Below are 57,274 nucleotides of genomic sequence, written 5' to 3' on the forward strand. Positions count from 1 at the left end.
GCCCGTGCCCCGGGATCTCCCCCAGGCTCCGCGACTCGCTCCCGCCCATCTCCGTGGGCAGCGCCGACAGCGGGATGATCACGTGCAGCTTCCCCACCGGCGAGAACGGTGCCGGGTTCGGGGCCGCCATCCCGGGGATGACCACCTGCCCCCGACCCCGGTCCTGGTCCTCGCCCTGCGCCTGGCCGGGGGTGCGGCCGCAGGCGGCGCACCGGGCGGCCGAGGCACTCGCGGCCTGCTCGGCGTGTTCTGCTCCGGTGTCCTCGACGCCGTGCTCGGCGGCATCGGCCGGGATCTCCAGCCCCAGGGTGAGGGGCAGGCGCCCCAGCAGCAGGCCCACGGCGATGTCGGCGCGGATCTGGTCCTGGGTGACCGTCTTGGTCCAGTGGTCCGTGTTCTGAGCGCCGGGGGCATCGGCGCGCAGGGCGCGGGCGATGGCGCCGATGCGCTGCTCGACGGCGAGGGCGTCGGTGGTGTCGATGTCGGTGATCTCGACCGAGCCGGTGCCGAAGTGGTGGGTGTCGCCGTGGTCCACACGGAGCTGGCGGTGGGCGATGGTGCGGGCTTTGCGCTCCTCGGCCTTGGCGGGGTCGAGTTCCGCGACGGTCTTCTTGGCGAGGTTGGTCAGCGCGCGGCCGGACTTGTCGCCCATCTTGTGGAGCATGCGGGTGGCGTAGGCGGCGGTGGTGGCGGGGTCCCAGTCCTCGGGGGCGGCCTCGCAGATCACGCGGGTGCGGTACTCGTCGATGTCGCCTACCACCAACGCCTCACGCACGGCGGGGAAGGTCTCACCCAGGCGCTGGGCGTGGGTGAGGCGGGCGTAGGCCAGGCCGGGCGGGATGCCGAGTTCGCAGCCGATCTCGGCGGCGGCGTCCTCCTCGGCGGAGACCTGCAGGGCGGGCGGGGCTTCCTTCTCCCGGGTGCGGGCGAAGGTGGCCATGGCGTCGAGCTGGAAGGCCTCCAGCCACCGCTTGCAGGTCTCGGCGCGGACGATGAGGTCGAGCTGTTCGTCGCCGGTGAGGGTGGCGGTGTCGAGGGTGAGCATCCACTCCGGCATAAGGCCACCGGCCAGCGGTTCGGGCTGGTCGGTGGTCACCTCCTCGCGGAGGGCGGTGGTGGGGGGAGTGCTCATGACCTCATTCTATCGAACACCTGTTCGCAACACAAGGAGTCATTTCATGGTTTCTCTGGGTGGTTCGTGCTGATCAGGCGCAAACCCGGGCACGGGCGGCACCCCCACCAGGGCCCACCGGGACGCCGCCGCCCGGCTGCGGCCCTTCCACCCACCACCCGCCGGAGCCGCCCCGGCCCGCACCCCCACGCACACCGGCCACCCGACCGCCGAGCGGGGCCCACTGCTCACCGTCGCTGCCCGCTTGAACGGCAACCCCGCGACCACCCGGACCGGTCCGCGCCACCCCGAACCCCCACCCGCCGTCGCCGCCCGCCGTAACACCAACCACCGGCCACGCGGCCACGCGGTCACCTGGCAGGCGAATCGGGCCCCTCGGTGCGGGCTTCACCGGCCCGGCGCTCAAGGTCGGTCCATACCTCCTCGACCCGGCGGTCCAGATCGGCTTCGGTTCCGGAGTTGTCGATGACGATGTCGGCCGCGGCGAGGCGGTCCTCGCGGGTGGCCTGGGCCGCTATGCGGGCGCGGGACTGGTCGACGGGCATTTTGCGGCCCTCGCGCAGGCGCTCGATGCGGACATCCTCCGGGGCGTCGACCACGATCACCAGGTCGTAGAGCGGGCCCAGGCCGTTCTCCACCAGCAACGGGACGTCGTAGACGACGACCGACCCGTTCGGGGCGGCGGACATCAGCTCTTCGGTGCGTTCCGCCACCCGCGGGTGCACGATGGCGTTCAGCCGGGCCAGCTTGGCGTCGTCGGAGAACACGATCTCGCCCAGCCGTGGCCGGTCCAGCGCCCCTTCGCGCGTCAGAACGCCGTCGCCGAACTCCGCGACGATCTCCGCCAAGGCCGGGGTTCCGGGTTCGACGACCTCGCGGGCGATCCGGTCGGCGTCGACGACCACCGCGCCGTGCTCGGCGAGCCGCCGCGACACAGCGCTCTTCCCGGAGCCGATTCCCCCGGTGAGTCCCACACGCAACATGGGACAGACCCTACGCTCCCCCGGCCCCACCGGCCGCACGCGCCGGCGTCATACACCGGTGCCTCCGGCCGCACGCCGCCCGCGTCCTACACCGGTGCCGCCGGTTCGGGAAGCTGCCGACGCAGGTGGACCGTCGTCAGATGGTCGGCGATGCGCTCGCGGCTGGTCTCCACGTACCCCAGCGACCGGTACAGCCTCAGGTCGTCGCCGCCCGACTGGCCGGCGAACAGCGCCAGGGCGCGCACCTCGGGGAAGTGCGCCACGACATGCTCCTCCATGGCGGTCAGCAAGGCGCGGGCGATCCCCTTGCGACGCTGGTCGGGAACGACCGCGAGGCGGTTCACCAGGAACGTGGGGCCGGTGCTGCGCCCGCGCACGGTGCCGACGATCCGGGCACCGGATACGGCCTTGAGCAGCGGAAACCCGGCCGAGATGTGGCCGGTGACCTGCTCTTGCGTCTCGGTGAGGGGGGCTATGTAGGGGTCGCCGTACGCCTGGGCCTCGTCCAGGTAGGCGGCCCGCTGCACGGTCCAGATCTCACCGATGTCGGCGGCCTCGGCGGGGGCGATGTGCAGCGTCCTGCTCATGGCGGCTCCGGCTCCGGTCGTGGCCCGTGTCCCTATATCCCCGTGGCCCGTGTCCCTGTCCCCTGGCCGCCGCCCCAGTCGCCCATGGCAGCACATGGCAGTGCATAGCGGCGCAGGGCAGCGCAGGGCAGCGCATGGCGACGGTGGCCGCGAGGCCCGTCCCTGCCGACCATAGCGAAGGGCCGCCCCCCTTTCGGGGAGCGGCCCTCAGCGATTCGCGCCCGGACCGGCGGCCGACCGGCCAGGGCCGGTCGCACCGCCGTGCGGTGGAGGGGAGGCTACTCCCCGCCGCCCGCGAGCTTCTCGCGCAGCGCGGCCAGCGCCTCGTCGGAGGCGAGGGCACCGCCCGTGGAGCCGGAGTCGGCGTTGCCGCCACCGGAGCCGGAAGCAGAGCCGGAACCCGCGGTCGACGCCGCCTCGCTCTCGAACGGCGGCTCCGCAGCGGCCTCGGCCTCGGCGGCCTGGGCCTCCTCGACCTGCTTGCGGTGCGCCTCGAACCGGGCCTGGGCGAGAGCGTACTGCTGCTCCCACTCCTCACGCTCGGCCTCGAAGCCTTCGAGCCACTCGCCGCTGTCGGGGTCGAAGCCCTCGGGGTACTTGTAGTTGCCCTGCTCGTCGTAGTCGGCGGCCATGCCGTACAGGGTCGGGTCGAAGTCGACCTGGTCGGGCGAGACGCTCTCGTTCGCCTGCTTCAGCGAGAGGCTGATGCGCCGGCGGTCGAGGTCGATGTCGATGATCTTGACGAAGATCTCGGTGCCCACCTGGACGACCTGCTCCGGGATCTCCACGTGGCGCTCGGCCAGCTCGGAGATGTGGACCAGGCCCTCGATGCCCTCCTCGACGCGGACGAACGCGCCGAAGGGAACGAGCTTGGTGACCTTGCCGGGGACGACCTGCCCGATCTGGTGCGTACGGGCGAACTGCTGCCAGGGGTCTTCCTGCGTGGCCTTGAGGGACAGGGAGACGCGCTCGCGCTCCATGTCGACGTCGAGGACCTCGACGGTGACCTCCTGGCCGACCTCCACGACCTCGCTCGGGTGGTCGATGTGCTTCCAGGAAAGCTCCGACACGTGGACCAGACCGTCGACCCCACCGAGGTCGACGAAGGCGCCGAAGTTGACGATGGAGGAGACGACGCCCTTGCGGATCTGACCCTTCTGGAGGGTGTTGAGGAAGGTCTGGCGGACCTCCGACTGGGTCTGCTCGAGCCAGGCGCGGCGCGACAGGACCACGTTGTTGCGGTTCTTGTCGAGCTCGATGATCTTGGCTTCGAGTTCCCGGCCGACGTAGGGCTGGAGGTCGCGGACGCGACGCATCTCCACCAGGGAGGCGGGGAGGAAGCCGCGCAGGCCGATGTCGAGGATGAGGCCGCCCTTGACGACCTCGATCACGGTGCCGGTGACGACGCCGTCCTCTTCCTTGATCTTCTCGATCGTGCCCCAGGCGCGCTCGTACTGCGCGCGCTTCTTGGACAGGATGAGGCGGCCTTCCTTGTCCTCCTTCTGGAGGACCAGGGCCTCGACGTGGTCGCCGACGGTCACGACTTCGCCGGGGTCGACGTCGTGCTTGATCGACAGCTCACGCGAGGGGATCACACCCTCGGTCTTGTAACCGATGTCGAGCAAGACCTCATCTCGATCGACCTTCACGATGGTGCCCTCGACAATGTCACCGTCGTTGAAGTACTTGATGGTCTCGTCGATCGCTGCGAGGAAGGCTTCCTCGGACCCGATGTCGTTGACCGCTACCTGGGGTGTCGAGGTGGCCTCGGTGCTGCTCGTCATGTGTGGGTGGACTCCGGACACGGATGGATGGAAATTGGCGCGCCGCGGAGTCGAGCGAACGACGGCGGGCCATCCGGATCACAGAGCGGGCGCCGAGATAACGACATCGCGGCGTGCCCTCGGAGTATCCGAAGTACCGACCGGATCGCCGCGCCCACCCGACAAAAGACAGCCGGTCGAGGTAGCGGGGCAGTCTGCCACACCCGGCACGGTTCCAGGGTCGAGTTGCGCACGCGAGTCCACAACGCTCCGGCCAGAATATGAGACCCGGGCGTCTAGGTCAATCGGAATCCGCACAGCCAAAGCGACCAGGGCCGGCTTCGACGCATCCTACTCCGGGGTCGCCCTCCTACGGTAAGGGGGTTGAGCCTGCATTCAACGGAGGATCCGGTGCCGCGTGTCGCGGCGCGGTCATCGATTCGATCGTGGATCCGGCAGTGGGTCCGACGGATGGACCGGCAGTGGGTCGGGCGGCGGGCTCGGCACGGAATCTGCGGGGAGGCCGCCCGGGTCCCCAAGGATATCCATCATCGGAACCGTCCGGAAATCGTGAATCAGTCGTCGAAGCGGCGCGATCGCGAACGCTTGAGGTCGGACCGGCGACGCTTGCCGTCGAGCCGCCGTTCGCGCGCTCCCCGGCTCGGCTTGGTGGCCCGGCGCGTCCGCGGCCCCGGTGCGACGGCCTCGGAGATGAGCTCGGTCATCCGCTGACGGGCGAGGTCGCGGTTGCGGGCCTGCGAGCGGTGGTCGCTGACGGTCACGGTGAGCACGCCGTCGACCAGCCGGGTCCGGAGGCGCTGGAGCGCGCGTGCGCGCTGGTCGTCGGTGAGCATCGAGGTGGCTGCGAGGTCCAGGGAGAGCGATACGCGGGTATCGGAGGTGTTGACGTGCTGGCCACCGGGGCCTCCGGAACGCGAGAAGCGCCAGCCCAGCTCGTCCTCGGGCAGGAAGAGGCGGACACATCCGCGTGATGAACGCGTCGGCATCTCCGGCTCCTCCCCCTCGGTGATTCTCCGGGCCCCTTGACCGGTTCCGTGTCCTCGGTCCTTGCGTGCTGTCCCGGCTCCCGGTCCCGGATTCTGGTCCCGAATTCTGGCCGGGATTCCGGTCCCGGCACCCGCAACGACCGTCCGCCCCCGCCTATTCCGGCGGCGCCGCGGCCGCTCGTCGCTCCGCCGCTCGTCGCCCGGCCGATCAGTGCGCGGCGTCGTGCCAATCGCGCCCGAGGCCGACCGACACGGCCAGCGGCACACGCAGATCATAGGCGCTCGCCATCCGATCCGACACCAGTTTGCGTACCGGATCGATCTCGTCGGAGGGCACCTCCAGCACGAGTTCGTCGTGGACCTGGAGCAGGACGCGGGCGGTATGCCCCGACTCGCGCAGGCCGGCGTCGACGTTGAGCATGGCGACCTTGATGATGTCGGCCGCCGACCCCTGGATGGGTGCGTTCAGCGCCATGCGCTCGGCCATCTCGCGCCGCTGCCGGTTGTCGCTGGTGAGGTCGGGCAGGTAGCGCCGGCGCCCGAGCATGGTCTCGGTGTAGCCGTCGCGCCGGGCCTGCTTGACGATGTCCTGGAGGTAGTCGCGGACGCCCCCGAACTGGGCGAAGAAGTCCTCCATGAGGCCCTTGGCCTCCTCGGGGGTGATCCCGAGCTGCTGGGAGAGCCCGTAGGCGCTCAGCCCGTAGGCCAGCCCGTAGTTCATGGCCTTGATACGGGCGCGGGCCTCGCCGTCGACCTCGTCGATGCCGGTCTTGAACACGCGCGCCGCGATCTCGGCGTGGAAGTCGTGCCCGGTCTGGAAGGCCTCGATCAGCGCGGCGTCCTCCGACAGGTGCGCCATGATGCGCAGTTCGATCTGGCTGTAGTCGGCGGTGAGCAGCTGGTCGTAGCCCTCCCCCACGACGAACGCGCGCCGGATGCGCCGCCCGGCGTCGGTCCGCACGGGGATGTTCTGGAGGTTGGGCTCGGTCGAGCTGAGGCGGCCCGTGGCCGCCACGGTCTGGTTGTAGGTGGTGTGGATGCGGCCGTCGTCGGCGATGGTCTTGATCAGGCCCTCGACCGTGGTCCGCAGCCGGGTCTGGTCGCGGTGGCGGAGCAGGATGACGGGGAGTTCGTTCTCGGTGCGTTCGGCCAGCCACGCCAGCGCGTCGGCGTCGGTGGTGTACCCGGTCTTGATCTTCTTCGTCTTGGGCAGGTCCAGCTCCGTGAAGAGGATCTGCTGCAACTGCTTGGGCGAGCCGAGGTTGAACTCGCGGCCCACGACCCGGTGGGCTTCGTCGACCGCCTGGCGCTGGGCCGCGGCGAACTCGGCCTCGAGGCCGTCGAGGTAGGCGCGGTCGGCGGCGATGCCGGTGCGCTCCATGGCGGCGAGCACCCGCACGAGGGGCAGTTCGACCTCGTGGAGCAGTTGCCGCCCGCCGCGCTTGTCGAGGTGGGTGTCGAGGCCGTCGGCGAGGTCGAGGGTGGCGCGGGCGCGCAGGGCGAGGTCCTGGCGCGCCGCGGAGTCGTCGTCGCCCTCGCCGGTGATGTCGAGGGTAAGCTGCGCGCCGTCGCCCTGCGGCTCGGCGAGTTCGCGGCCGAGGTAGCGGCGGCACAGGTCGGCGAGTTCGAACTTGCGGGCCCCGGGCTGCACGAGGTAGGCGGCGAGCGCGGTGTCGCTGGTGACGCCGTGGAGCTCCCAGCCGTGGGCGGTCATGGCCAGCAGCGGGCCCTTGGAGTCGTGCAGCGCCTTGAGGCGGGCGGGGTCGGCCAGCCAGGCGGCGAGGGCGGCTTCGTCGCCGGGGTCGAGCCGCGAGGGGTCGATGTAGGCGGCCGCGCCCGAGTGGGTCGCGATCGCCAAGGCGGTGATCTCGCCGGTGCCCCGGCCCCATCGCCCGTCGACCGCGAGGCCGGTGCGTTCGGGGCCGGATGCGGCGTCCGCCAGCCACGCGGCGAGTTCGCCGGTGCCGGGGACGGTGAGGTCGACGGCGAATCCCTCCTCGGGGGCCGCCGACGCGGGGGCGCCCGTGGCCTCGGGCAGCACCGAGAACAGGCGGTCGCGCAGGGTGGAGGCGAACTCCAGGTCGTCGAAGAGGGTGTTGATGGCGTCGCGGTCGGCGTCGCGCCGCGTGAGCTCGGCGACCTCGGGTTCGATGCCGACCTCGGTGTCGAGCCGGTTGAGCTGCTGGTTGCGCAGCACGGAGTCGAGGTGGTCGCGCAGGTTCTGGCCGGCCTTGCCGGGGATCTCATCGACGTGGGCGACGAGTTCGTCGAGGGAGCCGTACTTGGTGATCCACTTGGCGGCGGTCTTGGGGCCCACGCCAGGCACGCCCGGCAGGTTGTCGGCCTTCTCGCCGACCAGGGCGGCGAGGTCGCGGTAGCGCTCGGGCGGCACCCCGTACTTCTCCTCGACGCGGTCCGGGGTCATCCGGGTGAGGTCGGAGATGCTCTTGCCGGGGTAGAGGACCGTGCAGGAATCGGTGACGAGCTGGAAGGCGTCGCGGTCGCCGGAGGCGATGAGCACCTCCATCCCGTGGTCGCGGGCGCGCGAGGCCAGGGTGGCGATGACGTCGTCGGCCTCGAAGCCCTCGACGGAGACACTGGTCACGCCCATGAGGATGAGCAGCTCCTGGACGAGGCCCACCTGCGAGGGGAACTGCTCGGGGGTCTCGGAGCGGCCGGCCTTGTACTCGTCGTAGGCCGCGTGCCGGAAGGTGGGGCCCGACAGGTCCCAGGCGACGGCGATGTGGGTGGGCTGCTCATCGCGCAGCAGCTTGATCAGCATCGAGGTGAAGCCGTAGACCGCGTTCGTGGACTGCCCACTGCTGGTGCCGAACTTCTCGACGGGCAGCGCGAAGAACGCCCGGAAGGCCATGGAGTGGCCGTCGAGGAGCAGCAGGCGCTGACCGCCGGCGCCGCCTTCGGACACGGGGGTGGACGGGGTGGTCTGCTCGGGGGTCACTGGTGTCGTCGCCACATGGGAATCCTAGGATGCCGTACGGACTTTTTCGCGGTCCTCCGGCGGACGACGCCGGTGTGACCGGCCGATGAGCCCGGCACCCGCCGCCGGAACGCCGCGCCCGCCGCGCCCGGCGGCCGCCGGGATCCACCCGATGAGAGCAGGTTCACTGATGACGCTGGACGCCGAAGGACTGGCCGAGCTCATGGGCACCGCCGACGCCGGTGGCGGGCTGGGCACGCGCATGGGGCTGGAGATCCTGGAGGCGTCGGCCGAGCGGGTGGTGGGGCGCATCCCGGTCGAGGGCAACACCCAGCCCTACGGCCTGCTGCACGGCGGGGCGTCCTGTGTGCTGGCCGAGACACTGGGGTCGGTGGGTTCGGCGATCCACGCCGGCAAGGGGCGCATCGCGGTCGGCATCGAGATCAACGCCACCCACCACCGCAGCGCCACCTCGGGGCACGTCACGGGGGTCGCCACAGCGGTCCACCGCGGCCGGACGGTGGCGACCTGGGACATCGAGATCACCGACGACGACGGCAAGCGCGTGTGCACGTCGCGGCTGACCTGCCTGCTGCGCGACGCCTGAGCCGCGCCCCGCGCCGGGACGCCTGAGCCGGGAACCCCGGACCGACCGCCTGAGCCGCGACGCCGAACCGAACCGCCTGAATCGACCGAGGGACCGAGGAAACGCCCATGCCCGGGATCGGGACACTCATCAACGTCGCGACGATCGTCGCCGGGGCGGGCATCGGCCTCGCCCTGGGGCACCGGCTCCCGGAGCGCACCCGCGAGATCACCACCGTCGCACTGGGCATGGTCACGCTGCTCGTCGCGGCGCTGAGCGCCATGGAGGTCACGTCGGCCGCCCTCGTGGCGGCGGTGGGCGGCTCGGCTCCGGTGCTCATCGTCCTCGCCTCGCTGCTGATCGGCGGCATCGCCGGGTCCCTGCTGCGCCTGGAGGACCGGCTGGCGGACCTGGGCGGGCTGGTGCGCCGCCTCTTCACCCGCTCCCGGGTGGCCGTCGGCGCCGGCGGCGGGCCCGAGGGCACCGCCGCGCCCCAGGAGGGCGCGCACCGGTTCGTCGAGGGGTTCGTGAGTTCGTCGCTGGTGTTCGTGGTGGGCCCGTTGGCGATCCTGGGGGCGATCAGCGACGGGCTGGGCAACGGGATCGACCAGCTGGCGCTGAAGGCGACGCTGGACGGGTTCGCCGCCATCGCCTTCGCGGCGGGGCTGGGCATCGGCGTCATGGCCTCGGCGGTGCCGGTGCTGGTCTACCAGGGCGCGTTCACCGTGCTCGGCGTCGCCCTCGGCAACTTCCTGCCGGAGGCGTCGGTCGACGCCCTGACGGCGACCGGCGGGCTGCTGCTGGTGGGCGTGGCTCTGCGGCTGCTGCGGATCCGCTCGCTGCCGGTCGCCGATCTGCTGCCCGCGCTGCTGGTGGCGCCGGTGCTCACCGCGGTGGTCGCCGCGTTCTGAGCCCGCCGGAAGCGGAGGGCTTCTCGTCCGCCCCGGCGCAACGCCGGAATTCCTGGCGGCCCCCATGAAGATGCGCTTAACGCGACGGCAACATCGGCCGCGCGCCGCGGCCGCGCACGCACCGTGAACACAAAGAGCAATTCACGGCGGACGGTCTGTTAGATACCCTCCTGAGCTGGTGTTTTCCCGGAAAGAATGACTACGGAGAGATAACGGCATGAACCCGACTCGGCACCGACATATCCCGCTATCTACCGAATGATGATGGTTGGGGATTAAGCTCCGCTAATGCACGTGGTTAAGCGGGCGATCATCGTTCGCACGCCATCACGCCGCGACGTATTCCCCCAGCGCTACCGAGCCCTCCAGCGCTACCGAGCCGGTTGAACGGAGAGACCTCAATGCCGAGCAAGAAGGCCCTCAGCCTCACCGCGACGGCCGCGGCCATCGCCCTTGGATTGACAGCCTGTGGCGGCGACACCGGCGGCGGCGGGGAGGGCGAGCCCCTCCAGTACGGATACATCCTCCCCGAGACCGGCGACCTCTCCCACCTCGGCCCGCCGCAGATCAGCGCGGCGCAGTACGCCCTCTCGGAGATCAACGCCGCCGGCGGCGTCCTCGACACCGAACTGCCCGACTTCCTCGCCGGTGACGAGGCCAACGACGCCGCCCAGGCCAACGACGCCGCCAACCGGCTCGTCGACCAGGACGCCGACATCATCATCGGCGCCGCCGCCTCCGGCATGACCCAGGCCGTGATGGACACCGTCACCGGCGCCGAGGTCGTCCAGTGCTCCGGCTCCAACACGGCCCCCGGCCTCGCCGAGGAGGACGAGAGCGGCTACTACTGGCGCACCGCCCCCAGCGACAACATGCAGGGCCCGGTCCTCGCGGAGAAGATCGCGAGCGACGGCCACCAGTCGGTCGCCATCACCTACCGCGCCGACGACTACGGCGAGGGCCTGGCCAACGCCGCGGCCGACGCGCTGGAGGAGAACGGGATCGAGGTCGTCTACCAGGAGGGCTACGACCCCAACTCCAGCAACTTCGACTCGGTGGTCGGCGAGATCAGCGGGGCCGACGCCGACGCGGTCGTCCTGGTCTCCTTCGAGGAGGGCGTGCAGATCATCACCGGCCTCATCGAGGGCGGGGTCGAAGCCGCCCAGATGTACGGCACCGACGGCCTGAACGACGAGACCCTCGCCGAGAAGGTCGACGCCGAGGACCCGGGCGCCATCGAGGGCTTCCAGGGCACCGCGCCCGACACCGGTGCCGAGGGGTTCGTGGACGACCTGACCGCCTTCGACGAGGACCTGGAGGTCCTCCAGTTCGCCGGGCAGGTCTTCGACTGCACGATCATCACCGCGCTCGCCGCCGAGCAGGCCGGGAGCACCGAGCCGTCGGAGTTCGTCAACGAGATCGAGGCGGTCTCCAAGGAGGGCACCGAGTGCTCGACCTTCGCCGAGTGCCGTGACCTGATCGCCGAGGGCGAGGACATCGACTACCAGGGTGTCAGCGGGCCGATCGACTTCAACAGCGAAGGCGACGTCACCTCGGCGACCTTCCAGATCTACGGCTACGACGCCGAAGGCGTGCACAGCAAGCTGGACGCCATCACGGTCACCGGGTAGTAGGTAGCAGTAGCCCCAGGGAAACGCAGTGGGGGGCCGCCCAGCCGGGCGGCCCCCCATTTTCGTGCTTGCTCGCGTTCCTGCGCCGGTCAGCCGGCCTTGGCGAGGGTACCCAGGTACAGCTCCACGACATTGGGGTCATCGAGCAGGTCGCGCCCGCTGCCGGTGTAGGCGTTGCGGCCCTGGTCGAGCACGTACCCGCGGTCGCAGATCTGGAGGCAGCGCCGCGCGTTCTGCTCCACCATGATGACCGAGACACCGGTGGAGTTGATCTGCTTGACCCGCTGGAAGACCTCGTCCTGGAAGATCGGGGACAGCCCCGCGGTCGGCTCGTCCAGCAGCAGGACCGACGGCTCCATCATCAGCGCCCGCCCCATGGCGACCATCTGCCGTTCGCCGCCGGACAGTGCGCCCGCCTTCTGCTTGCGGCGCTTCTCCAGCAGCGGGAACAGCTCCGCGACGGCGGCCAGGCGGTCCCGGAAGGTCTTCGGGCGCAGGAACACGCCCATCTCGAGGTTCTCCTCGACCGTGAGGCTCGGGAACACGTTCTGGGTCTGAGGGACGTAGCCGACCCCGCTCGACACCAGCTCGTGCGCGCTGTGGTTGGCGATGCTCTCGCCGCGCAGGGTGATGTCGCCCTCGCGCACCTGGATCAGCCCGAAGATGGTCTTGATCAGCGTGGACTTGCCGGCCCCATTGGGGCCGATGATGCCCACGACCTCGCCCTCGCGCAGGGTCAGCGTGCACCCGTTGAGGATGTTCACTTCGGGGACGTAGCCGGCCTTCACCTCGTCGGCGATCAGCAGGTACTGCGACCGGTCGCCGATGGCGTCGGCGTGGGCGTGCTCGAGCACCTCCTCCCGGGCCTCCTGGAGGGCGCTCGCGGGGGCCGGGGTGCTCCCGGTATCCCCCGTACCACTGGTGTCGTCGCTCATGACGTCTCCTCCGTCCCGGCGGGCTCATCGTGGTGGGCGCCCAGGTAGGCGTCGATGACCTGGGTGTTGGAGCGGATGTCCGCCGGGCGGCCCTCGGCGATCACGCGGCCCTCGGCCAGGACCACGATCCAGTCGCTGATGCCCATGATCACGTCCATGTCGTGCTCCACGAAGAGCACGGTCATCCCCTCGTCGCGCAGGGACGTGATGTGCCCCAGCAGCGACTGCACCAGCGCGGGGTTCACGCCGGCCATCGGCTCGTCGAGCATCACCATGGACGGGTTCACCATGAGCGAGCGCGCCATCTCCAGCAGCTTGCGCTGCCCGCCGGAGAGGCTGCCCGCGAGGTCGTCGCGCTTGGCGTCGAGCTTGAACCGCCGGAGCAGGTCCATCGCCCGTTCACGGTTGACCGACTCCTGGCGGCGCCACACCGGGCGCGCGAACGCGCCGGCGAACCGCTCGCCGGACTGACCCGGCGCCGCGAGCAGCATGTTGTCGAGGACCGTCATGCGGGTGAGGGCCTTGGTCAGCTGGAACGTGCGGACCATGCCCTGGCGGGCGACCTTGTGCCCGCTCAGGCCGTTCACCGCCCGGCCCTGGAACGACCACGTGCCCTTGTCCACCCGGTCGAACCCGGTGAGCAGGTTGAACAGGGTGGACTTGCCCGCGCCGTTGGGGCCGATGAGCGCGGTGATGGTGCCGCGCTGCACCTCCAGGTGGTCGACGTCGACGGCGGTCAGCCCGCCGAAGGAGCGGCGGACGCCGTCGGCCTTCAGGATGGCGTCGGGCTTGGCGACGCCGGGAACGGGCTCGACCCCGGCCATGCGGTCCACGGGCGCCTGCGCGCCCGGGGCCGCGGCGTTCGCGTCACTTGACATTGACCAGCATCTCCTTGCGGTTTCCGATGAGCCCCTGCGGCCGGTAGACGATCAGCAGCAGTAGCGCGATGCCGACGAACGCGTGCCGCAGCGCTCCGATGTCGGAGCTGCCGAGGAAGCCGAGGACGCCCATCGACGACAGCGACCGCAGCGTCTCGTCGAACGCCGTGAGCAGGAACCACATCACCACCGGGCCCAGCACCGGGCCCCAGGTGGTGGCGGCCCCGCCGAGTAGCAGCATCGCCCACAGGTAGAACGTCACCTGCGGCATGAACTGGTCGGGGGTGATGTTCTGCTGGTGCAGCGCGATCATCGCGCCGGCCAGGGCGCCGAAGACGCCGCCGAGGACCAGGGACTGCATCTTGTAGGCGAAGACGTTCTTGCCGAGGCTGCGCACGGCGTCCTCGTCCTCGCGGATGCCCTTGATCACGCGGCCCCAGGGGCTGTGGATCAGCAGCGCGGTCACGGCCAGCGCGCACGCCGCCAGGCCCCAGGCCACCAGCATGAGCCAGGCCTGGTTCGCCGAGAAGTCGACGTCGCCGAGCCCGTAGGAGCCCGGCGGGATCGGGTTGGCGTCATAGAAGCCGTCGGCGAAGCTCTGGCGCCCGTACACGCCGCCGGTCACCGGGCGGGCGAACTCGGCGCGGTAGAGCAGGCGCAGCACCTCGGCGACGGCGATGGTCGCGATCGACAGGTAGTCCGCGCGCAGCCGCAATGTCGGGATGCCCAGCAGCAGGGCGAGGACGGCCGCGCAGCCGATGCTGGCGAGCAGCCCGACCCACAGCGGGAGCTGGAAGGTGGTCACCGACACTGCCACGCCGTAGGCGCCCACGAGCATGAAGCCGACCTGGCCGAAGTTGAGCAGGCCGGTGTAGCCGAAGTGCAGGTTGAGTCCGATCGCCGCGAGCACGTAGACGGCCGCGACCGGCCCGATCGCCGTCTCCAGGGACATGGCGAGGATGTTGAGAATGTCCATCGTCGTGTCTCCCCTAGCCGACCCGTTCGCGACGGCCCAGGATGCCCTGGGGCCGCACCAGCAGCACGACGATCATGATCGCCAGCGCCCAGGCGTTCATCAGCTGCGGCGAGAACCACAGCGTCGACAGTTGGGCGATCAGGCCGATCGCCAGGCCGCCGACCATTGCGCCGTAGGCGGTGCCCAGGCCGCCCAGGATCACCCCGGCGAACATCAGCAGCAGCAGGTGGAAGCCCATCTGCCAGTACACGGTCTGGTTGAGGCCGAGCAGCACGCCGCCCAGCGCCGAGAGCGCGCCGCCCAGGCCCCAGACGTAGAGGGTGACCCGGTTGACGTCGATGCCCGACGACTCGGCGAGGTCGCGGTTGTCGGCGACGGCGCGCATCGCCTTGCCGATGCGGGTGAACTGGAGCATGCTCGCCACGACCACCAGGACGGCGATCGAGACGACGAGGATGCCGAAGTCGCGCGGGGTGATCGACACCGGTCCGAGGTCCCACATCTCCTGGATGCGGAACTGCTCGTACTTGTTGCGCCGCGCCCCGAAGGTCACCAGCAGCAGGTGGCGCAGGATCAGCGAGACGCCGATCGTGACGATGAACATCTGGATGAGCGCGACGTTGCGGCGCCGCAGCGGGCGCCAGAGGAACCGCTCCAGCAGCAGGCCCAGGAGGCCGCCGAAGACCACCGCCACCACGGTGGCGAGGATCAGCGGGTTGGCGAGCAGGCCGAGCACGGGGATGCCCTCGAACACCTCGTGGATCGACGAGAACAGCGTCATCGTCGAGAACATCATCGCGATCATCGCGCCGAAGGTGACCATGTCGCCGTGGGCGAAGTTGATCATCTTGGTGGTGCCGAAGATGAGGGACAGGCCGACCGACGAGATCGCGATGATCAGGCCGAAGATGACGCCCGCGAGCGCGAGCTGTGCGGCGCGCTCACCGAAGGGGGTCCCGGCGCTCACGCCCGGCACCGCCTCGACGACGCCCTCTTCGCCCGCGGAGTCGTCGCCGGAGGCGCCGCCCTCCTCGTCGTCCTCGGAGGGGGAGGAGCTCGGCGACTCCTCGACGGCGCCCTGTCCGGCCGGCGCGAGCCGGTAGACGACGGCGAACGGCTGGCCCGCCCGGACCGTCACGTCCCGCTCGGCGCCGGCGGGACGCTCCAGCAGGTCGTATTCCTCGGGTATGGACTCCTGGTCCAGGACCACGTGGTAGTCCCCTGCTTCGGGGACCTCCACTTCCCAATCGCCGCCGGAGTCGGTGGTCGCCGAGCCGATCTCCTCGTCGCCCTGGGTGACGGTGATGTCGATGCCCTCGACACCTTCATCACTATCGGGGACCCGGATCTGGCCGAAGAGCGACTCACCGCCTGGGGCGTCTGCTGCCGCGGTCCCCGGGATCGCCACGATGGCGGCGATCACGGCGAGCAGCACAGTCACGAGGCGTGTGCGCACGCGCGCTCCTTGCGCATCTCAGAATCGACGGTCCGAGCGAAGGGTGAAACGCCCGAAACCTCGGTTTGCTGGTTGATGGCGCAACTTTAGCCCGGTTTACCCCGATCCTTCAGCAGTCCTAAAGCCACGTGACCCAAACGTCATTGCTTCGTGCATCTGGGCGCGCATTTGTGATTAAATCGGGACATTTTGCTGGTTGACGGCGCCCCGGGTGCGCCTCGGTCGGCCACGCACCGCACACGAGAGCCACGGGAAGCCACACGATGTCACGCGGAACAACAACCGGACCCGCCGCCGATCGGACGATCGGCGGCGGGTCCGGGGGCATCCGCCCCTTGGGACGGCTGTGGAACGGCTGCTGCTGGAAGGTTACTGCTGGGGCGGCTCGCTCAGCGTCTCGACGACGGTCTCGGCGACCTTGCGCATGGTCAGGCGGCGGTCCATCGAATTCTTCTGGATCCAGCGGAACGCCTCGGGCTCGCTGAGGCCGTGCCGACTCTGGAGCAGCCCCTTGGCGCGCTCGACGAGCTTGCGGGTCTCCAAGCGTTCCTGGAGCCCGCTCACCTCGGCCTCAAGCGCGGCGAGCTCGGCGTAGCGGCTCACGGCCATCTCGATCGCCGGGACGAGGTCGGCCTTGTTGAACGGCTTCACGAGGTAGGCCATCGCCCCCGCGTCGCGGGCGCGCTCGACCAGTTCGCGCTGGGAGAACGCGGTCAGGATGACCACGGGCGCGATTCTCTCCCCCGCAATGCGCTCGGCGGCGGACAGCCCGTCGAGGACGGGCATCTTGATATCGAGGATGACGAGGTCGGGCCGGTGCTCGGCGGCCAGCCGGATGGCGGTCTCACCATCGCCGGCCTCGCCGACGACGGCATAGCCGTCCTCCTCCAGCATCTCCTTGAGGTCCAGCCGGATCAGCGCCTCGTCTTCCGCGATCACCACGCGGCTCTGCGTCGTCGTCACGTACATGAGGGTACCGAGATCCGTTAGGATACAGAGCATCGGCTACCCGAACGGATCCAACGCGTAACGCGGCCCGGTCGCTATTCGTTACATTGAGTCCGACCGCCGGGCGGCTTCACCGACAGCCCTGGTATTCCAACGGCAGAGAAGATGTGCTCAAACCACATACAGTGTGGGTTCGAATCCCACCCAGGGCACCTGAACCGCGTCTGTTCGCCTGATTCGCCACCCCGCTACTTCCGCATCAGGGCGTCATCCACAGATTCGTACATGCGATCGCCTTAGCGCATCTCCCTGCATGACACTTATGACATGTACCCCCCACATGTCCGCCGCGAAGCGGTCTCGCTACTCGATTCGGGCTTGACCTACAGCGAGGTCAGCCGTCGCACACGCATCAATCGATCCGCCCTCCGCGAGTGGGCACGCAACCGTGACCTGGTCGACAAGTACGAGGGCCCGGGCGACTGCGTTCGCTGCCACCCCCTGCCTGGTCTCCCCCACCCAGAGGGTGCCTACAGCTACCTGCTGGGCCTCTACCTCGGGGACGGATACATCAGCTACGTGGGTGACCGCAAGAAAAGGGTTTGGGCCATGCGCATCGCCTGCGCGGACGCCTGGCCGGGGCTGATCAGCGAATGTGTTGACGCCCTGAAGTCGCTCCGGCCAGGACACCCCGTCCACGTCACAAATCGCATCGGCTGCAAAGACGTGAGTGCCCAGTGGAAGCACTGGCCCTGTTACTTCCCGCAGCACGGCCCCGGCAGGAAACACACCCGGCGAATCGAGCTGGCCCCATGGCAGGACGACATAACCCACCGTCACCCTCGGTCCCTGCTCCGGGGGCTCTTCCACTCCGATGGCTGCCGCTTCACCAACCCTGTCCGCCGCAAGATCGCGGGTGAGTGGCGGCACTACGAGTACCCGCGCTACTTCTTCACGAACGAATCCCAGGACATCCTCGGCATCTGCACTCGCCATCTCGACCAGCTCGGCATCGAGTGGAAGATGACCCGCCGCAACAATGTGTCCGTCGCCCAGCGAGCCTCCGTCGCGTTGCTCGATGAGTTCATCGGGCCCAAGTACTGAGGCCCCGGTTCCGCCCGCGCGCGGGCCTTCCCGCTTCATCGCCGGGTTTTCGTTGGCGCAATTGCAGCTCATCGGGCTCCGCGGTCACATCACGGCTACAACCTGAGCACAACCCGTGGGTTTGGGCACCGGGAACGGCGGGGGTCGCCGATGCTGGGAATCCGGGAGTGTTCCGGGCGGTGGCGGCGTCGGTCTCTTGTGACCTGTTCCCGCCGTCGCCGCCCGTGGTGAAAGGGGTGTCGGGTGCTCACCGCGGTGGCCGGGGTCGTCGGGGTGCTGACGATCGCTGCGTGGGCGGTCGTGGCCTGGGGCGCCAAACGGCGCGACCCGTGGCTGATGGCGCCCCTCGCTCTGGCGATCGTGGTCCTGGTCGCCGTCGGCGAGGCCGGCTGGGCGTTCCTGCCGATCCTGCTGCTGGCGGGGGGCTCGTTCGCCCAGCTCGTCATCGGGGCGCGCGAGGCGCCGGCGCTGCGCACCAAGGACCCCGACGGCCCGCTGAGCACCGAACGGTGGGCGGCGGCGGTCGCCGCACCGTTCCGGGTCGCGCTCGCCGAGCCGTGGGACGTCGTCGTGCGTCCGCAGCTGCGCCGCCGCTACCGGCAGGTCTTCGCGCTGGAGTGGGAGATCACCGACCGCGCGTCGCTGCTGGCGACCGTCGACCGGCTCTGGGCGGAGCTGCACGCCGGGCAGAGCGCCGACCTGGTGGTGGACCTGCGCACCGGTACGGCGCGCAGCCGCGCGACCGGGGGTGCAAGCGCTGAGACGGCGTCCCTGCTGCTGACGCCCGCGCAGGTGGCGCGGATGCGCGAGGTCACGGGTGCCGATTCCGCCGACGAGACCGTGGTGATCGGCGCCTACCAGTGGTGGAAGTCGGTGCACTTGATCCGGCTGGCGTGCGGCGGGGCCACGCTGGACTGGCTGAGCCAGGCCGAGACCCAGAACCTTTTGCGCCGGGTGGCCACCGATCTGCAACGGCGCTACGCGGGCTGGCAGCAGCTGGCCGAGGCGTTCCACGGCGGCTACCTGCTGTGGCACGGGGGCGGGTCCGATGATGCGGCGTCGGACCGGGTCTGGACCGCGCTGGGCCTGCTGACCAGCGACCCTGCGAGCCCGTGGAACCTGCTGCCGTGGGACATGCCCCTGGAGCGGGTGCCCTATGAGAACGGCGTGTCCAACGCCCAGCCGCAGTAGCCGCTGCACGCGGCCCGCGCGGGGGGCGGCCGTCAGGAGGCCCCTCCCCGGGTCAGCGCTTGCGCGCTTCCCGGGGCTCGGGGCCTGGAGGACGTGTCACTTGCCGTGGGCGATCGCGTCGCCGATGCGGTGGACCCGCAGTGAGTTGGTGGAGCCGGGTGTGCCGGGCGGGCTGCCCGCCACGATGACGATCTTGTCACCCTTCTGGTAGATCCCCAGCTCGAGGAGCTGGCTTTCGACCTGGCGGACCATTTCGTCGGTGTGGTCGACCCAGGGCACGCAGTGGGTCTCGACGCCCCAGGTCAGGGAGAGCTGGGCGCGCGTGGCCGTGGTGGTGGTGAAGGCCAGCAGCGGGATGGGCGAGCGGTAGCGCGCCAGGCGCCGGGCGGTCTCCCCGGACATGGTGAACGCGACCAGGGCCTTGGCGCCGACGGTGGCTCCGACTTCGGCGGCGGCGCGGGCGATGGCCCCTCCCGTGGTCTCGGGGACCCGGTTGAGGATGTGCGACGCGCGCAGTGATTCCTGCTCGGCCGCGGCGACGATGCGCGCCATGGTGCGCACGGTCTCGGTGGGATAGCTGCCGACGCTGGTCTCGCCCGAGAGCATGACGGCGTCGGCGCCGTCGAGGACGGCGTTGGCGACGTCGGAGGCCTCGGCGCGGGTGGGCCGCGGCGAGCTGATCATCGACTCCAGCATCTGGGTGGCGACGATGACGGGCTTGGCCTTGTCCCGGCAGCGCTCGATGGCGCGCTTCTGCACCATCGGGACGTTCTCGAGCGGGAGTTCGACGCCGAGGTCGCCGCGGGCGACCATGACGCCGTCGAACACCTCGATGATGTCCTGGAGGCGCTCGACCGCCTGTGGCTTCTCGATCTTGGCGATGAGCGGGACGCGCACGCCCATCTCGTCCATGATGCGGTGGACTTCGTCGGCGTCGGCGGGGCTGCGCACGAACGACAGCGCCACCATGTCGACGCCCTGGGCGAGGGCCCAGCGCAGGTCCTCCTCGTCCTTGTCGGTGAGCGCGGGCACGCTGACCGAGACGCCGGGGAGGTTGAGCCCCTTGTGGTTGGAGACCGGGCCGCCGAAGACGACGCGCGTCTGGACGTCGGTGCTGGTGGTCTTGGTGCATTCGAGGACGACGCGGCCGTCGTCGATGAGCACGCGGTCGCCGGGGCGGACGTCGCCGGGGAGGCCCTTGTAGGTGGTGGACACCTTGTGTGCGTCGCCGACGACGTCGTCAATGGTCACGGTGAACTCGTCGCCGGGCGCGAGTTCGACGGGGCCGTCGGCGAAGGTGCCGAGGCGGATCTTGGGGCCCTGGAGGTCGGCGAGGATGCCCACGCTGCGCCCGCTGTCCTCGGCGGCCGCGCGGACGTGCTCGTAGTTGGAACGGTGGTCTTCGTGCGTTCCGTGGCTGAGGTTGAGTCGCGCCACATCCAGCCCGGCGTCGACGAGTTCGCGGATGCTCTCCGGACTCGACGTGGCCGGACCGAGGGTCGCGACGATTTTTGCTCGACGTGTCACGGTTAACACTCTAGGGCTTGTGGATGGTGGAATGGTCTAAACCAGGTTGCGACCAGGCATACGCGGGGCCGCTACTTGGCGAACGCCTCGACTGCTGCCCGGTCGAATGCGGGCAGGTCAGCGGGTTTGCGACTCGTGACGAGGGTGTTGGGGCCCATGGGGCAGACGACGACCTCCTCGTCGACCCACTCGCCACCGGCGTTGGCGATGTCGGTGGCCAGACTGGGGTAGGACGTCATGTGCCGGCCGTCGACCGCGTCGGCCTCGACGAGCGTCCACGGGGCGTGGCAGATGGCGGCCACGGGCTTTCCGGTGTCGAAGAAGCCTTTGACGAAGGCCACGGCGCGGGGGTCGGTGCGCAGGTGGTCGGGGTTGGCGACCCCGCCGGGCAGGATCAGCCCGCTGAAGTCGGCGGCTTCGACGTCGTCGAGGGTGTCGTCGACGGGGAACGTGTCGGCCCGGTCGAGGTGGTCGAACATCTGGATCCGCCCGCCCCGGGTCGAGACGAGCCGCGCCTCCCCTCCGGCGTCACGCACGGCCTGCCAGGGGTCGATCAGCTCGACCTGCTCGGTCCCTTCGGGCGCGGCGAGGAAGGCGATGGTCTTGCCGGTGAGATCTGCGGCCATGGGGTTCACATCCCTCTCCGTATCGCTGCGGCCGGCCTCCTCGATATCGGAAGCCGTTCCGATCCCACTGCCCACGGGGGCCGCTGTTACGCGTCCCGGGCGCACGGGGCGTGGGTGCGCCCGGTCGGCGGCGTTCCGGCGGTGCGGGCCGGTCAGGCCGGGGGGCCGCTTGCTACTCGGCCGTAGGCGCGTAGGACGAGGAGGTTGTGGATCGTGAGGATGCCGCGCCAGTCGGCCCTGGCGCTGTCGGTCCAGCAGTCGCCCTCGACGTCCCATCCGCCGTCGGGGAGCTGGCGGCGTTCCAGGGCGTCGAGGTGTTTGGCGATCTCGGCGTCGGTGAAGAGCCGGCGGGCCATCAGCTCGGGCGCGGTGGCGATGTCGAGCGGTTTGTGCGCGTGGCCGGTGGCGTCGGGGTCGAGTTCGATGACGGCGCGGATCATCGGGGCGAGCCGGGCGAACTCGGCCTCGGCGCGCCGGCGGTCGGGCGCGTGCTGGAGGAACGTGGTCACCGCGATCGCCTCGGCGGGGTCGGTCCAGTGCAGGGCGCCGATGCGGGTCCAGCAGAAGGCGGTGGCGCGGTCGCGCCAGGCCCCGCTGATGTGGCGCTTGTGCAGGAGGCCCGCGATGGCGGCGGTGGGGTGCAGGGCCCCGCCGAAGTCGTCGGCGGCGCGCCATCTGGGTGCGGCTTCGGTATGGCGCACGGAGGGGAGCACCCAGGGGACGCCCCCGTTGGGGTGGCTCACGCTGGTCAGGTACCGGCAGATGCCGGCGCTGAGGGCCTTGGGGAGGGGGCCGAGTTCGTCCAGGTAGCGCAGGGCGAACTCCACGGCGGCCGGCTGGCTGCCGTGGCCGCGGATGTCGGGTTCGAGGCCGTTGCCGTAGCCGCCGTCGATGTTGCGGTAGGACTCCAGGGCCGTGTGGATCGGACCGGTGGGGCCGCTCTGGAAGTGGTACGCGAACCGGTGGCGGTCGATCAGCCGTGCGTTGCGCGAGATGAAGTGCTCCGCGGTGCGGAGGGCTTCCGAGGTCACCATGGTCATATGTCGAAGTTACGCCTCTGTGCGACGTAGGCGGCAAGCGTAATTTGTACCGTGTGACCCGTTTTTGCCAAGTTCATACGTCGAAACAAGCGACATTTACCGCTATTTCCACCTGGCAATTCTCACGCCTTCTTAACGCGGGCGCGGCGGCGCCGCCACAGCACCAGGGCACCCGCCCAGGAGACCGCGACCACCGCGGCCATCACGAACCTCGCGGTGATCACCTGGTCCGCGGGGTAGATGACACCGGTGAGGTAGTAGTCGATGAAGCCGCCGCGCAGCGGCCCGCCGCCCGATCTCACCCGCGCCCAATCCTCCAGCGTGGTGAGCGGGCACGTCCATCCGACGGTGACGATTCCCAGCGCATAGGCGGCGAAGCCCAGGTGCGGCCAGAACAGGACCGGCCGGCGCCAGGCGAGGAACCCGCCGAACATGACGTAGATCAGGAAGGCGAAGTGGAGGAGCATCGCGATGTCGGCGATCAGGCGGTATCCCATGGCATAGACGCTAAGCCGGGGTACCCCGCCGGGGCATCCGCCGACATACCCGGGTGGGGGTGAGTATGTGTACTCAGCCCATACGTGTGAGGGGCGGAGTACTCGGCTCCGCCCCTCCGTTTCAGGTTCCCCCGGCTACACCAGCGGGCGCTCCGTCGGCGGGATGGCCGTGGGCAGGCCGCTGTGCCCGCCCTCGCTGAGGTAGCGGTCGACCCCGGCGGCGGCCGAGCGGCCCTCGGCGATCGCCCAGACGATGAGCGACTGGCCGCGCCCCATGTCGCCGGCGCAGAACACGCCCTCGACCGTGGTGGCGTAGTCGCCGTCGCGCACGACGTTGCCGCGCCCGTCCAGCTCGACGCCCAGCTGCTCGATCATCCCCTCCTTCTGCGGGCCGACGAAGCCCATGGCGAGGGTGATGAGCTGGGCCGGGATCTCCCGCTCGGTGCCCTCGACGGGCTCGAAGCCCGCGGGGCCCCGCTGGACGTCGACGAGCTTGAGCGCGCGCACGCGCCCCTGGTCGTCGCCCAGGAACTCCACGGTGTTCACCGAGTACAGGCGCTTGCCGCCCTCCTCGTGGGCGCTGGTGACCTTGTACAGCATCGGCATGGTGGGCCACGGCTGGCCCTCAGGCCGCTCCTTGGGCGGCTTCGGCATGATCTCCAGCTGGGTGACCGACGCCGCGCCCTGCCGGTGGGCGGTGCCGACGCAGTCGGCGCCGGTGTCGCCGCCGCCGATGACGACGACGTGCTTGCCCTCGGCGCTGATGGCCGGGGTGTCGGTGTCGCCCTCCTGGACCCGGTTGGCCAGCGGCAGGTACTCCATGGCCTGGTGGACGCCGTCCAGCTCGCGGCCCGGGACCGGCAGGTCGCGCCAGGCGGTGGCGCCGCCGGCCAGCAGCACGGCGTCGTGCTCCTCGCGCAGCCGCTCCACGGTGACGTCCACGCCGATCTCGACCCCGGTGCGGAACACGGTGCCCTCGGCCGACATCTGGCCCAGCCGGCGGTCGATGTGCCGCTTCTCCATCTTGAACTCGGGGATGCCGTACCGCAGCAGCCCGCCGATGCGGTCGGCCCGCTCGAAGACGGTGACGTCGTGCCCGGCGCGGGTGAGCTGCTGGGCGGCGGCGAGCCCGGCGGGCCCGGAGCCGACCACGGCGACCTTCCTGCCGGTGCGCACCCGGGGCGGGCGGGGGCGGACCCAGCCTTCTTCCCAGGCGCGGTCGATGATCGACACCTCGACGTTCTTGATGGTCACGGCCGGCTGGTTGATGCCGAGAACGCACGCCGACTCGCACGGCGCCGGGCACAGCCGCCCGGTGAACTCCGGGAAGTTGTTGGTGGCGTGCAGCCGCTCGATGGCCTCGCCCCAGTCGTGGCGGTGGACGAGGTCGTTCCACTCCGGGATCAGGTTGCCCAGGGGGCACCCGTTGTGGCAGAACGGGATGCCGCAGTCCATGCACCGCGACGCCTGCTTGGTGACGGTTCCGCGGTCGAAGTCGGCGTAGACCTCGCGCCAGTCCTGGATCCGCACGTCCACGGGGCGGTGAGCGGGCAGCTCCCGCTCGGTGATCTTGAGGAAACCCTTGGGGTCGCCCATGTCGTCTCTCCTCCTCTCGGCTCTGTCTAGGACTGGGCGGCGGCCATGATGGCCTCGCCGACGTCGCGGCCCGAGCGCTCGGCCTCGGCCCGGGCGGCCAGCACGCGCTTGAAGTCGCGCGGCATGACCTTGGCGAACCGGTCGAGGGCGGCGTCGGAGTCGGCGAGCAGCGCGGCCGCGACCGCGGACCCGGTCTCGGCGTGGTGGCGGTGCAGCACGTCCTCCAGGAAGGCGCGGTCGGCGTCGTCGAGCGGGTCGATGTCGACCATCTCGCCGTTGACCCGCCCCCGGTCCAGGTCGAGCACGTAGGCGATGCCCCCGGACATCCCGGCCGCGAAGTTGCGGCCGGTGCGGCCCAGGATGACGGCGCGCCCGCCGGTCATGTACTCGCAGCCGTGGTCGCCCACGCCCTCGGCGACCGCCAGGGCGCCGGAGTTGCGCACGCAGAACCGCTCGCCCACGACCCCGCGCAGGAACACCTCGCCCGCGGTGGCCCCGTAGGCGATGACGTTCCCGGCGATGATGTGGTTCTCGGCGGCGAAGGCCGAGTCCTCATGGGGGCGCACGGTGATCCGGCCGCCGGACAGGCCCTTGCCGACGTAGTCGTTGCCGTCGCCGACCAGGCGCAGGGTGACCCCGCGGGGCAGGAACGCCCCGAAGGACTGCCCGGCCGATCCGGTGAAGGTGACGTCGATGGTGTCGGTGGGCAGGCCCTCGGCGCCGTGGCGCTTGGTGACCTCGTGGCCCAGCATGGTGCCCACGGTCCGGTTGACGTTGCGCACCGGCAGGTCGAGCTTGAGGGGCTCCTTGAACGCCAGGGCGCCTTCGCAGAGCTGGATGAGGGTGTTGTCGAGCGCCTTCTCCAGGCCGTGGTCCTGCCCCCGCACGCGGCGGCGGTGGTCGCCGGCCCAGGGGTCGACGCTGTGCAGGATGGGGCGCAGGTCGAGTCCGGCCGCCTTCCAGTGGTCGACGGCGCCGGCGGTGTCGAGCAGGTCGACGGCGCCGACCGCCTCCTCCAGGGTGCGGAAGCCCAGCGCCGCCAGGTATTCGCGCACCTCTTCGGCGATGAACTCGAAGAAGTTGACCACGAACTCGGCCTTGCCGGAGAACCGCTTGCGCAGCTCCGGGTTCTGCGTGGCCACGCCCACCGGGCAGGTGTCGAGGTGGCAGACGCGCATCATGACGCAGCCGGAGACCACCAGCGGGGCCGTGGCGAAGCCGAACTCCTCGGCGCCCAGCAGGGCGGCGATGATGACGTCGCGGCCGGTCTTCATCTGGCCGTCGGCCTGGACCACGATCCGGTCGCGCAGGCCGTTGCGCAGCAGGGTCTGCTGGGTCTCGGCCAGCCCCAGCTCCCACGGGGTGCCCGCGTGCTTGAGCGAGGTCAGCGGGGAGGCGCCCGTCCCGCCGTCGTGGCCGGAGATCAGCACGACGTCGGCGTGCGCCTTGGACACGCCCGCGGCCACCGTGCCCACCCCGGCCTCCGCGACCAGCTTCACGTGCACCCGCGCCTGCGGGTTGGCGTTCTTCAGGTCGTGGATGAGCTGGGCGAGGTCCTCGATGGAGTAGATGTCGTGGTGCGGCGGCGGCGAGATCAGGCCGACCCCGGGGGTGGAGTGCCGGGTGTCGGCGACCCACGGGTAGACCTTGTGGCCGGGCAGCTGGCCGCCCTCGCCGGGCTTGGCGCCCTGGGCCATCTTGATCTGGATGTCGTCGGCGTTGGTGAGGTAGTGCGAGGTCACGCCGAACCGGCCGGAGGCCACCTGCTTGATGGAGCTGCGGCGCAGGTCGCCGTTGTCGTCGGGGGTGAACCGCCGCGGGTCCTCGCCGCCCTCGCCGGTGTTGGACTTGCCGCCGAGGCGGTTCATCGCGATGGCGAGGGTCTCGTGGGCCTCCGCGGAGATCGACCCGTAGGACATGGCGCCGGTGGAGAAGCGCTTGACGATCTCGGAGGCCGGCTCGACCTCCTCGATCGGCACGGGCTCGCGCACGCCCTCCTTGAGCCGGAACAGGCCGCGCAGGGTCATGAGGTTCCCGGCCTGCTCGTCGATCTTGGCGGTGTACTCCTTGAAGATCTCGTAGCGTCGGGTGCGGGTGGCGTGCTGGAGCTTGAACACGGTCTCGGGGTTGAACAGGTGCGGTTCGCCCTCGCGCCGCCACTGGTACTCGCCGCCCACGGCCAGCCGCCGGTGATCGGCGGGGTTGTCCGCATAGGCGACGGCGTGCCGCATGCGGACCTCCTCGGCCAGGACGTCGAAGCCCACACCGCCCAGGCGCGAGGTGGTGCCGGCGAAGCACCGGTCGATGACCTCGGCGCCCAGGCCGAGGGCCTCGAAGATCTGCGCGCCGGTGTAGCCGGATACCGTGGAGACCCCGATCTTGGACATGATCTTCAGGACGCCCTTGCCGAACGCCTTGACGGTGTTGCGCACGGCGGTGTCGGCGTCGATGCCGCCGATGACGCCGCGTTCGACCAGGTCGCGCACTGATTCCAGGGCGAGGTAGGGGCTGACGGCGGAGGCGCCGTAGCCCAGCAGCAGCGCCACGTGGTGGCACTCGCGGACATCGCCGGCCTCCACGACCAGGCCGACCTCGGTGCGGGTCTTCTCCCGCACCAGGTGGTGGTGGACGGCGCCGGTGAGCAGCAGCGAGGGGATCGGGGCGCGGCCGGCGCCGGCGCCGCGGTCGCTGAGCACGATGATGTGGGCGCCGTCGGCGATGGCCGCCGACACCTCGGCGCAGATCTCGTCGAGCCGGGCCGACAGGGCCGCCCCGCCGCCGGCCACCGGGTAGGTGCCGTTGGCGGTGAAGACGCGGAAGGCGGGGTCGCCCCCGGGGGCGCCCGCGGCGGTGATCGCGGCCAGGCCCGCCCCGTCGACGACGGGGGTGGGCAGGACGATGCGCCGGCAGTCCTCGGGGTCGGGCGAGAGCACGTTCTCCTCGGCGCCCAGCGCGGTGCGCAGGCTGGTGACCAGCTCCTCGCGGATGGCGTCCAGCGGGGGGTTGGTGACCTGGGCGAAGTTCTGGGAGAAGTAGTCGAAGAGCTGCCGGGAGCGGGCCGACAGGGCGGCGACGGGGGTGTCGGTGCCCATGGAGCCGATCGGCTCGGCGCCGGTGCGGGCCATCGGGGTGAGGATGATCCGCAGCTCTTCCTCGGTGTAGCCGAAGACCTGCTGGTCGTGCGCGATGTCGGCGACCGGGGCGGCCGGGGCCGCGGGCAGCTCGTCGAGGCCGACGACGCCGTCGGCCAGCCACTGGGCGTAGGGGTGCTCGGCGGCTAGTTCGGCCTTGATCTCCTCGTCCTCGATGATGCGGCCCTGTGCGGTGTCGACCACGAAGATGCGGCCGGGCTGGAGCCGGCCCTTGCGGACGACCGAGGCGGGGTCGATGTCGAGGACGCCGGCCTCGCTGGCCAGGACGACGAGGCCGTCGTCGGTGACCCAGTAGCGGCCGGGGCGCAGCCCGTTGCGGTCCAGGACGGCGCCGACGAGGGTGCCGTCGGTGAAGGAGACCGACGCGGGGCCGTCCCAGGGCTCCATGAGCATGGAGTGGAACTCGTAGAAGGCCCGCACCTGCGGGTCCATCTCGGCGTGGTTCTCCCACGGCTCGGGGATCATCATCAGCACGGCGTGCGGCAGCGACCGCCCGCCCAGGTGCAGGAGTTCGAGGGCGGCGTCGAAGGACGCGGTGTCGGAGTCCTCGACGTCGACGATGGGGAAGATCCGCGAGAGGTCGCCGGGGAGGAGGTCGCTGGCCAGGGTGGCTTCACGCGCCCGCATCATGTTGCGGTTGCCCTTGACCGTGTTTATCTCGCCGTTGTGGGCGACGTAGCGGAAGGGGTGCGCCAGCGGCCAGGAGGGGAAGGTGTTGGTCGAGAACCGCGAGTGGACCAGCGCCAGGCCGGAGGTGTAGCGGCGGTCGGAGAGGTCGGGGAAGAACGGTTCGAGCTGGGGGGTGGTGAGCATCCCCTTGTAGGCGATGGTGCGCGGCGACAGGCTAGGGAAGTAGACCCCGGCCTCGTGCTCGGCGCGCTTGCGCACGCAGTAGGCGTGGCGCTCCAGGTCGATCCCCGTCAGCCCCTCGGTGGCGGTGCCGGCGCGGCCGGTGAGGAAGAGCTGCCCGAAGAACGGCATGACCGCGCGCGCGGCGGGGCCGCTGTAGCGGGGCTCGAAGGGCAGGTCGCGCCAGCCGAGGACGGTCAGGCCCTCGTCCGCGGCGATCTCCTCGACCTGGGCGACGGCGCGGGCGCGCTCGGCGGCGTCGACGGGCAGGAAGGCGATGCCGGTGGCGTAGGCCCCGGCTTCGGGGAGCGCGAATTCGACCACGTCGCGGTAGAGGTCGTCGGGGATCTGGGTGAGGATCCCCGCGCCGTCGCCGTCGTCGGGGTCGGCCCCGGAGGCGCCCCGGTGGTCGAGGTTGCGCAGGACGGTCAGCGCCTTCTCGACGATGTCGTGGCCGCGACGGCCGGAGAGGTCGGCGACGAAGCCGACGCCGCAGGCGTCGTGCTCAAAGGTGCTGTCGTACAGGCCCTCGTGAGTGGACTCGGCGTTCGGTCGGACGGACGAACGCTGCACCTGGCCAGCAGGCATCTACCCTCCTGTCGTCGTGGGTATGGGCTTTTGCGAAAAGCGCATCCGGGACGACATTGGCCCTGCTGCGTCAGCATGCCGAGCGAGCGCTCCCCTGGCCCCGGTTCCCACAGACGGCTTGCGCCGGGCTGCGTGCACTTCCTCGTGGCTGCCGGTATCGGCCAGGTGATCGCTGACTCGCGGGTAAAACACTTATACATGCAGGTCCAGCCCCGATGCCAATCGGAGGTCTAGACCAACCACCGCCACAGTGCGGTGATTTCGTGAGGCGGGGGTCCCCCGCCCCGCACAGGATAGACGGCCGCTCCGCCACCGCCATGGTGGGGATAGCCGTGATCTTCTCCAGTGACCGGGGATGGCAAACATCCGCAAAGCGGATGAATGCCTCGCTTCCAGCGTATCCGCCGTGCACGGGATCGTGTCGAGCCGGGGCCGACTTTACCCGGGCCCGCCGATGAAAGCGCACGTGGGATGATCGATCGGTGACCGACCACCCCCCGGGCCTCGCCGGCCTGCTCACCGAGCAGGGGATCGACGCCCCCCGCATCCACCTGGTCCTGGCCGCGCTCTCCGACGGCGCCTGGTGGACCCCGCGCGAGCTGGTGCGCGCCACAACGGTGGCCCACCGGCTCGTCGACGCCACGCTCACCGCCCTGGGCGCCGGGCTGGAGCACAACGGCGACCGTGTGCGGCTGGTCCGGCCCGGCGACTACGCGGGGTTCGCCCGCCCCGCCCCCGCCGACCCGCTGGCGCCCCTGCTCGCCGGGCACGCCGACGCCGCCGCGGAGCTGCGCCGCCTCGTCGACGAGGCGCCCCCGCCGCTGGCCGACCTCGACCACGTCACCGCGACCGCCGACACCGCCCTGCGCCGCGGCGTCCACCTGGCCACCCGCTTCGCGCTGCCGGGCGCCCGCCTGCTGTGCGTGGGCGACCACGACCTCACCTCGCTGGCCACCACCCTGGTCAGCCCCGGCGCCGAGGCGGTGGTGGTCGACATCGACGAGCGGATGCTCGACTACATCGACCGCGCCGCCGACCGCCTGGGCCTGCCGGTCGCCTGCCACTTCGCCGACCTGCGCCTGGGGCTGCCCGCCTCCGTCGCCCGCAGCTGCGACCTGGTCTTCACCGATCCGCCCTACACCCCCGAGGGCGTGGAGCTGTTCGTGCGGCGCGGCCTAGAGGGGCTGACCGACCCGCGCCGGGGACGGATCCTGGTCGCCTACGGCGCCAGCGAGACCACACCGGGGCTGGTCGCCCGCACCCAGGCGCGGCTGGCCCGCATGAACCTGGTCTTCGAGGCGGTGCTGCCGGACTTCAACCGCTACCTGGGCGCCGAGGCGATCGGCGCCGCCAGCGACCTCTACGTCCTGCGTCCGACCACCCGCACCCCCGCCGCCGCCACCGGCGGCGGCGCGGCGGCCGCGCGCGTCTACAGCCAGGGGGCCAACGCCAAGGAGGCCACCGGCGGCCTGGGCGAGGCCGGCGCCCGCGCGGTCGTCGAGGCGGCGACGCCCGACACCGTGGCCGGCGCGTGGCCGCGCGATGCGGTGCCCGAGGGGGTGCTCCGCGTAGACCTGGCCGACTGGATGGCCGCGCCCACCGAGGCGGGGTGCGCCGCCGTCGACCTGACCGGCGGGTGGGACGCGCTGCTGGGCCGCGCCGTCCTGGCGGGCGCCGCCGGCGAGACCCACGTGGTGGTGGCGTCGCGGGCACCGCAGGTGCGCGACGCGGCGGGCCAGCAGGCGCTGCGCGCGATGCTGGAGCCCCGCTTCGAGCTGCGCTTCCTGCGCAACACGCCGGGGCCGCGCGGCACCGTGGTCGTCGCCCAACTGACGGACCGGGGTGCCACCGCCCCGGAGGACCGCCTGCTGTGGCATTGCCAGGACCGGGCACACGGGAGCCTTCCCGCGACCCTGCGCGAGGGCCTCATCGCGATCGCCGCCGAATCGGGCCGCCCCGTCAACAAGAAGACGGCGCGCACCCGAGTGGCGGCCGAGGTGCCTTGGGCGTCCGGTCACACCCTGCTGGACCTGCCCGCCCACCGGTTCCCGGCACTGCGAGAGGCAGCGCGGCGGCTGGTGGGCGGGCTGGCAGAACCGGCCGAAGTGGCGGACGCGGCGGACTGACCGGACCCGAAGCCCGGCCCGATGCCGGTCAGCGGGTCAGCGGGTCAGCGGGTCAGCCTGTGGGAACCCCGGTTCCCGTGCCGTCCGTGCCCAGGCCCTCGGTGCCAGTGCCTCCGGCTTCCCCGGTGCCGGTTCCCGTGCCTGTTCCGGCACCGGTGCCCGTTCCCCCTGCTCCGGTGTCCGTTCCGGTCCCCGTGCCGCCGGTGCCGGTTCCCCCGGCTCCGCCCTGCTGGGAGTTCTGCATCTGCACCACCCGCCGGTAGAGCGGGTCCTGGAATCCGCCGAGGGCGATCAGCGGCGCGGTCAGCCGCTCGCGCTCGGCGGGGTCGGTCGACTCGAGGCGCTGGACCCAGGTGACCATGAGGTAGTGGCCGCTGACGGTGGCCTCGGCCTGGCTGTAGCCGCCGCCGAGGGTGTCGAACGGGGCCTCGGTGCTCGGGGGCACCACGAACCCGGGCGCCTCTGCCTCGAGGGAGCCGGGCGGCTGCATGGCCTCGGCCAGCGCCTGGGAGGACGCGGTGTCGGCCAGGTTGAACATGGCGGCCACGCCCATGTAGTCGTCGGCGGTGTAGGCGCCGCGGGCGACCTGGGTGCAACCGGCGTCGGCCAGGGCCGCGCGCAGCTCCTCGCCCCAGACCGCTGCGGCGCAGTCGTCGCCCAGGTCGGAGGCGGCCAGGGTGAAGGTGATGTCCTGGCTCTCGATCTCCTCGTTGCCCCTCTCGAACATCTCGCCCTGGGCCAGCGGGCGGCTGTCGACCTGGGCGTCGGCCAGCGCCTCGCCGATGTTGGCGGAGTCGTAAACGCCGTACACCGCGGGCCGGGGGTTCTCGGGGGCCTCGGCGCCGCCCGACACGAACTGGAGGACCAGCACCACGGCGAGGGCGGCGACCCCCAGGCCGAGGACCGTCAGCAGGATGGGCAGCGCTTTGCGGCGGCCCTTGCGGCCGTCGCCGCCGGTGCCCGCGCCGCCCTTGGCCGCGCCCGCACCGCCCTTGCGCCGGCGCCCGCCTTTGCCGCGGGACGCGGGTGCCACGAGGCCCTCGATGGCGTCGGCATCGTCGGTTTTCCTCCGCCGGCCGCGGGCCGGCACGGACGACTCAGAAGAAGACACCAGAACCTCTCGGGGGGTCGGGGAGAACTTTCCGGACGGGCGGGCCGTGTCGGTCGGCCGGGCGCCCGCCACCCGGGTGAATCCTAGCCGGAGCCGGGAGGCGCGGGACCGCGCGCTGCCGGGGCCGCCCCGCGGCCCCGGCAGCGGCGTCTAGCCCTCCTGCTCGTCCTGGGCCTGGCCGACCTGCTGGTACACCCACACCGACGCGTTCATCGCGACGACGTTGAGGGTCGCCATGGTCTCGTCGTCGCCAGGGGCGCCGCCGTCGCTGCGCGCCACCCAGTACACGGCGAGGTAGTGGCCCATGACCTGGGTCGTCGCCTGGCTGTAGCCGGAGTGCAGGCCCTCGATCTCGTCGTCCATGGGCAGAACGAACCCCGGTTCGACCGTGGCGTCGGTGGGGTCGAGCGCCACGGCGACCCTGCCGGCGGCCTCGGAGTCGGTGAGGTCGAACAGGGTGAACTGGGCCACGTACTCCTGGTCGGTGTCCTGGTAGACGCCGCGCGCAGCCGACAGGCAGCCGTTGTCGGCGAGCGCCTGGGCCAGTTCCTCGCCCCAGACCATCGACGTGCAGGCCTCGCTGGCCTCGGAGTTCTTCAGGGCGAGCTGGTAGTCGCCCAGTTCCAGCTTCTCGGCCGGGGCGAACACCTGCTCCTGGTTCATGACCTCGGCGTCGCCGGGGCGCTCCGCGATGGGCGCGAACACCTCGGCGTCCTCCTCCTGGCCCTGGTAGACCTCGGGCAGGAGGGTGGAGTGCCCCTCGGGCGGCTCGATGATGGCGCTGCTGCCCGAGCCCGCCACCCCGCCCGGGACCAGGACGAGCTGGTAGACCAGCACCCCCAGCAGGGCGATCAGGGCGGTCCCGCACAGCCCGAGCAGGGTGCCCAACACGGCGGTGCCGCGCTTGCGGCGGCTCTGCTCGGCCAGGTTGTAGACGACCTGGCTGGGCCGGTCGCCCAGGACGGTCACACGGCGCAGCGCCGAGGCCGAGAACCGCGACACCGGGTCGATGCCGCCGGCGGCACGGACGGCGCGGCTCCCCCGGCGGCCGCGGCCGGCGGGGTCGGCGGCGGCGCCGGACCCGGTCTTCGCGCCCGCGGCGCCGGCCGCGGCCTTGGCCTTCACCTTGCCCTTGGACTTGGCCTTGCCGCCGCGGCGGCGCCCGGAGCGCCCGCGGCGCGGCCCGGGGTCGGCGGACTCCATGGCGCCGGTATCGTACCCGGGGTCGCCGCCGGCGTCCTCGTAGGGAGCGTCGTCGTAGGTGTCGTCGCCGTCATAGCCGTCGCCGTGGCGATCGTCATAGGCGTCGTAGTCGTCGGGGCCGGGATCGCGGACATGATCGTCCCGGCGGTCCCGGTCGGGCCGGCCGCGCCGCGACCGGCGTCGGCCCGCGCGTCCGGCGGAATCGGATCTGCTCACGTGTGTACTCATCCATCCGGCGTGGCCGGCCGCTGCGTCGCCGCCGCGGCCGAGCGCTCTCTAGGCTGGGGCTATTCCTTGGGTGCTGGCCCATCTGGTCCGGTCGGGGCACCGGAGCCGCCGCCGTCGGGCGGGACGGTGGCGGATCCCCCGGTGCCGTCGTCGCCGCCCGAAACGGGGTCGGTGTCGAACACCTGGGTTCCGGCGCCGTGGCCGGCCGGGACGACCCGTGTGGAGAAGGAGTCCAGCCGCCGCCCGGCCCAGACGAAGTAGGCCAGTGCCCCAAGGAACACGAGGATCGAGGTCCAGATGTTCAGCCGCAGTCCGAGGATGTCGTTGGCGGGGTCGACACGGAGGTATTCGATCCAGAGCCGTCCAACACAGTAGCCCATGACGTAGAGCGCGAAGAGCCGTCCGCCCCCGAGGCCGTCGGTGTAGCGGCGGCCGAGCCAGGCGAGCAGCACGGCCAGGCCCAGGCACCACAGCGACTCGTAGAGGAACGTGGGGTGGTAGGTGGTGTAGTACTCGGTGGTGCTGCCCGGCAGCAGCTGCATCCCCGGCCGCGGCTCGCCGTTGCTGTTGTAGGTGTAGTCGAGGCTGATCCGCACCGCCCAGGGCAGGTCGGTGGGGGCGCCGAAGAGCTCCTGGTTGAAGTAGTTGCCCCAGCGCCCGAACGCCTGGGCCAGCGGAAGGGTGGGGGCGATGGCGAAGGAGAGCTTCGACATCGACAGCCCCTGGCGGCGGGCCGCCAGCCACACCCCGAGGGCGCCGAGCGGGATCGCGCCCCAGATGCCCAGGCCGCCCTCCCAGACGTAGAGCGCGCGGATGGGCTCGCGTCCGGGGCCGAAGTACAGCTGGTAGTCGCTGATCACGTGGTAGAGGCGGCCGCCGATGAGCCCCAGGATCACCGCCGGGACCGCGAGGTCCATGATGGTGCCCTTCTCGCCCCCCATCGCGGCCCAGCGGCGCTCGCTCCAGAAGACGGCGGCAATGACGCCGGCCAGGATGCACAGCGCGTAGAAGTGCACGGTCAGAGGGCCGAGGGAGATCGAACTCACCTCAGGGCTGGGGATGGCCGCGAGGGCGCGGCCGGTGCCGGCCGCGCCCTCATCGGTGATCGACGGGAAGATCATCGCTCGGATCTGTTCCTTGGCATCAGGGGACTTCGGTCATCGCGGAGTCGTCCGCGGCGAGCGGCCGGGTGTCGACCTCGCCGGGCCCAGCGGATTCTACGGCCTTCTCGATTCCGTTGCCGGAGAAGGCGTCGTTGCCCAGTTTGGCACCATCCACGTACACCGACGGTGTGGAGTCGAACTTGTCCGCCCCGCTGGAGTATTTGGTGCCGACCGCGGCCGTGGCCTGGATCAGTTCGTTGACGTAGGTGCCGTCGAGGAACGATCCGTCGATTCCGTTGTCGTTGCCCCAGGCGATGAGCTCGCTGAGCGACATCCCCTGGAGTCGGTCGGCCGGGAACGCCTCCTGCGCCCGGGAGACCAGTTCCTGGCTGTAGCTGCCGGTGAACCGCTCCACGACCGTGTTCTCGGAGTCGACGCGCTCGTCGAAGGCCGCGGTGTCCTCGATGCCGGCGTCGCGTCCCCACTGCTTGAGGTCGGCCGCGGAGAAGCCCGCGGAGCCTTCGGCCGGCTGGTTATCGAAGAGAATGTCATTGTACTCGACGTATTTGCCCTGGTCAGCGGCTGCGCGGGCGGCCGCTCCGCCGCGCAGGGAGTTGGCGCTGAGCGGGGCGGGCTGCTGGGCGAAGATGCTCACCGGACGGTAGTGCACGATGGCCCGCCCCTCGGCGGCCAGGCGCTGGAGCGTGGGGCCGCTGGCGATCTCGAACTGGCGGCACGCGGGGCACTGGTAGTCGGCGTAGACCTCGACGACCGGCGCCGAGGCGCCCTCCTGGGCGAGCACCACGCTGCCGTCGTCCTGCACAGTCTGCGGCGGGAGGGAGGCGTACTGGTCGGCGAACTGCTGTTCGGCCCGCCGCTCGGAGGACAGGTAGAGGTACCCGCCGCCGACGATGAGCACGACGATCGCCAGCGCCGCCCCGGCGACCACCAGGCCCTTGTTGCGTTTGGCGCGCTGCGCCGCCTTCTGCCGCTCCTCGCGGAGCCGTTCGCGGGAGCTCTGCCGCGACGCCTTGCCCATCAGCCGATCACCATTCCTAGATGAGTGTGCGCACGCCGCGGGGCACCGGCCGCTGCCGGTCCCGGGCCGGCGCCGGGTACGGGGTACGGCCCGTTCAGCGGTGGAGGCCGAAGAGCCGGTCGAGTGCGAACGGGGAGCGCGGCCAGACCGTGATGATCGCGGCCAGCGCCAGGAATCCGATGTCGCGCGCGATGTCGGCGCCATAGGCGGTCTCGCCCGGGGCCACGGGGCCGCCGGTGCCGAAGCAGCCGCAGTCGATGGTGAGGCCGCGGGCCCACGCCGAGGTGATGCCGGCGATGAACGCGAGCATCAGCAGCCCGGCGACCGCGCCCGCGTACCGGGTGGCCAGGCCGATGACCAGCAGGAGGGCCAGGGCGAGCTCGAACAGCGGGAGCGTGTAGCCGATGAGTTCGGCGACGGCCGGCGAGAAGAGCTGGTAGGCCTCGACCGACTGGACCGACAGCGCCGGCGGGAACTTGGTCACCGCGGCGAAGCCCAGAACGCCCGCGAGCCCGAGCCGGGCGGCGAGGGTCAGCCACGGCTGGACGGTGTGCCACCGCCCTCCGCGGCCGGGCGGCTCGGCGGGGGTGACGGGCTGCTGCTGTTCGGTGTCCAATGGGTTCCCTGGGGCGAGACGGGCGTATCGCGCATGCGCCGCCGCGCCCCGGGGCGCGGCACCGCACTGAGCGGGATACTACTGCACGTAGCGGCGCCACTACACATCGTCGGAGGTGTGTAGCCGGCGACCGCACCTGGCAGCGTAGTTCTCGGGGGGCGGCGCGGGGGCGGTCTCGCGCGCCCCCGCGCCCTGGTCACACCCGATTCTTACCCGGCGTGCCCGGCCGGGCGGGCCTCCCGGATGCCCGCCGCCAGCTCCTCGGCGAAGCCGCGCACGGCGGCCAGGCCGGAGGGCAGGTCGGGCGCGTCGAGCACGCGCTGGCAGAACCCGGCGCCCACGATCACGCCGTCGGCGTAGCCGGCGACCTCGGCCGCCTGCGCCCCGTTGGAGATGCCCAGGCCCACGCAGACCGGCAGCCCGCTTTCGCCGGTGACCGCGCGGGTCCGGGTGACCAGCCGCTCGGCGGTGTCGGCGACCTGTGCCCGGGTGCCGGTCACGCCCATGAGGGAGGCCGCGTAGACGAAGCCGCGGCAGGCCTCGGTGGTGGAGGCCAGCCGGGCATCGGTCGAGGACGGCGCGACCAGGAAGATCCGGTCGAGCCCGTGTTCGTCGGTGGCGGCGAACCAGTCGCCGGCCTCCTCGGGCAGCAGGTCGGGGGTGATGACCCCGGAGCCGCCGGCCGAGGCGAGGTCGGCGCAGAACCGGCCGGTGCCGTAGCGGTCGATCGGGTTCCAGTAGGACATCACCAGGGCCGCGGCGCCGGTGGCCGCCGTGGCCTCGACCACCCGCAGGACGTCGCGGGGGGTGGTACCGGCCGCCAGCGCGCGGTCGGCGGCCTGCTGGATGGTGGGGCCGTCCATGGTGGGGTCGGAGTAGGGCAGGCCGACCTCGATGACGTCGCAGCCGCCCTCGACCATCGCCTGGATGACCCGGATGGAGGACTCGACGTCGGGGAACCCGGCGGGCAGGTAGCCCACCAGGGCGGCGCGCCCGGCGGCGCGGGCCCCGGCGAGCCGGGCCTGGAGCGGGGTGGACGCGGTGGTCTCGGTGCGTTCGCTCACGACTGCTCCCCCTGCTCGTCCACGAGCCCGAAGTAGGTCGCGGCGGTGGTGACGTCCTTGTCTCCCCGGCCGGAGAGGTTGACCAGGATGGTGGCGTCGGGGCCGAGTTCGGCGCCGATCTTGCGGGCGCCGGCCAGGGCGTGCGCGCTCTCGATGGCCGGGATGATGCCCTCGGTCCGGCACAGCAGGCGGAACGCCTCCATGGCCTCGGCGTCGGTGATCGCCGCGTAGGTGGCCCGGCCGCTGTCGGCCAGTGCGGCGTGCTCGGGGCCGACCGCCGGGTAGTCCAGGCCGGCGGAGATCGAGTGGCTGGGCACGGTCTGGCCCCACTCGTCCTGGAGGACGTAGGTGCGGGCGCCCTGGAAGACGCCCGGGGAGCCCCCGGTGATGGAGGCGGCGTGGCGCCCGGACTCGACGCCGTCGCCGCCCGCCTCGAAGCCGTAGAGGCGCACCTCGGGGTCGGGGATGAACGCGGCGAAGATGCCGATCGCGTTGGAGCCGCCGCCCACACAGGCGGCGACCGCGTCGGGCAGCCGCCCGGTGCGGTCGAGGACCTGCGAGCGGGCCTCGGCGCCGATGACGAAGTGCAGGTCGCGCACCATGGCGGGGAACGGGTGCGGCCCGGCGACGGTGCCCAGCAGGTAGTGGGTGGAGTCGACGTTGGCGACCCAGTCGCGGAACGCCTCGTTGACGGCGTCCTTGAGGGTGCGGCTGCCGATGGTCACCGGGATGACCTCGGCGCCCAGCATGTTCATCCGGGCGACGTTGAGCGCCTGGCGCCGGGTGTCCTCCTCGCCCATGTAGACGACGCAGTCGAGGCCGAGGAGTGCGCAGGCGGTGGCGGTGGCGACGCCGTGCTGGCCGGCGCCGGTCTCGGCGATGACGCGGGTCTTGCCCATGCGCTTGGTGAGCAGGGCCTGGCCGAGCACGTTGTTGATCTTGTGCGACCCGGTGTGGTTCAGGTCCTCGCGCTTGAGCAGCACGCGGGCGCCGTTGCACGCGGCGGAGAAGTTGGCGGCCTCGGTGAGCGGGCTGGGCCGCCCGGTGTACTCACCGAGCAGCCGGGCCAGCTCGGCCTGGAATTCCGGGTCGGTCTTGGCGGCGGCCCATTCGGCCGCGACCTCGTCGAGGGCGGCGACCAGCGCCTCGGGGCTGAAGCGGCCCCCGTAGCCGTCGTAGTGGCCGCTCCCGTCGTGGGACGGGGCGGTCGATGGTGCGGGATTCATGATCGTTCTCCATGGCGGAGGGCGCCGGCAGCACAGGGTGCGCGCGTGCCGGCGCGGTTGGAAAGGTCGGCACGGCGACGGGAGCCCGCGTGCGGGTGCGGGCTCCCTAGAGCCATCGCCCGGCCGCGGCCGGGAGCGCGGCGGGCGCGGGGAACGGCGGGGGCAGCCGGGTCACGGTCAGCTCCGGTCGCGCAGGGCCGGGTGGGCGCCGGCCGTGACGAGGTCGGCGACGGCGTCGCGCGGGTGGCGGCCCTTGACCAGGCTCTCGCCGACCAGGACGGCGTCGGCGCCGGAACTCGCGTAGGCCAGCAGGTCGTGCGGGCCGCGGACTCCGGATTCGGCGATCTTGATGCGGTCGCCGGGGATCAGCGGGGCCAGGCGGGCGAAGGTGTCGCGGTCGACCTGGAGGGTCTTGAGGTCGCGGGCGTTGACGCCGATGACGGTGGCGCCGGCGTCGAGGGCGCGGGCGATCTCCTCCTCGGTGTGCACCTCGACCAGCGGGGTGAGGCCGAGCGAGCGGGCGCGCTCCACGAGCGAGATCAGGGCGTCCTGGTCCAGGGCGGCGACGATGAGCAGGACGGCGTCGGCGCCGTGGACGCGCGCCTCCCAGAGCTGGTAAGAGCTGACGACGAAGTCCTTGCGCAGCAGTGGGGTCTCGACCGAGGCGCGGACGGCGGCGAGGTCGGCGAGGCTGCCGCTGAAGCGGCGCTGCTCGGTGAGGACGCTGATCAGGCAGGCGCCGCCGTCGGCGTAGTCGCGCGCCAGGGCGGCGGGGTCGGCGATCGCGGCGAGTGCCCCCTTGGACGGGCTGGACCGCTTGACCTCGGCGATGACCTGGACACCGGGGCGGCGCAGCGCGGCCACGACGTCCTGGGGCCGCGGCACGGATTCGGCGATTTCCTTGAGCCGCTCCAAAGGCGTCGCCGCCTGCCGGTCGGCCAGGTCGGCGCGCACCCCGTCGAGAATCTCGTCGAGCACGCTCACGTGGGACTGCCCCCTCAAATAGCCGGTCGTGGTGTGGTGCAGCCGCGCGCAGCTGTGCCACCGATCGTAGCGATCCCCGGGGCGTGGGCGGTCACCGCCCTCGCCGTGGGTGATCAGCCCGGTGCCAGTATGGCGGCGAACGGCAGGTTGCGCACCAGCCAGAACGCCAGGATGACACCGAGCAGCAGCCACAGCCAGAACGGGTGGGCGGCCCTGATGTGGCGGGTGGGGGGCCGGAAGGCGAAGTAGACCCACCGCACGTAGGAGTAGAACATGAACGGCAGGAGGGCGACGGTGAGCACGTTCATGCTCACGGCGCCGGCGAGGTCGAGGTTGGTGAGCGCGTTGATGGCGCGCATGGTGCCGCACCCGGCGCAGTAGGTGCCGGTCATCATCAGCCAGGGGCAGGTGGGGTAGTGCCCGGGCTCGTGCGGGTCGACGAAGTGCACCATGACCGCGCCGGCGATGCCGACCGCCCCGAGGAGTAGGGGCGCGACGGCGGGGTGCAGGCGGCCCCTCGGCCGCGCCGGGCGGCCCGGCGGCGGGGTGGCGGAGGGGTGCGGGTCGGTGCTGTTCACGACGGGGTCCACGGTGTCAGCCTAGAGGGTCGGTGCGGCGGGGCGGAAAACGCGGCCGCCGCACGGCCGGTGCGGGGCCGTGCGGCGGCGGGTGGGCGTTCGCCCTGGGTCCTGGGCTGCGCAGCCCGTGACCCTTAGTAGCTCTCAAGCTCTTCCAGGTCGGAGTTGAGCTGGTCAAGCTCCTCAAGGTCGGCGTCGAGGGACTCCTCGAGCGCGTCGACCTCCTGGTTGTACTCCTCGACGGCCTGGTTGGCGGCGGCGATGGACATCGCGGTGATGACGCCGCCGATGATCATCCCGATGATGCCGAGGGTGATCGCGATCAGCGAGAACATCTTCGCCTTCTTCGCGGCCGCCTCAGCGCCCGCGTAGTCGCCGGTGTTCCAGAGGCTGTTCACCTTGGCGGCGAAGATGATCGCGGGGATCGCCAGCGGCCAGAAGCAGAAGATCGAGAGGATCGCCCCGACCATCCAGTTGCCGGGCGGGGGGGTGTTGTTGGGGTGGTACGACATGGGTTTCGGGCACTCTTTTCGGAACTGGAATCATCATGAAGGCGCGGCGGCCGCAGGAGATCGCGGGCGAGGACGGGCGCCGGATTCAGTGCGAAATGCCGCTCAAATGGGGCTCGCACATAGTTGCACAGCCCTGGGGGCTCGCTGTCCGCCCGCATGACCGGCTCAGAGGCGGCGCTGCCTCGGTCGTAACGGCATACTCGCTGCTCGTGGGGGTGACGCCGACCGAACGTGACTCGGTCGAGACCTGGCCGTGCCCTGGCAGGTTCGGAGGATCGTACAGGTCGCGCGGGGTGCGGACCCCGGCGCGCCGGCGCCCCCGGGAACGAGAAAAGGCGCCGCCGCCCGTGCGGGCGGCGGCGCCGAAGTACCGGAGCCCCCCGGGGACACCAGGGAGCGGCGGCAGGGGCTTAGTAGGTCGTGCTGGCGGCGCCGAGAGCGGCGAGCACCACGAAGTAGTAGATGATCCAGCCGATGACCCAGAGGCCGCCCAGGACGAAGGCGATGATGGAGAACATCTTCGCCTTGCCGGCGGCGTCCTCGGCACCGGCGTAGTCACCGACGTTCCACTGAGTGTTCACCTTGGTGGCGAAGATGATCGCCGGGATGGCGAGCGGCCAGCAGCAGAAGATGGCGATGATGGACGCGACCAGCCAGTTGTTCGGCGGGGTGCCCCCACCACCGGGCGGCGGGCCGCCGAAGCCGCCAGGGCCTCCGGGAGGCGGGGGGCCGTATCCGCCGCCACCGTACGGCGGCTGGGGCGGGCCGGGAGGGCCGGGAGGAGGACCGTAGCTCATGGTCGGAGTGTCTTTCCTGACGACGGATGTGGAAAAAAGGCCTCGCGTGCCGGACGAGATGCGCACCAACGGGGGTCATGGCTGGGGAGGCGTCCCATTCGCGTCGCGGGCAGAATCGAATCATGCCAGATCTGCCGGTCGAAACCGACCGCAATCGGGTGATGACGACGACGCTGTGCGGCCAATGTACCCGCGACGCGCACCGGCGTCCATGCCGGGCACCGGGCCGGGCCGCTACCCGGCGGTCGCGGGGGCGGGCTCGGCGGAGTCGCCGGCCTGCTCGGGGGCGGCCGTGGCGGCGGCGCGGGCGGCGGCCCACTCCGCGGCCGTCGGCGGCACCGGGCGCGGCGTCTTGCGGCCCAGTCCGGCCTTCTTCATGACCCCGGCGACGGCGGCGCTCACGGCGCTGGCGCCGAGGGCGATCGCGGTCCAGGTGACGAGGTCGCCACCGCCGATGATCGCCACGCCGGCCACGGCCCACACCGCGATCCAGGAGATGGTCAGGAACCAGGCGGAAACGGTGTTGCCGTGGTCATCGTGGTGTTCGTCGGCCATCAGGGCTCTGCCTTTCTTCATGCGTTCGGTCTGCTGTCCGCAGGGCTGGATCGCCGGGAGGCGGCGGAAAGGGCGCCGGGACGGGAGGCCGCGTCCGGCGCCGCGGGATCGAGCGTGGGGTCCTCGCCGCTGTCGAGCGACTTCCACAGCTCGGCGGGGTCGTCGGCGCGGGCGGTACGCGGCGCGCTGTGGCGATCGTACCGGCTGCCCATACCAGGCCAGGAGGGCCCCCGGACGGCGGTGGCCAGGCCGCTGAGCACGAGCAGCACCGCTCCGGCCGCGGCGAGGGCCGGCCAGGCGGCGGCGAGGCCGGGCGCCTCCGCCCGGCCCCCGGCGGTGGCCTGCTCGGCGGCCAGCCGGGCGAGTTCGGCGGGGCGGGTCCCGCTCCACACCGACTGGAGCGCGATGCACCCGAACAGGGCCATGAGCAGGCCGATGATGCGGCGTGGCCACCCGCGGGCGGCCACGAGCGCCGCCAGGGCGGCGAGCCCGGCGATGCCCATGGCCGATGCCGCCGGGGCGAGGTCGGCCCCGGTCAGCTCGACCGGCGCCGGGGCGGTCGGACCGGCGACCTCGATCACCCCCGTGGCCCAGGTGCGGCCCGATGCCGCCGCCAGCGCCGCGGCGCCCGCGGCGGTGGCGGCGAGCGCGGCGGCGAACCCGCGGCGCCCCGGGCGCGGGGTGGCGGCGGTCACGGGGTCGGCCCGCCCGTCTCGGGAACCAGCGGCAGCGGGGCGGCGTCGAAGCAGGTGCGGTCGCCGGTGTGGCAGGCGCCGCCGGTCTGGTCGACCTTGATGAGCAGGGTGTCGCCGTCGCAGTCGAGCGCGGCCGCGACCACGTGCTGGACGTTCCCGGAGGTGGCGCCCTTCACCCAGTATTCGCCGCGGCTGCGCGACCAGTAGGTGGCGTTGCGGGTCGTCAGCGTGCGGTGCAGCGCTTCGTCGTCCATCCACGCGAGCATGAGCACCTCGCCGGTGTCGTGCTGCTGCACGATGGCGGGCACCAGGCCGTCGGGGGTGCGCTTGAGCCGCGCGGCGATGGCGGGGTCGAGCCCGGTGCCCGCTGCGGGCTCCGGGCCGTTGCCGGGGAGGCTGACGCTCATGCCTCCAGCCTATGGCGCCTTCGGCAAAGGTCACCGCGGGGGCACCCGTTGCCCCCAGGGCGCCCGGGTGACAAAGGCCATACCCGCCCCGTGGCGGGGGGCGGGGGCGGCCGGCCTGCGGCCCGCACTTCGCGAGCTGACTAGAGTTCTCTGGCGTCGGCCCACCCATTGACGACTTCCGGGAGCCCCGTGACCGCCCAGCTGCTCGCCGCCGACCTGGCGGCGAAACCCGACGCGCTGACCGCGCTGGCCGACCGCCTCGCCCGGCACGACCCCTTCTCCGCCCTGCCGGCCCTGGTGGACGACGAACCGGCGGGGATCCTGCTGCTGGGAACGGGGGCCGCCCGCTACGCCTGCGAAGCGGCTGCGGCCCGGATGCGGCTGGCGGGCCTGGGCGCGGTCGCGGAGTACGCCGCGGCCGAGCGGTCCCTGCCGCCGGGCCCGGACACGCTGGTGGTGGCGGTGTCGGTGGGCGGGGGCCTGCGCGAGCTGTGCACGGTGCTCGACGAATACGTGGAGCGGTCGGCGATCATCGTGCTGACCCCCGACCCCGACTCCCCTGTGGCGCGCTACGCCGATGTCCTGGTGCCGCTGATGTCGGGCGTCGAGCGCAGCGGGCTGGCGTGTCGCGCCTACCAGAACGCGCTGGCCCTGCTCCTGCTCCTCGGGCACCGGCTGGGCGCGCCGGCGGCGGGTACCGGCGACCTGACGCGCGGCCTGCGCCGCGCGGCGAACGCGATCGCCGACCTGATCGACCGCGCCCCGGCGTGGGTGCCGGGCGTGGCCGCCGCTCTGGACTCCCCCGACGGCGTCCACCTGGTGGCGCCGGTGGAGCGGCTGGCATCGGCGCAGCAGGCGGCGCTGGCGATCCGCCAGGGGCCGGTGCGGCCCGCCTACGCGGCGGAGTCGGGCGAGTGGTCGCACACCGACCGCTATCTGGCGGCGGTGACCGACTACCGCGCGCTGCTGTTCGCCGGATCGCACTACGACGACCGGGTGGCCGAGCACCTGCTCCAGCTGCACGGCACGCTGGTCACCGTCGGCGGCGCGGTGGAGGGCGCGGCGGCCGCCGTGCGCTACCTGGGCGACGGCGACCCCGACGTGCGGCTGCTCACCGAGCCGGTGGTGGGCGAGCTGCTCGCCGCGCACTGGTGGAAGCGCCGCCGCGTCTGACGGGTCCCGCTGCGGGCCCGCACCGGGGCCCGCGCCGCTCACGCCGAGCTGCGCACCCAGGAGGCGTAGAGGTCGGCGTAGACGCCGGGCCGGTCCACCAGCTGTCCGTGAGTGCCCCGTTGGACGACCCGGCCGTCGTCGAAGACGAACACCTCGTCGGCGGCCTCGGCCGTGGAGAGCCGGTGGGCGATGGTCACCGAGGTGCGCCCGCGGGTGAGCCGGTCCAGGGCGCGCTGGATGCGGACCTCGGTGTCGGGGTCGACGGCCGAGGTGGCCTCGTCCAGCACGAGCAGGTCGGGGTCGGCGACGTAGGCGCGCACGAGGGCGACGAGCTGCCGCTCCCCCGCCGACAGCGACTCGCCCCGCTGGCCGACCGGGGTGTCGAGGCCGTGGGCGAGGGTGCCGAGCCAGTCGGCGAGGCCGAGCTCGCGGACGGCGGCCGCCAGTTCGGCGTCGGTGGCCTCGGGCCGGGCGAAGCGGATGTTGGCGCCCAGGGAGCTGTCGAAGAGGAACCCCTCCTGGGGGACCATCACCACGCGGCTGCGCAGCGACGAGAACGCGACCTCGCGCAGGTCCGCGCCGTCGAGCAGTACCCGGCCCTCGACGGGGTCCATGAGCCGGGTGAGGAGCTTGACGAAGGTGGTCTTGCCCGATCCGGTCTCGCCGACGACCGCCACCCGGGTGCCGGGGGCGATCTCCTCGTCGACGCCGGCCAGCACGGTGGGCCCGTCGGGGTAGGCGTAGGAGACGCCGTCGAAGCGCACCCCCACGGGGCCGCGCGGAAGCACCCGCCCGGCTTCGCCGGGGTCGGCGATGTCGGGGACGGTGTCCAGGACGCCCAGCACCCGCCGCCAGCCGGCGATGGCGTTCTGCGCCTCGTTGAAGATCTCCGTGGCCATCATCATCGGCATGACGAACAGGGTCAGCAGGAACAGGAAGGCGACCAGCTCACCGGGGGTGATGTCGCCGCCGATGCCCAGCAGCACGCCGGCGACGACGACCGCGGCGTTGCCCAGGGCCGCGACCAGCTCGGCGAACGGGGAGACCGCCATGGACAGGCGCTGCGCGCGCACCTGGGCGCGCCGGGTGGCCAGGACGGTGTCGTCGATGCGCCGGGCGGTGCGCTCCTCGGTGGCGTGGGCGCGGATGACGGCGGCGCCCATGACGGTCTCGCCGATGGCGCCGAGCATGTCCCCGGTGCGCTCGCGGACCTTCAGGTAGGCGGCCGACAGCCGCCGCTGGAGCCAGCGCACGCCGAACAGCAGCGGCAGGAAGCACACCCACACCAGCAGGGTGAGCTGCCAGGAGTAGACCGACATGAGGACGGTGGCGACCAGGAGCTGGCCGGTGCTGACGATCAGCAGCAGCCCGCCCCATTGCATGAACGTGCTGATCTGGTCGACGTCGGAGGTCACCCGGGAGACCAGGGCGCCCTTGCGTTCGCTGTTCTGGGTGAGCACCGACAGGTCGTGGACGTGGCGGAACGCCTTGCGGCGCAGCGTGGCCAGGCCGGACTCCGTGGCCCGGTAGAGCCGGTAGTTCATCAGGTAGGAGCAGGCCATGGTGGCGAGCAGCAGCAGGGCGCACACCGTCACCATGGTGGCGACGAACCCCAGGTCGACGCCTGCGCCGCCGGCGGAGATGCCGCGGTCGATGATCTGCTGCACGGCGATGGGCACGATGACCTTGCCGGCGGTGGCGGCGACGGCGAAGAGCAGGGTCAGGCCCAGCCCGCGGCCGAACTCCGGGGACAGCCGCAGGCCGCGGCGGATGGTGCCGATCGCGGAGTCGGTCGAGCGGTGCAGCGCCGGGGCCTCCTCGGCGGGTGCGCCGTCGGCGGGGCCGCGCTCGCGGGTGGTGGTCGCGGGGGCGCTCATCGCGCGATCTCCTCGGTCTCATCGGTGCCGTCGGGTGGCACGGGCAGGGCCGCCTCGACGGCGATCGGGGGCGCCTCGTGGTGGGCCGCAACCTCGGGGGTGGGCTCGGCGGACTCGGCGGCGGCCCGCTCGTAGGCGGTGACCAGCCGGTTGTAGCCCGGGGAGCGGGCGAGCAGCTCCTCGTGGGTGCCGCGGTCGGTGATGGTGCCCCGCTCCATGTAGACGACGTCGTCGGCGAGTTCGATGGTGGCGCGCCGGTAGGCGACCACGATGACCGTGGCGGCCAGTTCGGTGTCGCGCAGCCCGGCCAGGATCTGCGCCTCGATCTGCGGGTCGACCGCCGAGGTGGCGTCGTCGAGGATGAGCAGGCGGGGGCGGCGGACGACGGCGCGGGCCAGGGCGAGGCGCTGGCGCTGGCCGCCGGACAGCGTGGTCCCGCGCTCGCCGAGGCGGGTGTCGAGGCCGTCGGGCAGGGCGGCGACGAAGGAGTCGGCGCGCGCCAGGCGCAGGGCCGCCCACACCCGGGCGTCGTCGATGCCGGCGCCCAGGGTGACGTTGTCGCGGACGGTGTCCTCGAAGACGAAGGTGGACTGCGGGACGAGGGCGGCGACGCGGGCGATCTCTCCCTTGGCGAGGTCGCGGACGTCGGTGCCGTCGTAGGTCACGGTCCCGGTGTCGGGGTCGACCAGGCGCATGAGCAGGGTGGTCAGGGTGGACTTGCCCGATCCGGTGGGGCCGACGAGGGCCACGGTGCGGCCGGGGGCGAAGTCGGCGTCGACCCCGTGCAGGACGGTGGTGCGGGCGGTGTCCCCGGCGGGGCCGGCGGCGGCGAGGTCGCGGCCGGAGGATGCGGCGGGGTCGTGGCCGGGGTCGTAGCCGTCCTCGTAGGAGAAGGAGACGTCGCGCAGGCCGACCCGCACCCCGCCGCGGCCGGCGACGGCGGCGTCGCCGTGCTCCATCCCGCCCGATGCGGACAGGACCGCCTGCACCCGGTCCCAGCCCACGACGGCGCGGGGGAGGTCGCCCAGGATCCAGCCGAAGGAGCGGATGGGCATGGCGAGCAGGGTGAACAGGAAGGAGATCTGCACAAGGTCGCCGGGGGCGATGGCGCCGGCCGACAGCCGCCAGGAGCCGATGAGCAGGACGGCGAGGACGCCGAAGTTGGGCAGGGCCTCCATGATCGGGTCGAACACCGATCTCATGCGGCCGACCTGGATCTGGGCGTCGCGCAGGCGGTGGGCGGCGACGGTGAAGCGCTCGGTCTCGGTGTCCTCGCGGCCGAGGGTCTTGACGACCAGGGCGCCGTCGAAGGACTCGTGGGCGACCTCGCTGACCTGGGCGCGCAGCGCCTGGGCGCGGGTGGCCATGGGGGTCACCCGGCGCTGGAAGGCCACGTTGACGGCGGCCAGGACGGGGAAGACGACCAGGGCGACGAGGGCGAGGACGGGGTCGGTGAGGATCATGGCCACGGCGGCGACGGCGAGCATGACCACACCGCCGACGGCCATGGGCAGCGGTGCGAGGGGCTGCCAGGAGGCTTCGACGTCGGCGTTGGCGTTGGACAGCAGCTGGCCGGTGGGGTGGCGGTGGTGCCAGGACAGCGGGAGGCGCAGGTAGGTGCGCGACACCTCGCGCCGGTAGCGGGCCTGCATGCGGAACTGCATGAGGCCGGCGAAGAGGCGGCGGGCGGCCAGGCCGAGGGCCTTGGCGACGCCGACGCCCAGGAGCAGCGCGGCGGCGGTGGCGAGGGCGGCCGCTGTGGTGCGGCCGTCGGCGAAGGCCGGGAGGATGACGTCGTCGGTGATTCCACCGAGGACCGAGGCGGATCCGACGGTGACGGCGGCGTGCAGCGAGGCCCCGGCGACCGCGACGGCGAACACCCCGGGCTCGGTGCGCATGGCCACGCCCAAGACGCGCATGCCGCGTCCGAACACCTGTGCCGTGCCCGGTTTCGCGCCGTCCGCTGAGTCCTCCGCGACCATGCGTCACCACCCTGCCCTTCGGTCCTCACCCACCGCGCACTGAAGAGCGCGCACAAAGAACACGTGCCATCCGATGACGGGACGGCACGCGGACACAACCTACTCCGCGGGGCGGAGCGGTCGTAGTTCTTTTCTGTTCAGCAGCCGCCCTCTTCGCACTATTCCACGCGAGGGCGACATCGTGGGCGAAAGCGGGACGGGTGGGGGTGGCGTGTCACTGGAGCAGGGGGTGCGGCCGGGGCGCCCCCTGGGAACCGGGAACACGGGGCGGGCACGCCCCCGGAGCGACAGGCCGTCGTCTAACGCACCGCGTGGCCCTTTGCGCGCAGCTCGGCCTTGACGTCGCCGATGGTGAACGCGCCGAAGTGGAAGACCGAGGCGGCCAGGACGGCGTCGGCGCCGGCGTCGACGGCCGGCGCGAAGTGCTCGACCTGCCCGGCGCCGCCGCTGGCGATGAGCGGGATGTCGATGACCGCGCGCACGGCGCCGATGAGCTCCAGGTCGAAGCCGGCCTTGGTGCCGTCGGCGTCCATGGAGTTCAGCAGGATTTCACCGGCGCCCAGCTCGGCGGCGCGCGCGGCCCACTCCACGGCGTCGATGCCGGTGCCGCGCCGCCCGCCGTGGGTGGTGACCTCGAAGCCGCTGGCGGTGGTGGTGTCGCCGGTGGTGCGGCGCACGTCGGCGGAGAGGACCAGCACCTGGCTGCCGAACCGGACGGCGATCTCGCGGATCAGCTCGGGGCGGGCGATGGCGGCGGTGTTGACGCCGACCTTGTCGGCGCCGGCGCGCAGCAGCCGGTCGACGTCGGCGGCGGCGCGGACCCCGCCGCCCACGGTCAGCGGGATGAACACCTGCCCGGCGGTGCGGCGCACGACGTCGTAGGTCGTCTCGCGGTCGCCGCTGGAGGCGGTGACGTCGAGGAACGTGAGCTCGTCGGCGCCCGCGGCGTCGTACTGGGCGGCGAGTGCGACGGGGTCGCCGGCGTCGCGCAGGTTCTGGAAGTTGACCCCCTTGACCACGCGGCCGGCGTCGACGTCGAGGCAGGGGATGACGCGGATGGCGAGGCTCACGCGCCCTTCACCGCCTTCAGCGCGTCCTCCAGGGTGAACGCGCCCTCGTAGAGGGCGGTGCCCATGATGGCGCCCTCGACCCCGAGGGGGGTGAGGGTGGCGATGGCGCGCAGGTCGTCGAGGCTGGACACGCCGCCGCTGGCGACCACCGGCTTGTCGGTGCGCTCGCACACGGTGCGCAGCAGGTCGAGGTTGGGGCCCTTGAGGGTGCCGTCCTTGTTGACGTCGGTCACGACGTATCGGGCGCAGCCCTCGGCCTCGAGGCGGTCGAGGGTGGTGAAGAGGTGGCCGCCGTCGCGGGTCCAGCCGCGCGCGGCCAGGGTGGTGCCGCGCACGTCCAGGCCGATGGCGATGCGGTCGCCGTGGTCGGCGATGATCTTCGCGCACCACTCGGGGTTCTCCAGCGCGGCGGTGCCGATGTTGACCCGGGTGCAGCCGGTGGCCAGGGCCGCCTCCAGCGACTCGTCGTCGCGGATGCCGCCCGACAGCTCCACGCGCACGTCGAGGGAGCCCACGATGCCGGTCAGCAGCTCCCGGTTGTGGCCGCGCCCGAAGGCGGCGTCGAGGTCGACGAGGTGGATCCATTCGGCGCCGGCGTTCTGCCAGCCCAGGGCGGCCTGGAGGGGGTCGCCGTAGCGGCCGCCGGATCCGGCCTTGCCCTGGACGAGCTGGACGGCCTGGCCGCCGGCGACGTCGACGGCCGGGAGGAGTTCGAGGGTGGTGGGCATGCGAATCGTTGGACCTTCGTTGATGGGGCCGGACGCGTGCGGGGAGCCCGCTCAGAGGGTCGCGACCCAGTTGGCCAGGACGGTGGCGCCGGCGTCGCCGGACTTCTCGGGGTGGAACTGGGTGGCCCACAGGGGCCCGTTCTCGACGGCGGCGACGAACGGGGTGCCGTGGGTGCTCCAGGTGACCAGGGGCGGGGTGATGTAGGGGCTGTCGGGGGTGAGCGTCCAGTCGAGCACGCCGTAGGAGTGCACGAAGTAGAAGCGCTCGCCGGGGTCGATGCCCGCGAACAGCCGGGAGCCGCCGGGGACGTCCACGGTGTTCCAGCCCATGTGCGGGACGATCGGGGCGTGCAGGCGCTCGACGGTGCCCGGCCATTCGCCGCAGCCGTCGGTGGCCACCCCGTGTTCGACGCCCCGTTCGAACAGGACCTGCATGCCCACGCAGATGCCCAGCACGGGCCGGCCGCCGGCGAGCCGCTTTCCGATGATCCGGTCGCCGCCGACCCCGCGCAGGCCGCGCATGCACGCGTCGAAGGCGCCGACCCCGGGGACGATGAGGCCGTCGGCGTCGAGGGCGGCGTGCGGGTCGTCGGTGACGGTGACGTGGGCGCCGGTGCGCTCCACTGCGCGCTGCGCGGAGCGCAGGTTGCCCGATCCGTAGTCGAGGATGACGACGCGGTGCTGCACGGGGGCCGCCTTTCGTGGGTCGGGGTGCGGGGTGGGTGCCCGGTGGGGCGGGGTCAGAGGGGCAGGTAGCCGAGCCGGAGGACGCCCCCGGCGACGGCGAGCACGGCGCACAGGGCGAGCGCGACGGCGATGTAGACGTTGACCTTCCACATCGAGTAGGTCCCCCCGGCCAGGATCCCGCCCAGGGCCAGGAGGAGGATCGCCCCCAGGTCCTCCATCAGAGGGCGCCCTTGGTGGAGGGCACGCCGGTGACGCGGGGGTCGCGCTCGCAGGCGAACCGCAGCGCCCGCGCGAACGCCTTGAACTGGCATTCGACGATGTGGTGGGCGTTGCGGCCGTAGGGCACGTGGACGTGCAGGGCCACGCGGGCCTGGGCGACGAAGGACTCGAAGATGTGCCGGGTCATGGTGGTGTCGTAGTCGCGGCCGATGATGGGCGCCATGCCCTCGGGTTCGCTGTGCACCAGGTAGGGGCGGCCCGAGACGTCCACGGTGACCTCGGCGAGCGCTTCGTCGAGGGGCACCTTGGCGTCGGCGAACCGGCGGATGCCGGCCTTGTCGCCCAGCGCCTCGCGGAAGGCCGCGCCCAGGGCGAGGGCGGTGTCCTCCATGGTGTGGTGGGCGTCGATGTGCAGGTCGCCCTCGGTGCGCACGGTGAGGTCGAACAGGCCGTGCTTGGCGAGCTGGTCGAGCATGTGGTCGTAGAAGCCCACGCCGGTGGCGATGTCGGCGGTGCCGGTGCCGTCGAGGTCGATCTCGACGGCGACCTTGGTCTCCTTGGTGGTGCGTTCGACGCGGCCGGTGCGGCTCATGGGGCTGGTGCTCTCCTGGTGGTGTGGCGGTGTGGGCGGTGGGCCGGGCTCAGGGTTGGCCGCCGCCGGCCGTGACCCCGGTCAGCGCGGTGCGGAAGGCGGCCATCTCGTCGGGCGTGCCGACGGTGACGCGCAGCCACCCGGGCGGGCCGACCTCACGGATGAGCACGCCGTGGTCGAGCAGCCCGCGCCAGACGGCGGAGCGGTCGGCGAACTCGCCGAAGAGGACGAAGTTGGCGTCGGAGTCGGCGACCGCGTGGCCGCGGTCGCGCAGCCAGGCGACGAGGGAGTCGCGCTCCTCGCGCAGCTGCTTGACGGCGCCGAGGAGTTCGTCGGCGAAGTCCAGGGCGGTCGCGGCGACCGCCTGGGTCACCGCCGACAGGTGGTAGGGCAGCCGGACCAGCTGAAGGGCGTCGACCACAGCGGGGTGCGCGGCGAGGTAGCCGACGCGGGCGCCGGCCAGGGCGAACGCCTTGGACATGGTGCGGGTGACGATCAGCCGCGGGTGGTCGGGCAGCAGCGACAGGGCGCTGGGGGTGCCCTCGCGGCGGAACTCCGCGTAGGCCTCGTCGACGACGACCATGCCGGGCGCGGCGGCGGCGACGCGCTCGATGACCTCCAGCGGAAGTGCCGTCCCGGTGGGGTTGTTGGGCGAGGTCAGGAAGACGATGTCGGGCTGTTCGCGGGTGATGGCGGCGACCGCGGCATCGGGGTCGATGCCGAAGCCGGGCCCGCGCTGCTGCGGGCTCCAGCCGGTGCCGGTGACACCCGTGATGATGGGGTGCATGGAGTAGGACGGCTCGAAGCCCATGGCGGTGCGGCCGGGGCCGCCGAACGCCTGGAGGATCTGGAGGAGGACCTCGTTGGAGCCGTTGGCCGCCCACACGCCGCGGGTGTCGAGGCCGTGGCCGAGGTAGGCGGCCAGGCCGGCCCGCAGCCGGACGGCGTCGCGGTCGGGGTAGCGGTTGAGCCCGGCCGCGGTGGCGGCGACCGCGCCGGCCAGCGCCCCGGCCAGCCGCTCGGAGGGCGGGTAGGGGTTCTCGTTGGTGTTCAGCGCCACCGGGACGTCGAGCTGCGGGGCGCCGTAGGGGCTGCGTCCGCGCAGGTCGTCGCGGATGGGCAGGTCGTCGATGCTGATCTCGGTGCCGGTCTCGGTCACGCGTTCCCCCCGGTGGTGACGGTGTGCGCGGCGACGGCGGCCGCGGCGGCGCCGCCCACGCGGGCGGTGACGGCTTCGCCATGGGCCGGCAGGTCCTCGGCCTCGGCGAGGGCGACGACGCGGCGGGCGACCTCGGCGAGCGCGTCGCGGTCGTAGTCGATGACGTGGATGCCGCGCAGGAAGGTCTGCACGCTGAGCCCGGAGGAGTGCAAGGCGCTGCCGCCGGTGGGCAGCACGTGGTTGGAGCCCGCGCAGTAGTCGCCGAGGGACACCGGGGAGTAGGCGCCGACGAAGACCGCCCCGGCGTTGCGCACGCGGGCGGCCACGGCGGCGGGGTCGGCGGTCATCACCTCGAGGTGCTCGGCGGCGTAGGCGTCGACCACGGCGAGGCCGTGGTCGAGGTCGTCGACGAGCACGATGCCCGACTGGCGCCCGCCCAGCGCCTCGGCGACGCGGTCGCGGTGGCGGGTGGCGGCGACGCGGGCGGCGAGCTCGGATTCGACCCTGCCCGCGAGCTCCACAGAGGGGGTGACCAGGACGGAGGCGGCGACGACGTCGTGCTCGGCCTGGCTGATGAGGTCGGCGGCGACGTAGCCGGGGTCGGCGGTGTCGTCGGCGAGGATGGCGATCTCGGTGGGCCCGGCCTCGGCGTCGATGCCGATGACGCCCTTGAGCAGCCGCTTGGCGGCGGCCACCCAGATGTTGCCGGGGCCGGTGACCATGTCGGCGCGCGCGCAGTCGGCGGTGCCGTAGGCGAACATGGCGACGGCCTGGGCGCCGCCGACGGCGTGGACCTCGTCGACGCCGAGCAGCGCGCACGCAGCGAGGACGGTGGGGTGCGGCAGGCCGCCGAACTCGGCCTGGGGCGGTGAGGCGACGGCCAGCGAGGCGACCCCGGCCTCCTGGGCGGGCACGACGTTCATGATGACGCTGGAGGGGTAGACCGCACGGCCGCCGGGCGCGTACAGGCCGACGCGGCCGACGGGCACCCACCGCTCGGTGACGGTGCCGCCGGGGACCACCTGGGTGGTGGTGTCGCTGCGGCGCTGGGCGGCGTGGACCAGGCGGGCGCGGCGGATGGACTCCTCCAGGGCCGCGCGCACATCGGGGTCGAGCCCGGCCAGGGCAGCGTCGATGTCCTCCCGGGGGACTCTGAGGGCGGCGGGGCGGACGCCGTCGAACCGCTCGGCCAGCTCGAACAGCGCCTCGGAGCCGCGATGGCGGACGTCCTCGCAGATCGGCCGGACCTTGTCGAGCGCGGCCTCGATGTCCAGCTCGGGGCGCGGGAGCAGGTCGCGCGGGTCGCCTGGGTTTCCTCGGAGATCGATTCGGGAGATCACGCGCCCATTCTAGGGGTCCTGCGGCACGTCAGACCCGGTGGTGGCCGTGTTCACCGGGGGCATCGCACGGCGCGACGCGCCCGGGGCGCGCCGGCCGGGCCGCGCTCTTGGCGGGCGGCGCCGGCGGGCGTGCGGCACGGGGGCCGGGCGTGCCCGGGCACGGGCACGTAAAGACGTCGACATAAATCCGCCCAATAAGCCACGCCTAACTTTGGGACACCTAACCTAATAATGCTTCGAAAAGGCTTGCCTTGGTGTTCGGCATTACCTTTTCATTCATCGACCAGGCCATTGTCCTGAGTTATCGTGGAGAACATGAATGCGCCAACGAGAACCCCCGAGCACGGGCTGTCGAAGTTCCACCGCCTACTGTTGGACCAGGTGGGACACGAGTTCACCGCATCACACCAGTACTTCGCGCTGGCCGCGTGGTTCGACGACCGCGACCTCCAGCAGCTCGCCCGCGTCTTCTACCGGCAATCGCTGGAGGAGCGCGACCACGCCACCATGATGGTGCGCTACCTCATCGACAATGAGGTAGCCCCCAACATTCCGGGTATCGGCGAAATCCAGACCGACTTCAGCGAGCCGCGCGAGCTCGTGGCCCTGGCGCTGCGCCAAGAGCGCCAGGTGACCGAGCAGATCCAGCTGCTGGCGCGTGTCGCCCGTGAGGAGCACGACTACACCGGCGAGCAGTTCCTCAACTGGTTCCTCCAGGAGCAGGTCGAGGAGGTCGCGACGATGACGACCCTGCTCAACATCGTCGAGCGCGGCGCGGCCGACCTCTTCGACATCGAGACCTGGGTCGCACGCGAGATGCCCGACGTGGCGGGCGGCCCCGGACCGGCCCACGACACGGCGGGTCCCGCGGTCTCCTGACTGCGCTCCCGAACGTGGCGGGCGGCCTTGAGCAGGCCCGCGACACGGCCGGGCCCGCGGGTCTCCCGCCCCTGCTCCCCGACGTCTCGGGCGGCCTTGAGCGAGCCACGACACCGCGGGTGCCGCGGTCTCCCGGCCTCCGGCGGGGGCGGCGCGGCCCCGCTCCGCCCCCGCCGCCGGGTTGGGCATACTTGGGGGATGCCCAACCGGCTACCGCTGTTCCCGCTGGGGAGCGTCCTGTTCCCCGGCCGGACGCTGCCGCTGCACGTGTTCGAGTCGCGGTACCGTCGCCTCATCACCGAGCTGCTGGACCTGCCCGCCGAGGACGCGCGCTCCTTCGGGATCGTCGGCATCGAACTGGGCCACGAGGTGGGCTCCGGCTCCGCCCACCAGCTCTCCGCGGTCGGCTGCGTCGCCGAGATCCGCACCGTGCGCGGCCACCGCGACGGCCGCTTCGACCTCATGGTCGAGGGCGGCTCGCGGTTCCGGGTCGAGGAGGTGTGGCCCGCCGACGACGACCACCCCTACCCGCGCGCGGACACCACCCCCATCCCCGATGCGGTGGGGCTGGACGCCGACGGGCACGCCGAGCACGTGGGGCGGCTCTTCGGCGTCTACTGCGAGCGGCTGAAGCGGGTCGGCGTGCCGACCGATCCGCCCTCGGAGCTGCCGGCGGGCCCCCTGCCGTTGTCCTACGCGGTCTCCGCTGCGATGATCGTCGATCAGCGGGACAAGCAGCTGCTGCTGGAGGCCGACCACGCCGCCGCGCGCCTGGAGATGGCCGCCGGGCTGCTGCGCCGCGAGAACCGCGTGCTGAGCTCGCTGCCCACACTGCCCGCCGGGCAGTTCATGAGCCGGTCGGTCAGCCTCAACTGATCCCGGCCACCCCCGGACCCGGCCCGCGGCCGGGAGTAGAGAGGACACCTGTGAGCGGGAAGGGCACCCCGGCGACGGTCGCGGCCGGGCGCGCGAAGATCGGGTTCACCCTGCACCCCTACGAGGCGTCCGGCGACGGCGGGGCGTCCTACGGCGAGGAGGCCGCCGACGCGCTGGGCGTCGAGCGGGGTCGGGTGTTCAAGACCCTGGTCGCCGAGGTCGACGGCGCCCTCACGGTCGGGGTGGTGCCCGTCAGCGCGAGCCTGGACCTCAAGGCGCTGGCAGCGGCGGCGGGCGGGAAGAAGGCCACGATGGCCGACCCGAAGGCGGCCGAGCGGACCACCGGCTACGTCCGGGGCGGGATCAGCCCTTTGGGCCAGCGCAAGCGCCTGCCGACGGTCATCGACGCGTCGGCCACCACGCACGCGACCGTGTACGTGTCGGCAGGCCGCCGCGGCCTCCAAATGGAGCTCTCCCCCGCCGACCTCATCCACCTCACCGGCGCCACCACCGGGCCCATCGCCGCAGGGTGAGAGGTGCCGCGCCGGGCGCGCGCCCCGTCCGTTCCCGCCACCGAGGACCGCCTGGGAAGGGGCGGGTCCCGGCTCGTCGTGAGCCAGGGGACGCCCTCGCTCCAGGCCAGGGTCGTCACCCTCTGGAGCCCGCGACAGTCCGGCCGGACCCGCTGCGCGCCTCGACAATGACCTCCTGCCCCGGCCATCGCCGGACCCCTCGCGGCGGTACACCGGTCGTGCACAGACTTCGCAGGCACCCCGCACCAACGGCCTGCCGCCGCGGCCACCACTCGCTCACACCGGCGAAGGCGCCTCCCGGCGGGCGCGGTCCGGCCGGATGTGCCGCGTGGCGTCTACGATGACCCCTTGTAGCCGGTCGATCGCCCCTTGTCGGGGCGCTGTTGCGGATCTACCGTGGGGGGACGCTGCGGCGGACGGGTGCACTAGGAGGCACGATGGTCGGGGCGGTCGTACTCGGCTTGACGCTGTGCTACGCCGCCATCGCCTGTTGCTACGCGCTGACGCGCCACCGCTACGCGCGAATCAGGGCCGGCGGTCCGCTGCGGCCGCCCGTCGGTCCGTTGGAGCTGAGCCCCTTCGAGCTCGGCATGCTCGCCGGGGGCGCTCAGCGGCTGGGGGAGGTCGCCCTGGCCGAGCTGTACCTGACCGGCCGCGCCGTCGCCCACGGGCACGGAGCGGTGGCCCGTCCCCGGCACACCGAGGGCGGACCGGCGCCCCGTCCGCTCTCCCCCGCCCCCTTCACGCGGCTGCTCGACGCCCGGCTGCCCGACGACCGCACGGTGCCCGCGGACCAGCTGGTGTCCGCCGCCGGCAAGGGCGACCCCACGGTGGCCCTGCTCTGGCGGCTGCGCCGGCTCGGGCTGCTCTTCCCACCGGAGCGGATGCGGTGGATGCGGGTGGTCCGGCGCGCCGCCTGGATCCTCCAGGCGCTCATCGGCGCGGCGGGCGTGGTAGCGGGCGGATGCGCGCTGGTGTCGGCGATCCTGCCGTCGGGCGGGTGGTCCGGCGCCC

General features: G+C 72.2%; 51 protein-coding genes and 1 tRNA gene (1 of these 52 cut by a window edge). 12 read left to right on the forward strand and 40 right to left on the reverse strand.

The window, feature by feature from the left end; genetic code table 11:
• The 6 genes from ACFOVU_RS21685 to polA all read right to left on the reverse strand — a co-directional run.
• Positions 1–1,132 (reverse strand): DUF222 domain-containing protein (locus ACFOVU_RS21685; protein WP_378536499.1); only part of this gene is annotated, 1,132 nt, incomplete at its 3' end.
• A 350-nt stretch (positions 1,133–1,482) separates the two neighbouring features.
• Positions 1,483–2,115 (reverse strand): dephospho-CoA kinase, encoded by a 633-nt coding sequence (gene coaE, locus ACFOVU_RS21690; RefSeq protein ID WP_378536501.1) that lies wholly within the window; start codon positions 2,113–2,115, stop codon positions 1,483–1,485.
• 86 nt (positions 2,116–2,201) lie between these two features.
• On the reverse strand, positions 2,202–2,702 hold the full coding sequence (locus ACFOVU_RS21695; protein WP_378536503.1) for a GNAT family N-acetyltransferase: 501 nt from the start codon (positions 2,700–2,702) through the stop codon (positions 2,202–2,204).
• A 278-nt stretch (positions 2,703–2,980) separates the two neighbouring features.
• Positions 2,981–4,486 carry a 30S ribosomal protein S1 gene (gene rpsA, locus ACFOVU_RS21700; RefSeq protein WP_378536505.1) on the reverse strand — a complete coding sequence of 502 codons (1,506 nt, stop codon included), beginning with the start codon at positions 4,484–4,486 and terminating at the stop codon, positions 2,981–2,983.
• A gap of 554 nt (positions 4,487–5,040) precedes the next feature.
• On the reverse strand, positions 5,041–5,472 hold the full coding sequence (gene arfB / locus ACFOVU_RS21705) for an alternative ribosome rescue aminoacyl-tRNA hydrolase ArfB (protein ID WP_378536507.1): 432 nt from the start codon (positions 5,470–5,472) through the stop codon (positions 5,041–5,043).
• A gap of 208 nt (positions 5,473–5,680) precedes the next feature.
• Entirely contained in the window at positions 5,681–8,446 is a 2,766-nt protein-coding gene (polA, locus tag ACFOVU_RS21710; protein ID WP_378536509.1) for a DNA polymerase I, read from the reverse strand.
• Between the two features lie 154 nt (positions 8,447–8,600).
• Between polA and ACFOVU_RS21715 the strand changes: the two genes are divergently transcribed.
• The 3 genes from ACFOVU_RS21715 to ACFOVU_RS21725 all read left to right on the forward strand — a co-directional run bounded on the left by ACFOVU_RS21715 (position 8,601) and on the right by ACFOVU_RS21725 (position 11,538).
• A complete protein-coding gene (locus ACFOVU_RS21715) occupies positions 8,601–9,017 on the forward strand; it encodes a PaaI family thioesterase (RefSeq protein WP_378536779.1) in 417 nt (138 codons plus the stop codon).
• A gap of 107 nt (positions 9,018–9,124) precedes the next feature.
• Positions 9,125–9,907: a DUF554 domain-containing protein gene (locus ACFOVU_RS21720; protein ID WP_378536511.1), complete on the forward strand. Its 783-nt coding sequence runs from the start codon at positions 9,125–9,127 to the stop codon at positions 9,905–9,907.
• A gap of 401 nt (positions 9,908–10,308) precedes the next feature.
• Positions 10,309–11,538 carry an ABC transporter substrate-binding protein gene (locus ACFOVU_RS21725; protein WP_378536513.1) on the forward strand — a complete coding sequence of 410 codons (1,230 nt, stop codon included), beginning with the start codon at positions 10,309–10,311 and terminating at the stop codon, positions 11,536–11,538.
• Between the two features lie 89 nt (positions 11,539–11,627).
• On the opposite strand, the gene ACFOVU_RS21730 is transcribed toward ACFOVU_RS21725, so the two are convergent.
• From ACFOVU_RS21730 to ACFOVU_RS21750, 5 genes are all read right to left on the reverse strand, one after another.
• Entirely contained in the window at positions 11,628–12,473 is an 846-nt protein-coding gene (locus ACFOVU_RS21730) for an ABC transporter ATP-binding protein (RefSeq protein WP_378536515.1), read from the reverse strand.
• Positions 12,470–13,351 carry an ABC transporter ATP-binding protein gene (locus tag ACFOVU_RS21735; RefSeq protein ID WP_378536517.1) on the reverse strand — a complete coding sequence of 294 codons (882 nt, stop codon included), beginning with the start codon at positions 13,349–13,351 and terminating at the stop codon, positions 12,470–12,472. Before ACFOVU_RS21735 ends, ACFOVU_RS21730 begins: the two co-directional genes overlap by 4 nt.
• Entirely contained in the window at positions 13,341–14,327 is a 987-nt protein-coding gene (locus tag ACFOVU_RS21740) for a branched-chain amino acid ABC transporter permease (RefSeq protein ID WP_378536519.1), read from the reverse strand. Before ACFOVU_RS21740 ends, ACFOVU_RS21735 begins: the two co-directional genes overlap by 11 nt.
• A 13-nt stretch (positions 14,328–14,340) precedes the next feature.
• Positions 14,341–15,783: a branched-chain amino acid ABC transporter permease gene (locus ACFOVU_RS21745; protein WP_378536520.1), complete on the reverse strand. Its 1,443-nt coding sequence runs from the start codon at positions 15,781–15,783 to the stop codon at positions 14,341–14,343.
• Between the two features lie 369 nt (positions 15,784–16,152).
• Positions 16,153–16,725: an ANTAR domain-containing response regulator gene (locus tag ACFOVU_RS21750; RefSeq protein WP_378536781.1), complete on the reverse strand. Its 573-nt coding sequence runs from the start codon at positions 16,723–16,725 to the stop codon at positions 16,153–16,155.
• A gap of 145 nt (positions 16,726–16,870) precedes the next feature.
• Here ACFOVU_RS21750 and ACFOVU_RS21755 point away from each other — a divergent pair.
• From ACFOVU_RS21755 to ACFOVU_RS21765, 3 genes are all read left to right on the forward strand, one after another.
• A tRNA-Leu gene (locus ACFOVU_RS21755) sits at positions 16,871–16,943 on the forward strand.
• Between the two features lie 166 nt (positions 16,944–17,109).
• Positions 17,110–17,835, forward strand: a complete 726-nt coding sequence (locus ACFOVU_RS21760) for a transcriptional regulator (protein WP_378536522.1) — start codon at positions 17,110–17,112, stop codon at positions 17,833–17,835.
• Positions 17,836–18,078: 243 nt separating this feature from the next.
• Positions 18,079–19,026 (forward strand): DUF1266 domain-containing protein, encoded by a 948-nt coding sequence (locus ACFOVU_RS21765; protein WP_378536523.1) that lies wholly within the window; start codon positions 18,079–18,081, stop codon positions 19,024–19,026.
• 96 nt (positions 19,027–19,122) lie between these two features.
• On the opposite strand, the gene pyk is transcribed toward ACFOVU_RS21765, so the two are convergent.
• The 6 genes from pyk to gltB form a co-directional block, all read right to left on the reverse strand.
• Complete coding sequence (gene pyk, locus ACFOVU_RS21770; protein WP_378536525.1) at positions 19,123–20,553, reverse strand: pyruvate kinase; 1,431 nt, start codon at positions 20,551–20,553, stop codon at positions 19,123–19,125.
• 71 nt (positions 20,554–20,624) lie between these two features.
• Positions 20,625–21,179, reverse strand: a complete 555-nt coding sequence (locus ACFOVU_RS21775) for a type 1 glutamine amidotransferase domain-containing protein (protein ID WP_378536526.1) — start codon at positions 21,177–21,179, stop codon at positions 20,625–20,627.
• A gap of 152 nt (positions 21,180–21,331) precedes the next feature.
• A complete protein-coding gene (locus ACFOVU_RS21780; protein WP_378536528.1) occupies positions 21,332–22,219 on the reverse strand; it encodes a prenyltransferase in 888 nt (295 codons plus the stop codon).
• Positions 22,220–22,341: 122 nt separating this feature from the next.
• The gene (locus ACFOVU_RS21785; protein WP_378536530.1) at positions 22,342–22,716 is read right to left on the reverse strand and encodes a DUF2784 domain-containing protein; all 375 of its coding nucleotides are present in this window, start codon (positions 22,714–22,716) and stop codon (positions 22,342–22,344) included.
• A 135-nt stretch (positions 22,717–22,851) separates the two neighbouring features.
• Entirely contained in the window at positions 22,852–24,312 is a 1,461-nt protein-coding gene (locus ACFOVU_RS21790; protein ID WP_378536531.1) for a glutamate synthase subunit beta, read from the reverse strand.
• Positions 24,313–24,338: 26 nt separating this feature from the next.
• Entirely contained in the window at positions 24,339–28,901 is a 4,563-nt protein-coding gene (gltB, locus tag ACFOVU_RS21795) for a glutamate synthase large subunit (protein WP_378536533.1), read from the reverse strand.
• Positions 28,902–29,383: 482 nt separating this feature from the next.
• Here gltB and ACFOVU_RS21800 point away from each other — a divergent pair, with 482 nt between their 5' ends.
• Positions 29,384–31,027: a bis-aminopropyl spermidine synthase family protein gene (locus tag ACFOVU_RS21800; RefSeq protein WP_378536535.1), complete on the forward strand. Its 1,644-nt coding sequence runs from the start codon at positions 29,384–29,386 to the stop codon at positions 31,025–31,027.
• A 52-nt stretch (positions 31,028–31,079) separates the two neighbouring features.
• On the opposite strand, the gene ACFOVU_RS21805 is transcribed toward ACFOVU_RS21800, so the two are convergent.
• The 14 genes from ACFOVU_RS21805 to hisI form a co-directional block, all read right to left on the reverse strand.
• The gene (locus tag ACFOVU_RS21805) at positions 31,080–32,060 is read right to left on the reverse strand and encodes a hypothetical protein (RefSeq protein WP_378536537.1); all 981 of its coding nucleotides are present in this window, start codon (positions 32,058–32,060) and stop codon (positions 31,080–31,082) included.
• 228 nt (positions 32,061–32,288) lie between these two features.
• On the reverse strand, positions 32,289–33,557 hold the full coding sequence (locus tag ACFOVU_RS21810) for a hypothetical protein (protein ID WP_378536539.1): 1,269 nt from the start codon (positions 33,555–33,557) through the stop codon (positions 32,289–32,291).
• Between the two features lie 71 nt (positions 33,558–33,628).
• Positions 33,629–34,690, reverse strand: a complete 1,062-nt coding sequence (gene lgt / locus ACFOVU_RS21815; RefSeq protein ID WP_378536541.1) for a prolipoprotein diacylglyceryl transferase — start codon at positions 34,688–34,690, stop codon at positions 33,629–33,631.
• Positions 34,691–34,712: 22 nt separating this feature from the next.
• Positions 34,713–35,711 carry a DsbA family protein gene (locus tag ACFOVU_RS21820; protein ID WP_378536543.1) on the reverse strand — a complete coding sequence of 333 codons (999 nt, stop codon included), beginning with the start codon at positions 35,709–35,711 and terminating at the stop codon, positions 34,713–34,715.
• Positions 35,712–35,805: 94 nt separating this feature from the next.
• Complete coding sequence (locus ACFOVU_RS21825; RefSeq protein ID WP_378536544.1) at positions 35,806–36,327, reverse strand: MauE/DoxX family redox-associated membrane protein; 522 nt, start codon at positions 36,325–36,327, stop codon at positions 35,806–35,808.
• Positions 36,328–36,536: 209 nt separating this feature from the next.
• Positions 36,537–37,391 (reverse strand): tryptophan synthase subunit alpha, encoded by an 855-nt coding sequence (gene trpA / locus ACFOVU_RS21830; protein WP_378536546.1) that lies wholly within the window; start codon positions 37,389–37,391, stop codon positions 36,537–36,539.
• Positions 37,388–38,617 carry a tryptophan synthase subunit beta gene (trpB, locus tag ACFOVU_RS21835; protein ID WP_378536548.1) on the reverse strand — a complete coding sequence of 410 codons (1,230 nt, stop codon included), beginning with the start codon at positions 38,615–38,617 and terminating at the stop codon, positions 37,388–37,390. Before trpB ends, trpA begins: the two co-directional genes overlap by 4 nt.
• Before the next feature lie 177 nt (positions 38,618–38,794).
• Complete coding sequence (gene trpC / locus ACFOVU_RS21840; protein ID WP_378536550.1) at positions 38,795–39,601, reverse strand: indole-3-glycerol phosphate synthase TrpC; 807 nt, start codon at positions 39,599–39,601, stop codon at positions 38,795–38,797.
• A 113-nt stretch (positions 39,602–39,714) separates the two neighbouring features.
• Positions 39,715–40,191 (reverse strand): DUF2752 domain-containing protein, encoded by a 477-nt coding sequence (locus ACFOVU_RS21845; RefSeq protein WP_378536552.1) that lies wholly within the window; start codon positions 40,189–40,191, stop codon positions 39,715–39,717.
• 122 nt (positions 40,192–40,313) lie between these two features.
• Positions 40,314–40,691 carry a CD225/dispanin family protein gene (locus tag ACFOVU_RS21850; protein ID WP_378536554.1) on the reverse strand — a complete coding sequence of 126 codons (378 nt, stop codon included), beginning with the start codon at positions 40,689–40,691 and terminating at the stop codon, positions 40,314–40,316.
• Between the two features lie 410 nt (positions 40,692–41,101).
• Positions 41,102–41,488 carry a CD225/dispanin family protein gene (locus ACFOVU_RS21855; protein ID WP_378536556.1) on the reverse strand — a complete coding sequence of 129 codons (387 nt, stop codon included), beginning with the start codon at positions 41,486–41,488 and terminating at the stop codon, positions 41,102–41,104.
• 234 nt (positions 41,489–41,722) lie between these two features.
• Positions 41,723–42,043 carry an HGxxPAAW family protein gene (locus tag ACFOVU_RS21860; protein ID WP_378536782.1) on the reverse strand — a complete coding sequence of 107 codons (321 nt, stop codon included), beginning with the start codon at positions 42,041–42,043 and terminating at the stop codon, positions 41,723–41,725.
• 17 nt (positions 42,044–42,060) lie between these two features.
• Positions 42,061–42,738 (reverse strand): Trp biosynthesis-associated membrane protein, encoded by a 678-nt coding sequence (locus ACFOVU_RS21865; RefSeq protein ID WP_378536558.1) that lies wholly within the window; start codon positions 42,736–42,738, stop codon positions 42,061–42,063.
• On the reverse strand, positions 42,735–43,145 hold the full coding sequence (gene hisI, locus ACFOVU_RS21870) for a phosphoribosyl-AMP cyclohydrolase (RefSeq protein WP_378536560.1): 411 nt from the start codon (positions 43,143–43,145) through the stop codon (positions 42,735–42,737). The genes ACFOVU_RS21865 and hisI overlap by 4 nt, the downstream gene beginning before the upstream one ends.
• A 189-nt stretch (positions 43,146–43,334) precedes the next feature.
• Between hisI and ACFOVU_RS21875 the strand changes: the two genes are divergently transcribed.
• Positions 43,335–44,318: an SIS domain-containing protein gene (locus ACFOVU_RS21875; RefSeq protein WP_378536561.1), complete on the forward strand. Its 984-nt coding sequence runs from the start codon at positions 43,335–43,337 to the stop codon at positions 44,316–44,318.
• Between the two features lie 38 nt (positions 44,319–44,356).
• On the opposite strand, the gene ACFOVU_RS21880 is transcribed toward ACFOVU_RS21875, so the two are convergent.
• The 9 genes from ACFOVU_RS21880 to hisD form a co-directional block, all read right to left on the reverse strand.
• Positions 44,357–46,195, reverse strand: a complete 1,839-nt coding sequence (locus tag ACFOVU_RS21880; RefSeq protein WP_378536562.1) for an ABC transporter ATP-binding protein — start codon at positions 46,193–46,195, stop codon at positions 44,357–44,359.
• On the reverse strand, positions 46,192–48,177 hold the full coding sequence (locus tag ACFOVU_RS21885) for an ABC transporter ATP-binding protein (protein WP_378536564.1): 1,986 nt from the start codon (positions 48,175–48,177) through the stop codon (positions 46,192–46,194). The genes ACFOVU_RS21880 and ACFOVU_RS21885 overlap by 4 nt, the downstream gene beginning before the upstream one ends.
• A 299-nt stretch (positions 48,178–48,476) precedes the next feature.
• A complete protein-coding gene (gene hisF, locus ACFOVU_RS21890) occupies positions 48,477–49,247 on the reverse strand; it encodes an imidazole glycerol phosphate synthase subunit HisF (RefSeq protein WP_378536566.1) in 771 nt (256 codons plus the stop codon).
• Complete coding sequence (gene priA, locus ACFOVU_RS21895; RefSeq protein ID WP_378536567.1) at positions 49,244–49,975, reverse strand: bifunctional 1-(5-phosphoribosyl)-5-((5-phosphoribosylamino)methylideneamino)imidazole-4-carboxamide isomerase/phosphoribosylanthranilate isomerase PriA; 732 nt, start codon at positions 49,973–49,975, stop codon at positions 49,244–49,246. Before priA ends, hisF begins: the two co-directional genes overlap by 4 nt.
• A 51-nt stretch (positions 49,976–50,026) precedes the next feature.
• Entirely contained in the window at positions 50,027–50,662 is a 636-nt protein-coding gene (gene hisH / locus ACFOVU_RS21900; protein ID WP_378536569.1) for an imidazole glycerol phosphate synthase subunit HisH, read from the reverse strand.
• 53 nt (positions 50,663–50,715) lie between these two features.
• Positions 50,716–50,880 carry a hypothetical protein gene (locus tag ACFOVU_RS21905; protein ID WP_378536571.1) on the reverse strand — a complete coding sequence of 55 codons (165 nt, stop codon included), beginning with the start codon at positions 50,878–50,880 and terminating at the stop codon, positions 50,716–50,718.
• On the reverse strand, positions 50,880–51,473 hold the full coding sequence (gene hisB / locus ACFOVU_RS21910) for an imidazoleglycerol-phosphate dehydratase HisB (protein WP_378536572.1): 594 nt from the start codon (positions 51,471–51,473) through the stop codon (positions 50,880–50,882). The genes ACFOVU_RS21905 and hisB overlap by 1 nt, the downstream gene beginning before the upstream one ends.
• Positions 51,474–51,522: 49 nt before the next feature.
• Entirely contained in the window at positions 51,523–52,632 is a 1,110-nt protein-coding gene (locus tag ACFOVU_RS21915) for a histidinol-phosphate transaminase (RefSeq protein ID WP_378536574.1), read from the reverse strand.
• Complete coding sequence (hisD, locus tag ACFOVU_RS21920) at positions 52,629–53,972, reverse strand: histidinol dehydrogenase (RefSeq protein ID WP_378536576.1); 1,344 nt, start codon at positions 53,970–53,972, stop codon at positions 52,629–52,631. The genes ACFOVU_RS21915 and hisD overlap by 4 nt, the downstream gene beginning before the upstream one ends.
• 315 nt (positions 53,973–54,287) lie before the next feature.
• Here hisD and ACFOVU_RS21925 point away from each other — a divergent pair, with 315 nt between their 5' ends.
• The 4 genes from ACFOVU_RS21925 to ACFOVU_RS21940 all read left to right on the forward strand — a co-directional run.
• Positions 54,288–54,851, forward strand: a complete 564-nt coding sequence (locus tag ACFOVU_RS21925) for a ferritin (RefSeq protein ID WP_378536578.1) — start codon at positions 54,288–54,290, stop codon at positions 54,849–54,851.
• A gap of 198 nt (positions 54,852–55,049) precedes the next feature.
• Positions 55,050–55,727 (forward strand): LON peptidase substrate-binding domain-containing protein, encoded by a 678-nt coding sequence (locus tag ACFOVU_RS21930; protein ID WP_378536580.1) that lies wholly within the window; start codon positions 55,050–55,052, stop codon positions 55,725–55,727.
• A gap of 50 nt (positions 55,728–55,777) precedes the next feature.
• Positions 55,778–56,260 (forward strand): Cys-tRNA(Pro) deacylase, encoded by a 483-nt coding sequence (gene ybaK, locus ACFOVU_RS21935; RefSeq protein WP_378536581.1) that lies wholly within the window; start codon positions 55,778–55,780, stop codon positions 56,258–56,260.
• Between the two features lie 437 nt (positions 56,261–56,697).
• Positions 56,698–57,274, forward strand: partial view of a TIGR04222 domain-containing membrane protein gene (locus ACFOVU_RS21940; protein ID WP_378536583.1) — the 5' portion only. 542 nt of this gene lie beyond the right edge of the window; the window shows 577 of its 1,119 coding nt (coding positions 1–577); it begins with the start codon at positions 56,698–56,700; the stop codon falls past the right edge of the window.

This window comes from Nocardiopsis sediminis, from assembly GCF_042650565.1.
GTDB classification, from domain to species: Bacteria; Actinomycetota; Actinomycetes; order Streptosporangiales; family Streptosporangiaceae; genus Nocardiopsis_B; species Nocardiopsis_B sediminis.

Bases quoted from the DNA above. Each gene is read 5' to 3' on its own strand.
- ACFOVU_RS21880 (WP_378536562.1), bottom strand. From the start codon at position 46,195: ATGAGCGCCCCCGCGACCACCACCCGCGAGCGCGGCCCCGCCGACGGC.
- priA (WP_378536567.1), bottom strand. From the start codon at position 49,975: ATGCCCACCACCCTCGAACTCCTCCCGGCCGTCGACGTCGCCGGCGGC.
- ACFOVU_RS21850 (WP_378536554.1), bottom strand. From the start codon at position 40,691: ATGTCGTACCACCCCAACAACACCCCCCCGCCCGGCAACTGGATGGTC.
- ACFOVU_RS21820 (WP_378536543.1), bottom strand. From the start codon at position 35,711: ATGGGCAAGGCGTCGCGGCAGAGCTCCCGCGAACGGCTCCGCGAGGAG.
- ACFOVU_RS21780 (WP_378536528.1), bottom strand. From the start codon at position 22,219: ATGACCATGGTGACCTCGGAAGCCCTCCGCACCGCGGAGCACTTCATC.
- ACFOVU_RS21735 (WP_378536517.1), bottom strand. From the start codon at position 13,351: ATGTCAAGTGACGCGAACGCCGCGGCCCCGGGCGCGCAGGCGCCCGTG.
- ACFOVU_RS21885 (WP_378536564.1), bottom strand. From the start codon at position 48,177: ATGGTCGCGGAGGACTCAGCGGACGGCGCGAAACCGGGCACGGCACAG.
- ACFOVU_RS21785 (WP_378536530.1), bottom strand. From the start codon at position 22,716: ATGGGATACCGCCTGATCGCCGACATCGCGATGCTCCTCCACTTCGCC.
- ACFOVU_RS21860 (WP_378536782.1), bottom strand. From the start codon at position 42,043: ATGGCCGACGAACACCACGATGACCACGGCAACACCGTTTCCGCCTGG.
- ACFOVU_RS21695 (WP_378536503.1), bottom strand. From the start codon at position 2,702: ATGAGCAGGACGCTGCACATCGCCCCCGCCGAGGCCGCCGACATCGGT.
- ACFOVU_RS21930 (WP_378536580.1), top strand. From the start codon at position 55,050: ATGCCCAACCGGCTACCGCTGTTCCCGCTGGGGAGCGTCCTGTTCCCC.
- ACFOVU_RS21730 (WP_378536515.1), bottom strand. From the start codon at position 12,473: ATGAGCGACGACACCAGTGGTACGGGGGATACCGGGAGCACCCCGGCC.
- hisI (WP_378536560.1), bottom strand. From the start codon at position 43,145: ATGAGCGTCAGCCTCCCCGGCAACGGCCCGGAGCCCGCAGCGGGCACC.
- ACFOVU_RS21715 (WP_378536779.1), top strand. From the start codon at position 8,601: ATGACGCTGGACGCCGAAGGACTGGCCGAGCTCATGGGCACCGCCGAC.
- ACFOVU_RS21725 (WP_378536513.1), top strand. From the start codon at position 10,309: ATGCCGAGCAAGAAGGCCCTCAGCCTCACCGCGACGGCCGCGGCCATC.
- coaE (WP_378536501.1), bottom strand. From the start codon at position 2,115: ATGTTGCGTGTGGGACTCACCGGGGGAATCGGCTCCGGGAAGAGCGCT.
- hisB (WP_378536572.1), bottom strand. From the start codon at position 51,473: ATGAGCCGCACCGGCCGCGTCGAACGCACCACCAAGGAGACCAAGGTC.
- ACFOVU_RS21855 (WP_378536556.1), bottom strand. From the start codon at position 41,488: ATGAGCTACGGTCCTCCTCCCGGCCCTCCCGGCCCGCCCCAGCCGCCG.
- rpsA (WP_378536505.1), bottom strand. From the start codon at position 4,486: ATGACGAGCAGCACCGAGGCCACCTCGACACCCCAGGTAGCGGTCAAC.
- ACFOVU_RS21720 (WP_378536511.1), top strand. From the start codon at position 9,125: ATGCCCGGGATCGGGACACTCATCAACGTCGCGACGATCGTCGCCGGG.
- ACFOVU_RS21775 (WP_378536526.1), bottom strand. From the start codon at position 21,179: ATGGCCGCAGATCTCACCGGCAAGACCATCGCCTTCCTCGCCGCGCCC.
- arfB (WP_378536507.1), bottom strand. From the start codon at position 5,472: ATGCCGACGCGTTCATCACGCGGATGTGTCCGCCTCTTCCTGCCCGAG.
- ACFOVU_RS21740 (WP_378536519.1), bottom strand. From the start codon at position 14,327: ATGGACATTCTCAACATCCTCGCCATGTCCCTGGAGACGGCGATCGGG.
- ACFOVU_RS21905 (WP_378536571.1), bottom strand. From the start codon at position 50,880: ATGGAGGACCTGGGGGCGATCCTCCTCCTGGCCCTGGGCGGGATCCTG.
- gltB (WP_378536533.1), bottom strand. From the start codon at position 28,901: ATGCCTGCTGGCCAGGTGCAGCGTTCGTCCGTCCGACCGAACGCCGAG.
- lgt (WP_378536541.1), bottom strand. From the start codon at position 34,690: ATGATCTTCCCGTCGATCACCGATGAGGGCGCGGCCGGCACCGGCCGC.
- ACFOVU_RS21790 (WP_378536531.1), bottom strand. From the start codon at position 24,312: ATGGGCGACCCCAAGGGTTTCCTCAAGATCACCGAGCGGGAGCTGCCC.
- trpB (WP_378536548.1), bottom strand. From the start codon at position 38,617: ATGAATCCCGCACCATCGACCGCCCCGTCCCACGACGGGAGCGGCCAC.
- ACFOVU_RS21925 (WP_378536578.1), top strand. From the start codon at position 54,288: ATGAATGCGCCAACGAGAACCCCCGAGCACGGGCTGTCGAAGTTCCAC.